This is a genomic window from Thermus amyloliquefaciens, assembly GCF_000744885.1.
Taxonomy (GTDB): Bacteria; Deinococcota; Deinococci; order Deinococcales; family Thermaceae; genus Thermus; species Thermus amyloliquefaciens.
The window spans coordinates 880,260-934,560 of sequence record NZ_JQMV01000003.1 but is presented as its reverse complement, the minus strand read 5'-3'; the positions used below and the strand labels follow the sequence as shown (position 1 = coordinate 934,560).

Genomic DNA, 54,301 nt, shown 5'->3' with positions numbered 1-54,301 from the left:
ACCTGCTATAGGCAAGTATGGGGCGAAGGCCCTTAGGCCTCCTCCCCCTCCCAAAGCCTCTTCCAGGGATCCCGTACCCTAAGCACCTCCCACCCCTCCCCAGTCCAGAGAAGCTCCAAAGGCCTTGGGGTATCCAGGTAAGGGAGGCTCATGCTGCTCCCGTAGGCGCCCGCCTCGAGGATCGCCAAGGCCTCCCCCTCCCGGGGTGCGGGCAGGCGCACCTCCCGGGCCAGGATGTCCCCAGCCTCGCAGGCCGGGCCCGCCAGGTCAAACACCCCTTCCTCGCGGCCCTCTCCTGGGTAAAGGGGCAGGACGGGGTGACGGGCCCCGTAAAGGGCAGGGCGGATAAGGCTGGACATCCCGGCATCCAGAAGCACATACCGCCTGCGGGTTTCCTTCAGGCCCACCACCCTGGATACCAGAACCCCCGCCTCGGCCACCAGGTACCTGCCCGGCTCCAGCCAGATCTGGGCTCCGTAAAGCCGGGCCAGGCGCTCCATGGGCTCCCGAAGGGCCGCAAGGGGGAGGTCCAGGCCAAACCCCCCTCCCAGGTCCAAGACCTTCACCGGCCCCACCCGGGGACGGAGGGCCTCGAGGACCCCATAGCCCTCCAGGAAATCCTCCACCCGGCTCAAGGCCGAACCCAGGTGCAGGTGAAGGCCCAAAAAGGCCAACCCCTTTTCCCGGATGGCCCTCACCAAGCCCGGCACCGCCTCCGGCAACACCCCAAACTGGCTTTCCCCCCTGCCTGTGGCCATGTGCGCGTGGGTCTTTACCGGAAGGTCCGGGTTCACCCGCAGCAACACCCCGGCCCCGGGAAGGTATTGGGCCACCCGCTCCACGTCCCCCGCGGAGTCCAGCACCACAAAGGGCACCCGCCCCCTGAGGGCGGAAAGGGCCTCCGGGGCCTTCACCGGGCCATTCCACACCACCTGGTCCGGGCCAAAGCCCGCCCGGTAGGCCCTGAGCACCTCCCCCAGGGAAACCGCCTCCGCCCCAAGGCCCAAGGCCCTAAGGCGCCGAAGAAGCCCAAGGCGGGGATTGACCTTCAAGGCGTAGAAAAGGCGGGCAAAGGGAAAAGCCTCCCGCAGGCGCACCAGCCGGGCCTGGACCCGCCCCCAGTCGTAGGCGTAAAAGGGCGTGGGATACCGGTCCAGGGCTTCCCGCAGGGCTTTTTGAAAGGCGGGCTCCAGCATCCTACCCCTTTAGGCTTCCCAGGGTAAGGCCCTGGATGAAGTAGCGCTGGGCCAGGAGGAAGACCAAAATGGGCGGGATGGTGCCCAGGGTAAGCCCAGCCATGAGCACCGTCCACTCCGTGGAAAACTGCCCCTGGAACACCGCCAAGCCCACGGTGAGGGGGCGCATCTCCAAGGAATGGGTGACGATGAGGGGCCAGAGAAAGCTGTTCCACCCCGCCAAAAAGGTGAAGGTACCCAAGGTGGCCAAGGCGGGGGCCGCCAGGGGCAGGGCCACCCTCCAGTAGACCTGCCAGGGGCTCGCCCCGTCCACGATGGCCGCCTCCGCCACCAGGGCCTTGGCCCGCATGGCCCAAAGTCTACAACGGCCTGGGATTGGTAGGCAAGTGGTACGATAGGGCCATGGGGGCCCCAGAGGAGGCAAGGGCCCTGAAGGCCCCACCCCTCTCGGCGACCCCGGGCCTTAGGGTAGGGAGGTGAGTCCGTGGCGGCCATGGGTCCAAAGTACCTGGAGGTGGCCAGGAGGCTAAGGGAGGCCCTCCTCCAAGGCATCTACAAGGAGGCCTTACCCCCGGAGCGCACCCTGGCGGAGGCGCTTGGGGTCTCCCGGGACAGCCTGCGCAAGGCCTTGGACCTCTTGGAGGAGGAGGGCCTGGTGGTCCGCAGGCAAGGAAGCGGCACCTTTGTGGCCAAGCGGGCCACCTTCCGCACCCGCCTCCTGGGCTTCAGCGAGGAGATGCGGGCCCTGGGGCTCCGGCCGGAAACCCGCGTGTTGCAGGTGGAAAAAGGCCCCCCCACCCCCGAGGAGGCCATGGCCTTGGCCCTCTCCCCTGGGGAAGGGGTGCTGCGCCTCCTGCGCCTGCGGCTGGCGGACGGGGAACCCATGGCCCTGGAGCGGGCGGCCCTGCCCCTTTGGGCCCTGTCCGAGGTCCCAGAGGGCTCCTTGTACCAGGCCCTCGAGGCCAAAGGCCTCCGCCCGGTGCGGGCCCTCCAGCGCCTTAGGGCGGTGGCCGCCCGGGAGGAGGCGAGGCCTTTGGGGGTGGAGCCGGGAAGCCCCCTCCTCCACCTGGAGCGGGTGAGCTACCTGGAAGACGGCAGGCCGGTGGAGTTCGTGAAGAGCTGGTACCGGGCCGACCGGTACGAGCTTTTGGTGGAGCTCTCATGAGGGTCCTGGGCCTCATGTCCGGCACCAGCGCCGACGGGGTGGACCTGGTGCTGGCGGAGTTTCAGGGCAGGCCACCCCGGGTGGCCCACCGGGTGTTGGAGCACCGCCTAGGCGAGGTGAACGTCCTGGGCCGGGCCACGGGGGGCCGGGACCTCCGCGCCGGGCAGGCGGTGGAACCCTAGGAGGCGAAGATGCTGGAAGGCACCATCCTTACCCCTACCGGTTTCGTCCAGGGCAGGCTCCACTTCTCCGAGTGGATTGAGGCCATAGAGGAAGCCCCCGTGGAGGGCCCCTACATCCTCCCCGGCTTCCTGGACCTCCACGTCCACGGGGGAGGGGGAAGGGAGGTGATGGAAGGCCAGGAGGGCGTGGAAGCCACCCTCCGCTTCCACCTCCAGCACGGCACCACCGGCCTTTTGGCCACCACCGTCACCGCGCCGCTTCCTGAGCTGGAAGAGGCCCTCAGGGGCATCCAAAAGGCCATGGCAGGCCCCCTTGGGGAAGCCCTCCTCGGCGTCCATCTTGAAGGCCCCTTCATTTCCCAAGACCGCCTCGGGGCCCAGCCCCCCTTCCCCCTCCTCCCGGATCTGGAAATCGCCGACTGGCTCCTCTCCCTAGCCCCGGTCAAGGTCCTCACCCTGGCCCCCGAGCTCCCCGGGGCCCTGGACCTTCTCCGCTTCCTGGCAGAAGGCGGGGTGCGCGTCCAGTTAGGCCATACCGCCGCCACCTATGCCGAAGGGGAAGCCGCCCTGGAAGCGGGCGCCTTTGGCTTCACCCACCTCTACAACGCCATGACCGGCCTCCACCACCGCGAACCCGGGGTGGTGGGCCTGGCCCTGGAGCGGGGCATGTGGGCCGAGATCATCCCCGATGGCCTCCACGTGCACCCCGCCGCCCTGAAGCTGGCCCTGAAGAGCATCCCCGGCCTTTACTTCGTCACCGACGCGGTGGCGGCGGCGGGGATGCCGGATGGGAAGTACCCCTTGGGTGTCCACCAGGTGGAGAAGCGGGGCCACGGGGTCTGGCTTGGGGGCTCCTTGGCGGGAAGTACCCTCACCATGGACCAGGCCCTCCGGAACCTGGTGGCCTGGGGGGTGCCCTTGGAGGAGGCGGCGCGCAGGCTTTCCTCCTATCCGGCCCGCTACCTGGACCTACGGGACCGGGGGGAGATCGCCCCTGGGAAGCGGGCGGACCTGGTGGTGCTGGATCACGACCTCAGGGTGCGGGAGGTGTACCTGGGGGGAAAGCAGAGGGTTTAGCGCCCTCGAGGGTCCAGCACGTCACGGAGCCCATCCCCTAGGAGGTTGAAGGCCAGCACGGTGAGGAGGATGCCCACCGCTGGAGCCGTGGCCGCCCAAGGGGCCTCGGCCATGTAGTTGCGGGTTTCCGCTACCATGGCCCCCCACTCCGGGGTAGGGGGCTGGGCCCCAAAGCCGATGAAGGAAAGCCCCGCGGCGGTGAGGATGGCCGCCCCCACCTCGTAGCTGGCCTGCACCAGGACCGGGGTGAGGGCGTTGGGCAGGAGGTGGCGGAAAGCTACCGGTACGGGGACCTAGCCCCCGGCCTCCTACCCCTTCCCCTTTGGCTTCCTCACTTCGCCGGGGGCCGGGGTCCTGACCCTGGCCATGGGCTTCACCGGCATCCCCCGGGCCCTGGCCGCCTGGGCCGTGGAGGCGGGGATTACCCCCGTGCTCCTCATCCTCTTTCTGAGCCTGGTGTACGTCGTGCTGGGGTGGTTCCTGGACGGCATCTCCATCGTGGTCCTCACCATCAGCGTCATCCTGCCGGTGGTGAAGGCCATCGGGGTGGACCCCCTTTGGTTCGGGGTCTACCTGGTGATCATGGTGGAGCTGGCCCAGATCACCCCACCCGTGGGCTTCAACCTCTTCGTCATCCAGTCCCTCACCGGGGAGGACCTTTTCCAGATCGCCCGCTACGCCCTTCCCTTTATGGGGGTGCTCCTCCTCATGGTGGCCCTCCTCGTAGCCTTTCCCGATATGGCCCTCTGGCTTCCCCGGACCATGACCGGAGGATGAAATGCAGGTCATCCCTTTGTGGACGGGTTTTCCTGGGAGAACCCACCGCGGCTACCTGGGTGCCTCTAGCGCCTACGCCATCCTGGCATCCAAGGTGGTTCTTTACGACACCCTGGGTTTCGGCGAAAGGGAAGGGCTTTATGACCGCCTCAATGACCTGGGTATACCCCCGGAGAGGGTGGAGGTCGTGGTGGTAAGCCATCTCCATTTCGACCACGCCGCCAACGTGGACCTTTTCCCCTGGGCAGAGGTCATCCTGCACCCGCGGGAGTGGGCCCATGCCGAGAGGGTGGCCCGGAATCCCCTCGAGGACCCCGCCTGCCTCTACCCTCTCCTCCCCCTCCTTGAGCGCCTTCACCTCAAGGAGGTGGCCACGGAAGAGGAGATCATGCCAGGGCTCCGCCTGCTCCATCTGCCCGGGCATACCCCGGGGCTATTGGGCCTCGAGGTGGAGGGCATGGGCGTCCTGGTCAGCGATGCGGTCAAGAGCCGCTTTGACCTAGAAGGCCCCCCAGCACCCCCCTGTTGGAACCCGAAGCTGGCCCTGGAGAGCCGGGCCCGCATCCGGGAATACCCTCGCATTTTCCCCGGCCATGACACCCCTTTGGTACGGAGGGGGGAGTCCCTTGTACCGGAGGCCATGGCCGAGTTAGGCCTCGTCTTTGGGGGTAAGGAGGTTAAGCTTACGGTGTGATAGGGAGGTTAGCATGTTCATTGACCTCAATGCCGACGCCGGGGAGTCCTATGGGACCTTCACCTACGGCCACGACCGGGAGATCTTCCCCCTGGTGACCTCGGTGAACCTGGCCTGCGGCTTTCACGGGGGAAGCCCAAGCCGGATGCGGGAGGCGGTGACCCTAGCCAAGGCCCACGGGGTGGCGGTGGGGGCCCACCCGGGCTTTCCCGATCTGGTGGGCTTTGGCCGCCGGGAGATGGCCCTAAGCCCCGAGGAGGTGTATGCGGACGTGCTCTACCAGATCGGGGCCCTCCACGCCTTCCTAAGGGCGGAGGGCCTTAAGCTCCACCACGTGAAGCCCCATGGGGCCCTCTACCTCAAGGCCTGCCGGGATCGGGAAACGGCCCGGGCCATCGCCGAGGCGGTAAAGGCCTTTGACCCGGAGGTGCCCCTGGTGGTCCTCCCGGGCACGCCCTACGAGGAGGAGGCCCGGAGGGCGGGCCTAAGGGTGGTCCTCGAGGCCTTCCCCGAAAGGGCCTACCTGCAAAATGGCCAGCTCGCCCCCCGCTCCCTGCCGGGAAGCTGGATCACCGATCCCGAAGAGGCCGCCCGCAGGGCCCTGAGGATGGTCCTGGAAGGCAAGGTGGAGGCCCTGGACGGCGGCGAGGTGGCGGTGCGGGCGGAGACCCTTTGCATCCACGGGGACAACCCCCGGGGCCCTGAGGTGGCCCAGGCAGTGCGCCGGGCTTTGGAGGAGGCTGGGGTGGAGATCCGGGCCTTCTAAGCGCCGATGCATGGGGGTTGCCGCCATAGGCAGGGAAGAAAGGTGATGCCCGAAGTCTTTCTAGGGTCCCCGCCGTGGCCCAGGCCACGGCGGGGTATTTAGCGCCACACCCCCCGCTCCCGGAAATAGCGGACCGCCCCCTCGTGGTAGGGCACCTTGCCACCGCGGGAGCGCACCGCGTTCTCCAAGGTGGTGTCCCGGGCCGGGGCCACGGCGGCGTAGAGGCTCTGCAGGTTTTCAAAGACCGCCTTGACCATGGCGTAGGCCACCTCCTCAGGAAGGCTTGCGGGGCAGACAAAGACGTTCCAGAAGGTGAGTGTGGGAGCGTCGAACCGGGTATTGTAGACGCCCTTGGGGATGACCCCGGTGTCCACCACCCCAGGGAAGCGCCGCATGAGCACCTGCACCGGGGTGCTCTCCTTCAGCAAGGGCACCAGGAAAAGCCGCTTCCCCTTGCGGGCCAGGCTACCCGAGAGCTCCAGGATGCTTCCCGTGGGCAACCCCCCGGACCAGAAGAAGGCATCCAGGTTCCCCTCGGAAAGCATCTGGGCGCTCTCGGCCACCCGCACCCGCTCCCACTTGGCGAAGTGGACCTTGGGGTCAAACCCGGGGATGGCGGCCCCCATAAGGATCCGGGCCTCGTACTCGATGATGCCTCCCGCCACCTCCGTGGACACCCTCTTGCCCCGCAGGTCCTGAAGGACGCGGATACCGCTGTCCTCCGTGGTTACCACGTGAAGGTAGTTGGGGTACATGGTGAAGAGGATCCTCACGGGGGCAGGCTTCCCCTGAAAGCGCTCCTCCCCCTGGTAGGCCATAAGGGCCGCATCCGGAAGCACGGTACCGCAGTAATAAACGCCCCTCGCCGGGTCCGTGCGGTCCCGCAGGAGCATGAGGTTCTCCATGGAACCGCCCGATTGCATGGCCTGGGCTTGGACCACCCCCGCTTTGCTGAGGATCTCCGCCACCGCGGTGCCGTAGTAGAAGTAGACCCCGCCCACGCCGCCTGTGCCGATGAGCACCTGGGGCTTCTGCGCCAGGGCCAATCCCAACACCAAGGCCAAAGCCAACCAACGCATACCGCACCTCCGGGGTACGCCTACAGGCTACCCGCGGGCGAGCCGGAACGCAACCCTCCCCTTTGCGACGCCCGTGCGCCTAGCCCGAAACCGCCCTCGAGGCCCGCATCCCCGCCTGGGCCGCGGCCAGGCGGGCGGTGAGCACCCTAAAGGGGCTTGCCGAGGTGTAGTCCAAAAGGTCGGCCACGAACTGCACGCTCCTGGCCTCCCCCCCGTGCTCCCCGCAAAGGCCAAGCTTGAGCCTAGGGTTGGCCCGCCTCCCCTCCTCCACCGCCAGCCTTAAGAGCCTCCCCACCCCCTTCTCGTCCAGGCGCTCCGTGGGGTCAAAGGGGAAAAGACCCTCCTCCACGTAGCGGGGGAGGAACTTCCCGGCGTCATCCCGGGAGAGGCCGAAGGCCATCTGGGTGAGATCGTTGGTGCCGAAGCTGAAGAAGTCCACCATGGGGGCGATCTCCGCCGCCAGGAGGGCGGCCCGGGGGGTCTCGATCATGGTGCCGAAGGGAATGGGCCCGTACTCCCGGAAAAGCTCCTCCGCCAGGGCCCTGGCCCTTTCCACCTCCTTGGGGTCGGCCACCAGGGGCACCATCACCTCCGGGCGGGGGTCAAAGCCCTCCTCCCTAAGCTCCTTGGCCGCCTCCAGAAGCGCCCTTAGCTGCATGCGGAAGACGTTGGGGCGCAGAAGGAGGAGGCGAACCCCGCGGAAGCCCAGCATGGGGTTCTGCTCCTCCAGGGCCTTGGCCCTCTCCAGGAGGGCCTTGGCCTCCTCGTCCCCGGCGTGGACCTTGGCCTCGAGGTCCGCAAGAGGGGGCAGGAACTCGTGCAGGGGCGGGTCCAGGAGGCGCACGGTGACGGGCAGGCCGTCCATGGCCTTCAGGATCTCCTTGAAGTCCGCCTTCTGGAAGGCAAAGAGCTTCTCCAGGGCCTCCGCTTCCTCCTCGGGGGTATGGGCCAGGATCAGGCGGCGCACCCAAGGGATGCGCTCCTCGCGGAAGAACATGTGTTCCGTGCGGCAAAGCCCGATCCCCTCCGCCCCGAAGGCCCGGGCCCTTTGGGCGTCCTCCGGGGTGTCGGCGTTGGCCCGCACCCCCAGGCGCCGGTGGGGCTCGGCCCAGGCGAGGAGCTCCTGCAGGAGGGCTTCCCCCGCGGACTCCACCAGGGCCACCGCCCCCAGGTAGACCTCCCCGGTGCTACCGTCCAGGGTGAGGATCTCCCCCTCCCGGATCTCCACCCCGTCCACCTGGGCCCTCCCCTCCTCCGGGTAAACCCGGAGGGCCTCGGCCCCCACCACCGCGGGCACCCCCAGGCCGCGGGCCACCACCGCGGCATGGGAGGTGAGGCCGCCCCGGGCGGTGAGGATGCCCCGGGAGAGGTACATGCCGGTGATGTCCTCGGGGGTGGTCTCGGGGCGCACCAGGAGGGCGGGAAGCCCCTGGGCGGCGTAGCGCTCCGCCGCCTCGTTGCTGAAGACCGCATGCCCCACCGCGGCCCCGGGGCTTGCGGGAAGCCCCTTGAGGAGGGGCTTGGGGGCCTTGTCCCGGTCCACGGCAGGCCGGAGGAGGCCGGGGAGGGCGTTGGCCTCCACCCTGAGGACGGCCTCTTCCCGGGGGATGAGCCCCTCCTTGGCCATCTCCACCGCGATCCGCACCGCGGCCTGGGCGGTGCGCTTCCCGGAGCGGGTCTGGAGGAGGAAAAGCCTCCCCCGCTCCACGGTGAACTCAAAGTCCTGCATGTCCCGGAAGTGGCGCTCCAAGAGGGCCGCCACCTCCTCCAGCTCCCGGTAAAGCTCGGGGGCGTACTCCTTGAGGCGCTCCAGGGGCTCCGGGGTGCGGATCCCCGCCACCACGTCCTCCCCTTGGGCGTTCCTCAGGTACTCCCCGTAGAGGCCCTTCTCCCCGGTGGCGGGGTTACGGGTAAAGCCCACCCCGGTCCCCGAGTCCTCCCCCAGGTTGCCGAAGACCATGGCCTGGACCACCACCGCCGTTCCCAGGTCCTCGGGGATGCCGTAGATGCGGCGGTAGGTCTTGGCCCTGGGGTTTTGCCAGCTGCGGAACACCGCCAGGATGGCCCCCTGCAGTTGCTCCCAAGGGTCCAAGGGGAAGGGGGTTCCCCGGGCCTCCAGGTGGCGGAGGTACTGGAAGGAAAGGGCCTCGAGGTCCTCGGGGGAAAGCCCCGTGTCGCTCCGCACACCCCGTTTTTCCTTCAAGGCGGAGAGCATGCCCTCAAAGACCTCCGCCTTCTCCCCCAAGACCACCTCCCCGTACATGGCCAGGAGCCTCCTAAAGGCGTCCCAGGCGAAGCGGGGGTTTCCCGTGGCCCGGGCGAGGGCCTCCACCCCTTCAGGGTTCAACCCCAGGTTCAGGATGGTGTCCATCATGCCGGGCATGGACACCGGGGCCCCGCTGCGCACGGAAAGGAGGAGGGGAGGGGTATTCCCCTCCCCTTGGCCGAAGCGCTTCCCTACTAGGCCCTCGAGGGCCGCCAGCTTGGCCCGGACCTCCTCCCACAGACCCGGCACCTCCCCCTCCCTGAGAAAGCGGCGGCAAGCCTCGGTGGTGATGATCAGGGCCGGGGGAACGGGAAGCCCCGACTGGGCCATCTCCACGAGCCCATACCCTTTGCCACCCAAGAGGTCCCGGGAAAGACCCCGGGCCTCGGAAAGGAGATACACCCGCGTATCCGTACCCACACCCCCAGTTTCCCCCGGGTGTGGAAACGTGGAAAGGTGTAAGGCCCGCAGGTCTACACCGCCTTGGGCCCTACCCACCCTCGCCCGGCTACGGGTAGGCTTTCCCCGTGGACTCGAGGCTGGTGGCCCTCCTCCTCGGGGTGCTCCTGGGCACGGTCAGCGAAAGCAGCCTGGCCCCGGCCCTCCCCCTCCTGACCCGGACCTACGGGGTGGGACCGGACACCGCCCAAGGGGTGGTATCGGCAGGGTTGCTGGGGGCAGCCCTCGCCTACCTGCCCGTGGCCTGGGCTGCAAGGTTCCTGGGGGCCCTCCGGCTCTTCCGGCTCGGCCTGGCCTTGCATGCCGCCTTGGCCTTGGCCTTGGCCCTGGCTTCCAGCCTTCCGCACCTGGTCCTCCTCCGCCTGGCCCAGGGGGTGGCCACCGCCATGGTGGTGGGCCTGGTGCCGGGCCTGGCCACCAGCGCCTTTCCCCAGGCTCGAGGCCACGCCATGGGCATGGTGGCCAGCACCGTGGCCACCGGCACCCTCCTGGGCCCTGCCCTGGGAGGCCTGGCGGCCACCTGGGGCCTCCCTTATGTCTTTCTCCTACCCCTTCCCATCGGCCTTTTGGCCCTCCTCTTTTCGGGAAAGCTCCCGGAACTGCCCCGGCAAGAAGGCTCCTTGGGGGACCTTGTGCGGGCTTCTGGCTTCATCAAAGCCCTTCTGGCCACCTCCCTGTACTTCCTGCACACCCTGGGCACCACCGTGGCCCTAGCCTTCCACCTGGGGGCAGAGGGGTTCTCCCCCAGCGCCATCGGTACCCTCCTCCTCATCAACCCCTTGCAGCTTCTCCTCCTGGGGGCCTGGGCTGGCCAGACCGCAGACCGCCTGGGGTACCAACGCATGGCCCTTATCGGGGCCCGCCTCCTGGTAGGGGCGGGCATAGGCCTCGCCCTCTTGCCCCTATGGCATCCCCTTTGGGGCTCGGCCTTGGGGCTCCTCCTCCTGGGCATAGGGCGGGCCCTTTTCCAGGCGGCCAACAACGCCCTGGTCCTCTCCCTGGCCCCGGGGGCCTCGAGGGCCTGGCCTCTGGGGCCCTGTCCGTGGCCCGCGCCTTAGGACAGGCCCTGGGAAGCGCCTTGGCCGGGGGTTCCCTGGCCTTCTTTTATGCCCTCCTCCCCAACCCCAGCCTGGCCTTCTCCGCCACCCTCCTCATCCTCACAGGCCTCATGGGCCTTTCCGCCTGGCTGGTGCGGGGCAGGTAGGAACCCTTCCCCCTCAGCCCCCCTTCCCAGTAAAGGGAAACGCCCAACTTAGCCCAGCAGGTGCCGCATCCGGAGTTGGATCAGGCGGGTGGCCCCAAGGGGGTTCAGGCGGTACAGGAGGTCCATGACCTTTGCGTCCTGGCCCAGGAGGACGCGGAAAGCGTCTCGCTCCACCGCATCCAATAGGGTCTTGGCCGCACGATCCGGTTCCAGCAGGGGCACCTTAGCCCCCTCCCTGGCTTGGGGGGCCTCCACCCCGGAATGCTGGGCAATGCCGGTGCGCATGGCGCCGGGCAAGGCCAGGGTCACCCTCACCGGGGTACCTTGCAGCTCCGCCCAAAGCCCCTCGGTGAGGAGCTTCACCGCCGCCTTGGAGGCGCCATAGGCGGTCTGCCCGGGAACGGGGAGAAAGCCCCCCATGCTGGAAACGTTCACCAGGTGGGCCGGGTGAGGAAGGCCAGGGTCATGTACAGGGTCCCGTAAAAGTTAGCCTTGGGCTTCCCAGCGCTGGCGCAGGCGGGCGAAGATCTCCGCCACCTTGGCCTTGGGCAGGATCACCTGCTCCGTGCGTCCCCGGCCGATCAGGTCCCCCAGCTCGTTGTAGGCCACCATGCTGGCGTGCACCCGGTTCCCCTCGGTGCCCTCGTGCCGGGCCAGGATGCGCACCCGCATCCCCGGCAAGGCCGAGGCCAGGTGGCGCACCTCCACGTAACTGCCAATGCCCTCCTCCCCCTCCTCCAGGAAGGGGAGGATGATCTTGCGCCCGGCCAGCTCCATGTGCTTGGCCATCCAGTAGGTGGCGTAGACGGGGTGCACGGGGCCGAGCTCCTCAAAGTCCACGGTCATCTCCGGGGTCACCACGGTCTCAAACACCGCCTCAAAGCCGAGAGGGATGGGGCGCATGGTCAGGCTTTCCTCAGGTCCAAAACCCGGCGGAGCTTACCCCCCTCGCTCCTGGGGGCCTCCCCAGGGGCCAGGAGGGTCACCCTCATGCTCACCCCGATGGTGTCCTTGATCTTGTGGGCCACCTTCTCCCTGAGGGCATGCAGGCGGTGGTCCGCCTCAATGACCTCGTCGGAAAGGGCCTTCTTGCCGATCTCCTGGAAGAAGGCCTCGGAAACCTCCACCTTGAGCTCGGCCTCGTCCAAGGTGCCCTCCCGCCGCACCACGATCTGGTAGTAGGGCTCCACCTCGGGGATGCCCAGGAGGACCGCCTCCACCTGGGTGGGGTAGACGTTCACCCCGCGGATGATGAGCATGTCGTCGGTGCGCCCCAGGACGGGCCCCATGCGCACGTGGGTGCGGCCGCAGGAGCAGGGCTCGCGGGTGAGGAAGGTGAGGTCCCCCGTCCAGTAGCGCAGGAGGGGCATGGCCTCCTTGGTGAGGGTGGTGAGGACCAAAACGCCCACCTTCCCTTCGGGCAGGGGCTCGCCCGTTTGTGGGTCCACCACCTCGGGGAGGAAGTGATCCTCCCAGATGTGGCTTCCCTGGCGCTCCTCCACGCACTCGTTGGCCACCCCGGGGCCGATGATCTCCGAAAGGCCATAGATGTTGGTGCTCCGCACCCCAAGCCCCTCGTCCACCTGCTTCCTTATGGCCTCGGTCCAGGGCTCAGCGCCCAAGACGGCGTACTCCAGGGAAAGGGCCTCCGGGGCCACGCCCCGCTTCCGGAACTCCTCCGCCAGGGTCTGGGCGTAGGAAGGGGTGCAGGAGATCACCTCCGGACGGAAGTCCTGGATGAGCATGAGTTGCCGTTCGGTCATGCCCCCGGAGACGGGGACCACCGTCATCCCCAAGGCCTCCGCCCCGGCGTGGAGGCCCAGGCCGCCGGTGAAAAGGCCATAGCCGTAGGCGTTGTGGAGCATGAGCCCGGGCCTGGCCCCCGCCGCCGCCAGGGAGCGGGCCACCACCTCGGCGAAGATCCCGAGGTCCTTTTTGCTGTACCCCACCACCGTGGGCTTGCCCGTGGTGCCGCTACTGGCGTGGATGCGGGCCACCTCCTCCCGGGGCACGGCGAAGAGGCCGAAGGGGTAGTTCTCCCGCAGGTGGTCCTTGCGGGTGAAGGGGAGTTTGGGAAGGTCCTCCAGGGTCCGCACCCCCTTCGGGTCCACCCCCGCCTCGTCCAGAAGCCGCCGGTAGAAGGGCACCCTTTCGTAGACGTAGGCCACCACGGCCCGAAGCCTTTCCTCCTGCAAGGCCCTAAGCTTTTCCCTAGGAAGGGTTTCCAGTTCCGGCTGGTACATCATTCCTGATCACCTCCAAGGCGAAACACCGTTCCCGTAAACAAGGCGATGAGCTTGCCCTGCGAAACCACCTCCACCTGGTAGGTGGCCGTGCGCCGGGAGAGGTTCACCTCCTTGGCCTTGGCCTCCACCCGCACCCCGGCAGGAAGGGGGCGGAAGTAGTCCATGCGGCAGGAGAGGGCCACCGCCGGACCCCGGGAGTTGGAGGCCAGGGCAAAGGCGCTATCCGCCAAGGCGTAAAGGAAGCCCCCGTGGGCGGTGCCGTGGAGGTTCAGGTGGCTCTCCCCCACCGTGCCCGCCACCACCGCCTCCCCCGGGGCCAGGTGCCGCACCTCCAGGCCCAAAGCCGCCATGAAGGGGTCGGGCCTCATCCCTCCTCCACCTCCCGGGAGAGGCCCAGGTAGGCCTCCACCACCTTGGGGTCCTGGCGCAGGGCTTCCGCCGGGCCCTCCAAGACCACCTCCCCCGCCTCCAGAACCAGCCCCCGGTCGGCCAGGGATAGGGCCATCTTGGCGTTTTGCTCCACCAGGAGCAGGGTGGTGCCTTCCCGCTTCAGCTCGCCCAGGATGCGGTAAATCTCCCGCACCATCAGGGGGGCCAGGCCCAAGGAGGGCTCGTCCAGGAGGAGGACCCGGGGCCTGGCCATGAGGGCGCGGCCGATGGCCAGCATCTGCTGCTCCCCCCCGGAGAGGGTACCCGCGGGTTGCCTTCTCCTTTCCAAAAGCCTGGGGAAAAGGGCATAGACCCTCTCCAGATCCGGCCCCAGGTTCTCCCGGCGGCGGAAACGGGTGAAGCCTCCCAGGAGGAGGTTGTCCTCCACGGAAAGCCCGGGGAAAAGGGCCCGGCCCTCCGGCACCAACACCAGACCCCGCTCCAAGAGGGCCTCGGGGCTCCTGGCCCTGAGCTCCTCCCCGTCCATATACACCCGCCCCTCCGCCTGGGCCAGGCCCAGAAGCCCCCGGAGCACGCTGGTCTTCCCCGCCCCATTGGGGCCGATGAGGGTGAGGGCCTCCCCTTCCCTCAGGGAAAAGGCCACCCCCCGGGCCGCCTCGAGGGGCCCGTAGCGCACGGTAAGGCCCTGAACGGCAAGGAGACTCATGCCACCTCCTCCTCGCCCAAGTAGGCCGCCCGCACCAGGGGGTTCCGCTGGACCTCCTTAGGGCTTCCTTCCGCGATCTTCTCCCCGTAGTTCATCACCACCACCCGGTCCGCCAGGCCCATGATGAGGTCCATGTCGTGGTCCACGATCAGGACCGTATAGCCCTCCCTGACCAGGGAACGAAGAAGGGAGGCCAGCTCCCTTTTCTCCTGGGCCCTTAGCCCCGCCGCCGGTTCGTCCAAAAGGAGCACCTCCGCCCCCGAAGCCAAGACCCGGGCGATCTCCAAAAGGCGCTGTTGGCCCACGGCAAGGCGCTCCGCCTTCTCCAGGGCCAAGGACTCCAGCCCCACCCGCTTCAGGGCCCAGTAGGCGGTGGCCAGGGCCCGCTCCTCCTCCTTGCGGGAAAAACCCAAAAGGGCCTGGAGGAAGCCCGCCCGGGTGCGGCTAAAGGTGCCCAAGGCGGCGTTTTCCAGCACCGTGAGCTCCGGGAAAAGGTGGGGGTGTTGGAAGGTGCGGCCCAGGCCCAGGGCGTGGATCCGGTGGGGAGGAAGCCCCGTCACTTCCTTGCCGAAGAGGCGAACCTGGCCGCGGTCGGGAAGGAGGGCCCCGGCCACCAGGTTGAAGATGGTGCTCTTCCCCGCCCCGTTGGGCCCGATCAGGGCCAGGATCTCCCCCCGCTTCAGGGTGAAGGAGACCCCCGCCACCGCCAAAAGCCCCCCGAAGGACTTCTGCAGGCCCCGCACCTCGAGGACCACCTCGCCCCGGGGGCCGTCAGGGCCCCTTAGGGAAAGGGGCTCCGCCTTGGGTAGCCCCAACCCCCGGCTTGGCAGGTACCGTTCCACCACGGGCCAGAGGCCCTTGGGGGCCAGGATAAGGATCAGGGCCAGGATGAGGCCATAGCCGATGGTCTCGTAGTTGCCCTGCCGCCCCAAAAGGAGGGGCAGGAGGTCCTTGAGCCAGTCCTCGAGGCCGGTGAAGAAGGCCGCCCCCAGGATCACCCCCGGGATGCTCCCCACCCCTCCCGCCACGGCCATCACCAGATACTTGATGGAGGCCTCCAGGGAGAAGGGGGTGGGGTTGACGAAGCGCAGGAAGTGGGCGTAAAGAACGCCGGCGAGCCCGGCGATGGCCCCGGAGAGCAAAAAGGCCTTGAGCCTGAGGGCTGCCGGATCCACCCCGAAGCTGGCCGCCGCCAGGGCATCCCCCCTCAGGGCCAAAAGGGCCCGGCCCATGCGGCTATGGCGCAGGTTGTAAAGGCCTAGGATCAGGAGGACCAAAAGGAAAAGGGTGAGGAAGGCGTAGCGAAAGCCCGTGTCCAGGGGAAAACCGAAGAGGCCCATCGGGGGGAGGTCGGTGAGCCCGGTGTGCCCCCCCGTAAGCCCCACCAGGTTCCCCGCCAGGATGTACAGAGCCACCTGCCAGGCGATGGTGGAAAGGGGCAGGAAGTGCCCCTTGAGCCTGACCGTGAGGGCTCCCAGGACCAGGGCCAGGACTAGGGCGAGGAAAACCCCCACCAAAAGCCCCACCCAGGGGGAAAGCCCCAGGCGCACCGTGAGCAGGGCGGTGGCGTAGGCCCCCATGCCCATAAAGGCCGCCTGGGCGAAGCTGGTCATGCCCGCCAGGCCCGTGAGCACATAAAGGGAAAGGGCCACCATGGCGGCGAGGGCGAAAAAGTTCAGCAGGGTGAGGTAGTAGGGAAAGGGGGAAAGGGCCAGAGGCACCAGGAGCAACAAAAACCAAAGGTAGCGCATCACTCCTCCACCGTCCGCGCCCGGAGGCTCTGGTAGAAGAGAGCGGGCACCAAAAGCAAGAAGACCAAGGCCTCCTTGTAAGCGCTGGCGTAGAAGCTGGTGAAGCTCTCAAAGAAGCCCACCAGAAGCGCCCCCAGGAAGGCCGCCGGGTAACTGGCAAGCCCCCCCAGGATGGCCGCCACGAAGCCCTTAAGCCCCAGCATGAACCCCATGAAGTAGGCGGCGTTGATGAGGGGGGCCAAGAGAAGACCAGAAAAGGCCGCCAAGAGGCTGGCGATCCCAAACGCCACCATCCCCGCCTCCTCCGGACGGATCCCCGAGAGCCTGGCCCCAAGCCGGTTCTCCGCCGCGGCCAACAGGGCCTTGCCGAAGAGGGAAAAGCGGAAAAAGAGGTAGAGGGCCGCCAGGCTCAGGGCGGCGAAGAAGAGGACCAAGACCCCCTGCCAGGAAAGGCCCACCGCCACCTCCCCCGCAAGGAGAGGGGCGGGACGGAACTGCTCGGGGCCGAAGAAGACCAGGCCCAGACCCTGGTAGGCCACGTGGAGGCCCACGGCCATGATGAGGAGGGCAAGCACCGTGGCCCCCCGCATGGGCTGGAAGAAGACCCGGTAGGTGGCCACCCCCAGGTAGACCACGAGGAGCACCGCCGCCAGGTAGGCCAGGGGAGGCACCCCTTTGGCGAGAAGGAAGAGGAGGAAAAGCCCCACCCCCCCCAGGAGGGGCAGCAGGGCCCCCGGCCCCGGGCCATCAGGGCCCAGACCCCTCCGAGGGCCAGGGCCAGCCACAGGGTGCCGGGGAGCCTCCCCTCCAAGAGCCACACCAGGGAGAGGGGAGCGAACATGAGCAGCTCCCCGATGGGCACCAGGATCACCCGGGTGACCGCGAAGACCAAGACCAGGGAGAGGGCCAGAAGGCCGTAGACCACCCCGTTCTGCAACCCGTCCAACAGTAAGAAGCTGAGGATGGTGGCGTCCATGGCTTAGCGGAAGATGCGCTCCAGCTTCCAGCGGCCTCCCTCGATCCGCACCATCACCGCCGCATCCTCAAAGCGCAGGCCCAGGTGGTCCTCCTTGGTGAAGGTGAAGACCCCGTGGGTGGCCACCAGGTTCCGGGTGGCCTCCATCTCGTCCCTGAGGGCGGCGCGGAAGGCGGCCAGGTCCTTGGCGGGATCGGCCCGCTTGAGGGCCCGCTCCAGGGCCGGCTTCAGGATGAGCCAGGCATCCCAGGCGTGGGCCCCGAAGGTGGAGTAGCTGCCGATGCCGTACTTGGCCTCGTAACGCTGGATGTAGTCCAGGGCCACCCGCTTGCTGGGGAAGGTGCCGGGGAGCTGCTCCGCCACCAAAATAGGCCCCGCGGGCAGCAGGGTGCCCTCCACGTCCTTCCCCCCCACCCGCAGGAAGTCCGGGTTGGCCACCCCGTGGGTCTGGTAGATGAGGCCCGGGTAGCCCCGCTCCTTCAGGGTGCGCTGGGGCAGGACCGCCGGGGTGCCGCTCGCCCCCACCAGGACGGCATCGGGCCTGCGGGCGATGATGCGCAGGGCCTGGCCGGTCACCGAGGTGTCCGTGCGGGCGTAGCGCTCGCTCACCACCACCTGCAGGCCCTTGGCCTTGGCCTCGGCCTCAAAGAAGCGGGCCCAGCCCTCCCCGTAGGCGTCGTTGAAGCCGATGTACCCCACCGTCTTCACCCCGCGGGCCACCATGTCCGCCACGATGGCCCGGGCCATGAGCTCCTCCGTCTGGGGGGTCTTGAAGACCCAGAAGCGCTGGGCGTCCACGGGGTGGATGATGTCCTTGCTGGCCGCCAGGGAGATCATGGGCACCTTGGCCTCGGCCACCACGGGGATCATGCCCAAGGAGGCCGGGGTGGTGGTGGTGCCGATCACCGCCACCACCCCCTCCTCCACCAGGCGGCGGGTGTTCCGCACCGCCTGGGTGGTATCCGAGGCGTCATCCAGGATCACGAACTGCACCTTCCGCCCGGCCACGCCGCCCGCGCGGTCCAGCATCTCCTGGAGCATGAGGAAGGTGTTCCGCTCGGGAATCCCCAAGGAGGCGGCAGGACCGGTGGCGGAGACCACCACGCCCACCTTCAGGGCCTCCTGGGCCAAAGCCGAAAGGGCCAACACCAACAGGGCCACCAACCAGCGTTTCATGTGCTCCCTCCTTCGCTTTCCCACCGGGAAGGACCCGGATTGGGTCTAACTAACGACCGTTTGCCTTCCAGTTTAACCAGGGACAAGTGTCCCGTCAAGCTATGGCCCGCGCATGGGGGTTGCCGCAACAGCCAGGGGTAGAGGGCAGACTTGACCGTTATACCGCATAGAGCCCCAGGAACCTGAGGGCGGAGAGGGGATGGAAGGAGAAGGTCTCCAGGGCCGCCTTCTTCTTCCGCACCCCCCTGCGGTACAGCAGGGACACCAGAAAGGCCCGGAGGACCGCCAAGACTTGCGCCCCCACGCCCCGCACCTGGCAGGCGTCCTCAAGGTAGCTTCGCTGACCATGGAGGAGGACGTCCCGTACCCAAAAGGACCGGTTCTCCACCTCCCACCGGGAAAGGAGAAGCTCCCCAAGCCGCCTCGCGTCCGCCTCCTCGGCTCCCAAGCTGGTGAGGGCGTAGCTCGCCGCGCGCCGTACCTCCCCCGTCCCCTTGTGCACCACCTCCCGCTCCACCCGCACCACCTGTCGGCACCCGGGAAAGGCCAAGAGCGCATCCGGCAGATAAGGGGAAGCCCAGACCCGGTAGGTCCACACCTCCCCGTCCCGCACCACCTCCCAAGCTGACTCCGTCTCCCCGGGAAGCCGCCTTTCCTCCATCCCCTTGAATACCTCCAGAGCCCACTCCAGCAGTTCCCCCTGGTTGGCCTTCAGGACGAAGAGGTATGCCCCCCTTTTTCCACCACCTTCCCCGCCACCTCCGGGTACAGGTACCCCGCGTCCCCCACCACTACCTTCCCTTTGAGCCCCTCCGCCCCCAGGCGGTCCAGGAGCTCCAGAAGCGCTTGGTCCTCCCTCCCCTCCACCCGGGCCTGGGCCAGGGTGGTCTTGAGGTGCAGGGCCAGGACCTCCACGAGCCTGACCTGGGGGCTCTTCCCCTTGCCGCTTCCCCGGAGGTGCTTCCCGTCCACCACCAGGACCCCTCCCAGGTCCACCTCGGGGAAGACCTGGAGGAGGGCCTCCTGGAGCTTCTTTGGGTCCAGACGGTGAAGGAGGAGGGTGAGGATGGTGTGGCCCGGGGGGTTGCGCAGGCCCAGGTGGGGCAAGAGGTGAGGGTTGGCCCGGGCGAAACGTTCCACGCCGCGCAGGGAGTCCACGCGGGCGAGAAAGGCCACCAAGATGAGGGCCAACAAGCCCCACAAGGGATACCGCCGGTTGCGGGCCCTGGGGTCGGGGACTTGGGACAAGGCCTCGCGTAGGGTCATGCCCCCTCTTTACCCCAAGGCCGCATATCGGTCAAGTCTGAGCCGCGAGGCCACATACCCCGGCCACAAGGCCGCCAGCAGGCCAACCCCCATGGCGTAACCCAGGGTGAGGAGGACCTCCTTCACCCCCAGCCTGCCATAGAGCACCTCCGGCAGGCCGAACTCCCGGTACTGCTCCAGGATCCACTGGGGCAAGGGAAGACGGAAACCATCGGCCAGCTCCAGTTGCAGGATGAGCCCCGCCCCCAACCCCACCAAGGCCGCCACCCCCACCAGGAGGAGGCTCTCCCAGAAGACCAGGGCGATAAGCCGCCTCCCCGTGAGGCCCAAGGCGACCAAAAGCCCGAACTCCCGGACCCTTTCCACCAAGGAGAGGTAGAGGGCGTTGAGCAGGATGAGCCCACCCAAGAGGAAGAAAAAGCCCACGTAGATGCCCATCACCGTGTCGTAGAGGGGGAAGATGGCGGCGTAGGTGGGGTTGGCCTCCAGCCAGGTCTCGGCCTCGAGGCCCTGAAGGTGGGGCCCTAAGGCCGCCTTGAGCTCCTCCAGGGGCTTTAGTTGGTAAAGCCCGAGGCCCGGAAGCCGCACCTCCAGCCGGGTTACCCGGCCCGGGGCCAGGAGGGCCTGGGCATCGGCCAGGGGGACGAGGAGGGTACGGGCCTCGAGGTGGGTTTCCGGCAGGTCCAAAAGCCCCACCACCCGGAAGGCATACACCCCAAGGCCCAGGCTCCCAGGAGCGTAGGCCACCACCTCGTCCCCTAACCCCACCTTGAGGGCCTTGGCCAAGGCCTCCCCCAAAAGGGCCTCCCCCGCCGCCTCCGGCAGGCGGCCTGCCCTAAGGAAGCTCTCCTGCCGGGCCAGGCCCAAGGCCTCCAGCCCCGTTAAGACCACCGCCCGGCTCCGCTCGTGCGCGATGAGAAGGGCCCCGCCCTCCAAGACGCCCTCCACCTTGGCCCCAGGGGGCAAAGGGAGCTCCGGCGGGACGAAGGCCAGGCTCTCCAGGTCCTCCTTCCCCTTGTACCCCTCCACCCGCACCACCAGGTGCCCGGTGCGCTCCAGGAGAAGCTGGAAGAAGGCGTCAAAGGCCCCCGCGTAAACCGAGAGGAAGAGCAGGGAGAGGAAGACCACCAGGGCCACCACCCCCCCCGTGACCAGGCTCCGCCCCGGGGTCCTGAGCAGGTTTCTCCAGGCCAGCCTCAGCACCCTAACACCCCCTTTCCAGATAAAGGGGGTTGAAGCACCGCTCGGGTACGGGCCCCACCTGCACCTCCAGAACCCGCAAAAGGCTACGGTACCCAGGGTTCTGCAGGTCCCTAAGCTCCATCTCCCGGGGGAGGTAGGCCCCGTCCAGACGCTGGTAGGCGGAAAGCTTAAGCTCCCGCACCGCCTGGTTCCGCTGGTCGTGGTAGAGGATGCGCTCCACCAAACCCTCCCTCAGGTACACCTCCACCTTGCCGTAAGGGGTGGGCGCTCCGGGCCTCGGGGTGAGCACCAAAACCCCCTGGACCTCCGCCACCTGGAAAAGCGCCTCTAAGTCCCGGCCCATCAGGTCCTGGTAGGTGAGGTCCGAACCCAAGAACCGCTCCCCCCGGCCCGTGGGGGGCAGGCGCAGGGTCCGCCCCAGGCGGGGGTCATAAAGGTAAAGGTCCTCCCCCAGGGAAAGGAACGCCTGGCCCGCCTCGCTCCTGGGCTCCAGGACCCGGAGGTGGGCCCGGTGGCCGTCGGTGTAAACCCTAAGCCGGTAGGTGCGCACCGAGCTGGGCCGTTCCACCCGAAGCTCGTACACCCCCTGGTGGGCCGGCCCCCGCAGGCGGTCCAGGGCCAGCTTCAGCTTCTCCGAAGGGCTTTGCGCCAGGGCCAGGGCGGCAAAGACCAGGAGGGCAAAGGCCATCCTTCCCATATCACTCCCCCTTCACGTACCGGGAGGGGTCCAGGCGCAGGACCAGCCTTCCCGGAAAGAGCAGGGCCAAGAGGGCGGAAAGCCCCACCAGGAGGCTGGCGTAAAGGGCGTAGACGGGCCTTATGGAGGTGTAGAGGTGCTCGGAAAGGCCCGCCTCGGGCAAAAGCTCCACGGAAAGGCGCATGAGGGGGCCAAAGACGTCGTGGGTGGAGGTGTACCCAAGGAGGGCGTAGCCCAAGAGGAGCCCGGCCAAAAGGCCCAAGCCGCTGGCCAGGGCCGCCTCGAGGGCCACCTGCCCCGCCAACCGGGCCGGGCTAAGGCCCAAACTTTCCGCCACGGCAAACTCCCTGAGCCTTTCCCGCACGCTCACGTAGGTGGTGCTCACCACCGCCACCGCGGCCAAAAGCATGAAAAGGCCCAACAAGGGGACGTAAAAGAGGCGGCTTCCCTCGTAGTCGGCCCGGATGGGGCCCATGAGCTCCCAAACCCCCTTGGCGCGAAACCCCTCCGGCAAAACCTGGTTCAGGGCCTTCGCCACCCCCTCCTCCCGCCCCCGGGGCACCCTCAGGGCCAGGTGGGTGGCCCCCACACCCCCTCCCGCCAACCGCCTGGCGTCCTCCAGGTGCACGTAAACCCCGCCGAAATCCACGTTCCCCACGCCCGCCCGCACCAGGCCCACTACCTGGAGGCCCAAAGCCTCCTTCCCCGTCTCCACCACCAGCCTCTCCCCCACCCGCACGTCCAGCCGCTCCGCCAGGCGGTAACCCAGGACCACCTCCCCCGGCCCCTGAAGCCACCGCCCCTCCCCCACCTTGGAGGGCACCCGGGAAAGGGCCTTTTCCCCTTCGGGGTCCACCCCCAGGACCACGCCCCCCTGCATCCGGTAGGGGGAGCGGAAGAGGGCGTAGAGGGAGAGCCTGGGCGTGGCCGCCTGGACCAAGGGGTGGGCCAGGGGGGGCAAGGAGGGGAAGCCGTTTTCCGGGTCGGGGTCCTCCCACCAGGCCTCCCGGGCCACCACCACCGGGGCCTCCACGTACTGGGCGTAGGCCTCCACCAGGCTTTCGCCGTAGCCGTCCAGGAAGCCGAACATGAAGAGCACGGCCACGGTCACGTAGACCACCACCAGGGAAAGCAGGGCCGTGCGCCGCCTCTGCCGGAGCACGTTGCGCCAGGCCAGCCTAAGAAGGCTCATGCCTCCTCCGCAAACCTCTCCAGAAGCTTGGGAAGCTCCCGCTCAAAGAAGGCGTACAGATCCCGCATCTCCTTAAGCCTTCTGCCCTTGGCCTCTCCCACCAGGGCCAGGCCCTTTTCCGCCTGCTCCCGGTAAAGGGCAAGGGCCCGGGCCTTTTCCAGAAGAAGCCGCCGCCAAGCCCCCGGGCGCACGGTATACCGGTCGGCGCGCTCCCCGGGACGACGCAGGCGCTCCACCAGCTGCAACCGGGCAAGAAGGTTCAGGGCAGGGCTCAGGGCCCCCTTGCTGGCGGAAAGAACCTCGCTGATCTCCCTGGCGCTGGCCTCCGGGGGATCGGCCACCAGGAGGTAGGCCAGAACCCGGCCCGCCATCCGGGGCAAGCCCGCGGACTCAAAAAGGAGGGCGGTCTCCTCTACCCAGTGCTTCAGGGCGGGGTCCACGGGACCACGATAAGCCGATCGGAAAGTTCTGTCAAATCAGAACACTGGGCATGAAAAGGGGGCGGGGTTGGCTGGGGACCTTACGTGCTTTTATTCACGATGTTACCTGCTTGTGCCCACAATCTCCCCATTGCCAGCCAACACCCACCCCCGCCTCAAAGCTCCGCCAGGTCCACCCGCTCCAAGACCGGCAAGGCCCTAAGGGCCTCCAAGACCTCCGGGCTCGGCTTCTGGTCCACGGTGAGCACAAAAAGGGCCCGCCCCCCGGGCACGTCCCGGCCCAGCTGCATCCCGGCGATGTTCACCCCGGCCTCCCCCAGAAGGGTGCCCACCTGGCCCACCACCCCGGGGCGGTCGTAGTTCACGCAGACCAGCATGTACCCCTCGGGCAAGACCTCCAGGGCGTAATCGTCAATCCCCACCAGCCGGGGCCTGCCCCCCATCACCACCCCCCGGGCCCGGCGCGCCTCCTGGTCCGTGGAGAGGCGCACCTCCAAAAGCCTGGTGTACTCCCCCGCCTGCTCCTCCTTGCGGGTGACGAGGCGGATGCCCCGGTCCTTCAAAAGGGGTTTGGCGGAGACCAGGTTCACCATCCCCTCCCCCAGCACCCGGGAGAGAAGGCCCTTGGCCACGGCGCTGGCCACGGGCTCCGGGTCCTTCTCAAACTGGCCCAGGAAGCTCACCTCCAAAACCTCCGGCCGGCCCCGGGTGATCTGGGCGAGGAGCTTCCCCAAGGCCTCCCCCAGGGGGAGGAAACCCCTTAGGGCCTCGAGGGCCTCGGGGTCAAAGCCGGTGTTCAGGGCGTAGGAGAGGTCCCCCTCCAGGGTCCTCACCACCCGCTCCAAGACCGCCTCCCCCACCCGCTCCTGGGCCTCCACCGTGTTCGCCCCCAGATGGGCGGTGAGGACCACCTTGGGGTGCTGCAAGAGGGGGTGGTCCCTGGGCGGGGGCTCCTCGGCGAACACGTCCAAACCGGCGGCGAAGAGGTGGCCCTCCTCCAGAACCTCAAGGAGGGCCCGCTCGTCCACGATCCCCCCCGGGCGGCGTTCACCACCACCGCCCCCCGGGGCAGAAGGTAGAGCTCCCGCCGGCCGATCATCCCCCGGGTTTCCTCGGTGAGGGGGGCGTGGATGGTGAGGAAGTGGCTTTGCCGAAGCATGTCGGAAAGGTCCCCCAGAAGCTCCACCCCCAGGCTCTCCGCCCGGGTGCGGGGGATGTAGGGGTCGTAGGCCAGGACCCGCATCTCAAACCCCTTGGCGAAGCGGGCCACCTGCCCCCCGATCCGCCCCAGGCCCACGATGCCCAGGGTCTTGCCCTTAAGCTCCAAGCCCAGGAACTTCCGGTCCCACTCCCCCGCGCGGATCTTGCGGTCGGAAAGGGCGATGCCCCGGGCGGCCGCCAGGAGGAGGCCAAAGGCCAGCTCCGCCGCCGAGCGGGTGTTGGCCTCGGGGACGTTCACCACCAGGATGCCCAGGCGGCTCGCCGCCTCGAGGTCCACGTTGTCCACCCCCACCCCGCCCCGGCCCACCACCTTGAGCCGCTTGCCCCGCCGGAGGAGCTCCGCGTCCACCTGCGTCCGGCTCCGGGTGATGAGGGCATCGTAGGCGGGGATGACCTCCAAAAGCTCCTCCCGCCCGATCCCCGGCCGGTAGTCCAAAAGCACCCCGGGATACTTCACGTCCCCAAGCCGCATGTCGTCCGACACCAAGACGCGCCACATATACCCCAGACCCTAGCAAAACTCGCCCTCCAGGACAACTGGACGGCTACACTACACCGCACCCCTGTGGTATCCTGGGCCGGACCGAAAGGAGGCCCTATGAAGGTAGCCTTAGTCACGGACTCCACCGCCGACCTACCCAGGCCCCTACGGGAGCGCCTGAGGATCCGGACGGTACCCCTTTACGTGAACCTGGGAGGGAAGGTGTACCGGGACTGGGAGGAGATCACCCCCGAGGAGATCTTCCAAAAGGTGCGCCAGGGGAAGGCCTTCCCCACCACCAGCCAGCCCTCCCCGGAGGACTTCCTGAAGGCCTACCAGGCCGCTTTGGAGGAGGCGGACCACGTCCTCTCCATCCACATCTCCAGCAAACTCTCGGGCACGGTGCAATCGGCGGAGCTGGCGGCGCAAAGCTTCCCCGGGCGCATCACGGTCTTTGACAGCCAGGCGGCCTCCTTGGGCATTGGCATGATGGCCCTAAGGGCTCACGAACTCCTCGCCCAGGGGCAAGGGCTTGAGGAGGTGCTCAAGGAGCTTGGGCGCATCCGCCAGGACCACTTCGTGCGCTTCAGCGTGGCCACCCTGGAGTTCCTAAGGCGGGGCGGGCGCATCGGCGGGGCCCAGGCCCTTTTGGGAACCCTTCTTGGCATCAAGCCCATCCTCACCCTCAAGGAGGGCCGGGTGGAGGCGGCGGGCCGGGCGCGGGGGGAAAGGAAGGCCCGGGAGGAGATCCTCAAGGACTTCCAGGCCTCGGCCCGGGGCCGGGGGCGGATCCGGGCCTTCTTCCTCTATAGCGCCGAGGAGGAGGCCGTGAGGGAACTGAAGGCCATGGTGTTGGCCTCCGGTCTTCCGGTGGAGGAGGCCTTGGTGAGCGAACTGGGGGCGGTGATCGCCAGCCACACCGGCCCCGGTACCTACGGCTTCTATGCCTACAGCCTCTAAGGTGGCCTTCCTGGCCGATTCCACCCTGGGGCTCTCCCCGGAAGCGGGCCTCAGGCACGGGATCCACGTGGTGCCCCAACAGGTGGTCTGGGGGGAAAAGGCCTACCGCGACCTGGTGGAGATAACCCCGGAGGAGGTCCTGTCCCTCCTGAAGCGGGGGGAACGCCTCACCACCAGCCAGGTGGCCCCCGAGGACCTGCGGGCGGCCTACGAGAGGCTTCTTGGCTCCCACGAGCGGGTGCTCTCCGTGCACGTATCCGGCCAGCTCTCGGGCACCGTGGCCACCGCCAAGGCCGTGGCCCGGGAGTTCGGGAATAGGGTCCAGGTGCTGGACTCCTGGTCCCTGAACGGGGGGCTTTGGCTGGTCCTGGAGGAGGCCAGGCGGCTCCTTCGCCAAGGGGTCGCTTGGGAGCGCCTGGAGGAGGCGGTGGCCCCTTACCGGGAAAGGGTGCGGGGCTACGTGCTCCCCCAAACCCTCACCTACCTGCACCGCTCCGGGCGCATCTCCGGTCTGCAGAACCTGGTGGGAAGCGTCCTGCGCATCCTCCCCGTCTTGGAGGTGAAGGGGGGCAGGGTGCTTCCCGGACCCCGGGTGCGGGGCTTCGCCGAGGGGCTGCGAAAGGTGGCCTGGCTCTTCCGCCGGGATTTCCCGGAAGGGGCCCTGGTCCACCTGGCCCATGCGGGGAACCCGGAAGGGGCCGCGGCCCTGGGGGAGCAGGTGCGGGCGGAAGGGGTAGAGGTCCGCGCCACCCTACCGGCCGGGGCGGCGGTGAGCGTCCACGCCGGGCCGGGCACCGTGGCCCTCTTCGCCGGGCCCAGGAGGTGAGGGATGCGGGCGGTGGTGCAACGGGTTTCCGAGGCCTTTGTGGAGGTGGAGGGCGAGGAGGTCGGAAGGATCGGTCTGGGGCTTCTGGTCCTCCTGGGGGTGGGGCAGGCGGACACGCCGGAGGACGCCCTTTACCTGGCCCGCAAGATCGTCAACCTGCGCATCTTCCAGGACGATGCCGGCAAGATGAACCTCTCCCTGAAGGAGGTGGGGGGGGAGGTGCTCTTGGTGAGCCAGTTCACCCTCTATGCCGACACCCGCAAGGGCAACCGCCCCTCCTTCGTCAAGGCCGCCCCTCCCGACGTGGGCCGCAGGCTCTACGAGGCGGCCCTCGAGGCCTTTTTGGCGCAGAGGGTACACGTGGAAACCGGGGTCTACGGGGCCCATATGCGGGTGCACCTGGTGAACGACGGCCCCGTGACCCTGGTCCTGGACTCGGAGGAGCGGCTTAAGCCCCGCTGAGGCAACCAAAAGGACGCGGCCTGGCCTCGGCCCTCATGGTCCTCATGGTCCAAAGGGCTACCATGGGCTACTCCCCGGAAGAGGAGCGCCTATGCGGAACACCCAACCCCAACGAGTCGAACCCAAGGACTGGATCCCCCTCATCAAGCCCTACGCCAAACCCAGCGTGCCCCGGAGCCTGCGCCAGATAGCCGACACGCTTCTGCCCCTCCTTCTTCTCTTCTACCTGGCCCACAAGGCCCTTTCCGTTTCCCTGGCCCTGACCCTCCTTCTGGACCTGGCGGCCGCCCTTTTCCTGGTACGCCTTTTCATCCTGCAGCACGACGCCGGCCACGGTTCCTTCTTTCCCAAAAAGTGGGCCAACGACCTCCTGGGCTTTTTCACCGGGGTTCTGACCCTGGTCCCCTACCACCACTGGCAGCTTTCCCACGCCCGCCACCACGCCACCAGCGGCAACCTGGACAAGCGGGGGGTGGGGGACATCTACACCATGACCCTGGAGGAGTACCTAAAGGCCAGCCCCTGGGAGAGGCTCAAGTACCGCCTCTACCGCAATCCCTTCGTGATGTTCCTCCTGGGGCCCATCTACGTCTTCATGCTGTCTTACCGCCTTCCCCTGGGCTACGGCTCGGACAAGCCTTCCGTGCGCAACTCCGTGGCCCTAACGAACCTCTTCCTGGCCCTTTTGCTGGCCGGGATCGTGGCCTTCTTTGGGGTCAAGACCCTCCTTCTGGTCTACCTGCCCATCCAGTATCTAGCGGGCATGATCGGCATCTTCCTCTTCTACGTGCAGCACCAGTTTGAGGATGTGTACTGGGAGCACGACCCCCGTTGGGAGTACCTGAGGGCGGCCATGGAGGGGAGCACCTACCTGAAGCTCCCCAAGGTGCTCCAATGGCTCACGGGGAACATCGGCTTCCACCACATCCACCACCTGGCCCCCAAGATCCCCAACTACCTCCTGCCCAAGGTGCAGGAGGAGGTGGATCTGGTGAAGGTGGCCCCCACGGTCACCCTGAAGGATGCCCTCAAGATCGCCTTCGCCGACATGCACCTCTACGACGAGGAAAGCCGGAAGCTGGTGGGCTTTAAGGAGGCCCACCAGCGCCTACGGCAAAGCCAAGGCCAGAAGGCCTACTGAAAACCCGGGCACCTCCTTAGGCCCAGGGGAGCTCCGCAGAGCTCCCCTTTAAGTTACCCAAGGCCCAGGTGCTCCCGTATCCGAAGGTTCAAAGCCTCTAGAAGGTCCTGGGGAAGCTCCCCCAAGCGCGCCTTGACCCTTCTCCGGTGGATGTGACGGATAAGTTGGACCTGGGCTTTGCTGTCCCGGTCCCTCGTCTCAGCTCCACGTGGTCTCGGCTAAGGTTTCCTCCAGGCCGGAGTCCAGCAGAGGATCCTGGAGAAAATCCGCATCACGGGCTAAGGCGCGGTACCCTTGGGCCAGCTCCAGTTCCCTTAGGCGCCTAAGGGCCAAGGCGAACACCTCGCTTCTCGTAAGTCCCAGGCGGCTGCGTGTTTCCTCCACGTACTGCGCCAGGGTAGGGTCCAGGCTTATGGTATAGCGCACATGGGCTTTCACACCTTAAATCCTACCCCATGTACGCCTAGTGCCGGAAGTGGCGTACCCCGGTGAAGACCATGGCCAGGCCCAGCTCGTCCGCCGCCCGGATGGAGTCCTCGTCCCGCACGCTTCCCCCGGGCTGGATGATGGCGCTCACGCCAAACTCCCCCGCCAGGCGCACCACGTCGTCAAAGGGGAAGAAGGCGTCCGAGGCCAAAACCGCCCCCTTGGCCTTCTCCTTGGCGGTCTTGAGGGCGTGCTTGGCGGCGGCGTAGCGGTTGGTCTGCCCCACCCCGATGCCCAGGGTCTGCCCACCCTTGGCCACCACGATGGCGTTGGAGCGCACGTGCTTCACCACCTTCCAGGCGAAGAGGAGGTCCGCCCACTCCCCCTCGCTGGGGGCCTTTTGCGTGACCACCTTGGGCACCACGGGGTCCTCAGTGTCGGCGTCTTGGAGGAGGACCCCGCCCCGGAGGCGGCGGAGGTCCAGGTAGGGGCCTTGGGCAAGGAAAGGCACCCGGAGAAGCCGCAGGTTCTTCTTGCGGGCAAAGACCGCCAAGGCCTCCTCGTTAAACTCCGGGGCCAGGACCACCTCCAGGAAGACCTCCCGCATGGCCTCCGCCGTGGAGCCGTCCACTGGGCGGTTAAAGGCCACGATACCCCCGAAGATGGAAACCGGGTCCGCCTCGTAGGCCTTTTGGTAGGCCTCCAAGGGGTTTTGCCCGAGGGCCACGCCGCAGGGGTTTTGGTGCTTGATGGCCACGCAGGCGGGCTCCTCAAACTCGGAGACCAGGTTCCAGGCGGCCTCGGCGTCCAGGTAGTTGTTGAAGCTCATGGCCTTGCCCTGGAGGACCTCCGCCTCCAGCACGGGGCCCCCTTCCCCTTCCACCCGGTAAAGGGCCGCCTCCTGGTGGGGGTTTTCCCCGTAGCGCAAGGGGCTTTCCCGCCTGAGGACCAAGAACTTCTCGGGCGGGAACTTCTCCCCGGCCAGCCACTCGGCGATGGCGGCATCGTAGGCCGCGGTGTGGGCGAAGGCCTTGCGGGCAAGCTCCCGGCGGAACTCCGGGCTTGGGCCCTCCTTCAGGGCCTCGAGGACCCGGGGATAGTCCTCGGGATCGCACACGGGAAGCACCGCCAGGTGGTTTTTGGCCGCCGCCCGCAGCATGGCGGGCCCCCCGATGTCAATCTGCTCCAGGGCCTCCGCGAAGGAGGCCCCCCGGGCCACGGTCTCCCGGAAGGGGTAGAGGTTCACCGCCAAGACCGCTATCCGCTCAAAGCCCAAGGCCCTGAGCTCCTCCTCCTGGTCGGGCCGGGCGAGAAGCCCCGCGTGCACCTTGGGGTGGAGGGTCTTCACCCGGCCCTCGAGGACCTCAGGGAACCCCGTGAAATCCGAGATGTAGGTCACGGGAAGCCCCGCCTCCGCCAAGGTCCTGTAGGTCCCCCCGGTGGCCAAAAGCTGGAAGCCAAGGCGCAGAAGCCCCTCAGCAAAGGGCACAAGCCCCCTTTTGTCGGAAACGGAAAGCAGCGCCCACATAAGGGGCATTCTACGGGCTAGACTAAGGGGGATGGGCATCTACGAGGCCATCAAGGAAACCATCAAGGAGGCCATGAAGGCCCGGGACCAGAAGACCCTGGACTTCGCCCGGGTGGTGAAGGCGGAGCTGGACCGCAAGGGGGACGGCAAGCCCCTGCCCGACCTCGAGGCGGTCAAGGTGCTAAAGGCCCTGCGGGAGATCGCCCTGGAGCAGGGCAACACGTTTGAGGTGGAGTTCCTGGACCGCTTCCTGCCAAAGGAGATGAGCGAGGAGGAGATTGAGGCCTGGATCCGGGAAAACATAGACTTCTCCCAGTTCAAAACCCCCTTGGCGGCCATCGGCGTGGTCACCAAGGCCCTGGGCCCCAGGGCCCCCGGGGAAAAGGTCCGCCGGGTGATTGAGCGGCTTGCGCCATGAGCCCCTGGCAAAGGATCCAGCTGGAGGAGATCCTCACCGAGCCCGTGAGGCTGGTTCGGGAGCGGGTGCGCACCCACACCGGCAAGGAACTCACCTACATCTACCGCCCGGGTCCGGTGGCCGCCAGCTTCGTCCTGCCCGTGACCCCAAGGGCCACCGCCCTCCTCATCCGGCAGTACCGCCACCCCACGGGAAAGTTCCTCCTGGAGATCCCCGCCGGCAAGGTGGACCCCGGGGAAACCCCCTTGGAGGCCGCCCGGCGGGAGCTCTTGGAGGAGGTGGGGGCCGAGGCCAAGCGGTTTCTCCCCCTCCCCGTCTTCCACCCCCAGCCCTCCTTCACCGCGGTGGTCTTCCATCCCTTCCTGGCCCTTCAGGCGGAGGTGGTGGCCAGGCCGGCCCTGGAGGATGGGGAGCTTCTGGAAACCGTGGAACTACCCCTTCGGGACATCTACCGCCTCCTAGAGGCCGGGGAGATCCAGGACGCCTCCACCGCCCTCACCCTCTTCTACGCCCGCCCCCACCTGGAAGCCGAAGGGCTCCTGTAAAAAGCCAAGCCCAAACCGCATAAAATGCGTCTGGGAAGGGGGCCGGGGCCCTGGTAGACTGGCCCCGTATGAAACCCAGCATCCACACCCCGCTTCCCGGTCCCAAAGCCAAAGCCCTTTTGGAAAAGGGGCAGGCCGTCCTCTCCCCCTCCTACATCCGCCCTTACCCCTTCGTCCCCGCCCGGGGGCAGGGGGTGTTCCTGGAGGACGTGGACGGGAACGTCTTCCTGGACTTCATGGCCGGCATCGCGGTGAACACCACCGGCTACGCCCACCCCAAGGTGCTGGAAGCGGTGAAGGCCCAGGCGGAGCGCTTCGCCCACGTGTGCTTCTCCGACTTCACCCACGAGCCCACCCTTTCCCTGGCGGAAAGGTTGGCGGCGAGGCTGGGCGGGGGCTTCCGGGTCTTTTTCGGCAACTCGGGCACCGAGGGGATAGAGGCCGCCATCAAGCTGGTGCGCCACCACACGGGCAGGCCTTACCTCCTGGCCTTCACCGGGGCCTTCCACGGCAGAAGCCTAGGAGCCCTTTCCCTCACCGCCAGCAAGAGCGCTTACCGCAAGGGCTTCTCCCCCCTCCTTCCCGGGGTGGTGCACGTGCCCTTCCCCAACCCCTTCCGCCCGCCCCTGGGAGCCAGGCCGCAAGAGGCGGGGAAAGCCGTGCTGGAGTACCTGGAGCACCTCTTCCGCACCGTGGTGCCCCCGGAGGAGGTGGCCGCCTTCTTCCTGGAGCCCATCCAAGGGGAAGGGGGGTACCTGGTGCCCCCGCCCGGCTTCATCCCCCAGCTCAAGGCCCTTCTGGAGCGGTACGGCATCCTCCTGGTGGCGGATGAGGTGCAGACGGGGGCCGGTCGCACGGGGTGCTTCTTCGCCCTGGAGCACGAGGGGGTGCGGGCGGACGTCTACGTCCTGGCCAAGGGGCTGGCCTCCGGCTACCCCTTGAGCGCCCTCCTCTTCCGGGAGGAGCTCGGCAGCTGGCGCCCCGGGGCCCACGGCACCACCTTTGGCGGGCAGGCGGTTTCCGCGGCCGCGGCCCACGCCACCTTGGACCTATTGGAAGGGGGGCTTATGGAAAACGCCGCCCAGGTGGGGGCCTTCCTCCTTGAGGAGCTTCAGGGGATGCAGGCCCGCTACCCCTTCCTTGGGGACGTGCGGGGAAGGGGCCTGATGATCGGCCTGGACTTCGGCACCCCCGAGGAGGAACGGCCCGACCTCCGGGACAAGGCGGTGGAGCTCGCCTTCCAAAAGGGCCTCCTCCTCCTCCCCGCGGGGCCCTCCGCCCTGCGCATCGCCCCGCCCCTCATCCTGAGCCGGGAGGAGGCGGCGATGGGCTTGGAGATCCTCGAGGCCGTGTTCCGTGAGCTCTAGAAGAGGGGAGGGCCGGGTAGCCCCCAGCCCTCCCCCCTTTTCCCTTTACTTCGGCTCCCCCGGCCAGTCCCCCACCACCCCCGGGGCGGCCCACTCCATGCTGAGGAGCTCCTGCAAGCTGGCCTTCTTCCCCGCCGGGATGCGCACCACCCCCTTGCGGTCCCGGATGGGTCCGGTGAAGGGGTCAAAGGTGGGGTTGGGGCTCTGCATGTCCTTCAGAAGGGCCATGATGCGGTCGTAGACGCTCACCTTCTTCCCGTCCACCGTCATCTGGGCCTTCTGCAAAAGGGGCACGTGCTTGGGGTTGATGGGCACCCCGTAGTCCGCCCCCATCTCCACCGCCTTATGCTGCAAGAGCCAGAAGTAGTCCACGTTCTGCAGGTTCTTGGCGGTGTACACCCCCTCCTTCACCTTCTTCAAGAAATCGGTGTAGATCACGTCCCAATGGACGATCTGCCCCGAGACCACGTGGTCGGGGGCGAACTTCAGCATGGGGGTGTAGTGGCCGAAGGAGTACGCCCCCTTCTTGGCCGCGGTCTGGATCACCGTGGGGGTGTCCTCGGTGAAGGCGAAGACGTCCGCCCCCTGGGCCAACAGGGCCTCCGTGGCCTCCCGGGCCTTGGCCGGGTCGTACCAGGCGTTGATCCAGCGCACCAGCACCTGGGCCTTAGGGTTCACCGCCCGCACCCCCAGGGTGAAGGCGTTGATGTGCCGCTTCACCTCGGGGATGGGGAAGGCGGCCACGTAGCCCACCTTGCCCGTCTTGGAAAGGGCTCCGGCGGCCAGGCCGTTCAGATAGTAGACCTGGTAGAAGTCCGCCATGTAGGTGGCCACGTTGGGGGCCCGCTTGATGCCGGTGGCGTGGGCGAAGAGGACGTTCGGGTACTTCTTGGCCGCCTCGAGGACCGCCTCCATGTACCCGAAGCTGGTGGCGAAGATCACCTGGCAACCCTCCTTCACGAAGCGGTCAATGACCGGCAGGGCCTGGGCCTCGGGCACGCTCTCCACGTACCGGGTCTCCAGCCAGGGCAAGGCGGCCTCCGCCTTCTTCCGCCCCTGGTCGTGGGCGTAGGTCCAGCCCGCATCCCCAATGGGCCCCACGTAGATGAAACAGGCCTTGAGCTTTGCCTCCTGCCCTAGGGCTAACCCCAGGGCCAGCGCCAGCAGTACCAGTAGCCTCCTCATTCCCTCACCTCCCCCGCTCAAAGGGCACGCCCAGGGCCTTGGGGGCCCGGGCGCGGCCCGAGAGGGCCAGGACCAGGATAACCAGAAGGTAGGGCATGGCGGCAAAGGCCTCGGACGGTATAGGTACACTGCCCTGCAAGCGGAACTGCAGGAAGAAAAGGAGACCAAAGAGATAGGCACCGAAAACCGCCCTAAGGGGCTGCCAAGCGGCCAAGATGACCAAGGCGATGGCCACCCAACCCAGGCCCGAGGTCATGCCGTCCGTCCAGGAGGGGCGGTACGCCAAGGAGAGGTAGGCCCCGGCAAGCCCGATGAGCCCCCCTCCCAGGCCCAAGGCCCCATAGCGCACCCCGTCCACGTTCACCCCGAAAAGGTCCGCCGCCCTTGGGTTTTCCCCCACGCTGCGCAGGTAAAGGCCAAAGCGGGTGCGGAGGAGGAGATGGTGCAAAAGCAAAGCCAGCGCCAGGGCCACCAGGGCCAGGCCTTCCTCGGGCAGAGGGTGGGCCAAGGGCACCCCCTCGTACCGCTTCCCCAAAAGCCCCGAGGCCCCAAGGCCCAAGGCCGCCACCGCCAGCCCCGCCACAAACTGGTTGGTCCGCAGGAAAACCGCAAAGACCCCCAGGGAAAGCCCCAGGAACCCCCCCACCCCCATCCCGGCCACCACCCCCAGGAGGGGACCCGCCTCCTGGGCCACGGCAAAGGCCGCCAGGGCGGAAAGGGCCATCATCCCCTCCACCCCCAGGTTCACGACCCCACTTCGCTCCGAAAGCAACGCCCCCAGGGCGGCCAGGAGGATGGGGGTTCCAAAGAGGACCGCGCGCACCAAAGCCTCTTCCATCAGCGCCTCCAGACCAGGCGGTGGCGGCTTGCGGCCTCCGCCCCCACGAGGGCGAGGAGCAAAAGCCCCGCCACCACGTCCACCACGCGAAAGGGCATGGAGAGGGAAAGCTTCAGGGCATCCCCCCCAGCCAGGATGAGGCCCAGCAGGGGGGCGGTGAGGAGGACCAAGAGGGGCTTGCCCCGGGCCAGCCAGGCGGCCAGGATGGCGGTGAAGCCGTAGCCCAAGGAGATTTGCGCGGGCTCCAGAAGCCTAAGGTGGATCCCCGCCACCTCCCCCACCCCGGTGAAGCCGGCCAGGGTGCCGGAAAGGAGCGCCGCCAGGAGGAGGAGCCTCCCCGCCCTCAGGCCCAGGTAACGGGCGGCCTGGGGGTTCTCCCCCAGCACCCGCCACTCCAAGCCCAAGGGGGTGCGGAAAAGGAGGAGGTGCAAAGCCGCCGCCGCCAGGACCCCCAGGAGCAGGGTGGGCCAGTGCACCAGGGTATCCCCGAGCCGGGGAAGCTGGGCCTCTTGGGGAAAGCGGTCGGTGTAGAGGAAGCCGAACACGAGCTGGCCCTTCCAGGGCCCCGCCACCAGGTAGACCACCAGGTAGTAGGCCAGGTAGTTCTGCATGAGGGTGGTGAGGATCTCACTGGCCCCGAAGCGTACCCTAAGCCAGGCGGCCAACCCTGCCCAAAGGGCACCCAAACCGCCCCCAAGGAGGAACATCAGGGCCAGGGTCCAAGGCCCTGGGGGAAGGAAAAGCGCCCCGTAGGTGGCTCCCACCGCCCCCATGAGGAGCTGCCCTTCCGCCCCGATGTTGAAAAAGCCCACACGGAAGGCCAAAACAAGCCCCGAGCCGATGAGGAGAAGGGGGATGGTGCGCCGGGCCACCTCCGCCAGGCCCAAGGCGTCCCCCAAGGGGGAGAACATGAGGGCGTAGGCCCTAAAGGGGGAGACCCCATAGGCCCAGAAGAGGACCCCCAAGGCCACGAGGGCCAGGAGCAGGAAGAAGACGTAGGCCAAGGCCACCTTGCCCGGGCTCGGGCTTGGGTCCAGCTCCCACCTCATGCCCGCCCCTCCGTCATCATCCGCCCCAGGCGCTCCCGGTCCACCGCCTCCCGGGGCACGGGCCCCACCAGGCGCCCGTGGTACAGGGCGGCCACCCGGTGGGAAAGGGCCAGGATCTCGTCCAGGTCCTCGCTCACCAGGAGGACCGCCGCCCCCTGGCGCACCAGGTCCAGGATGCGCCCGTGGACCTCCTCCGCCGCCCCCACGTCCACCCCATGGGTGGGGTGCATGGCCAAAAGGAGCTTGGGGCCTCCCCTGAGCTCCCGGGCCAGGATCACCTTCTGCACGTTGCCCCCGGAAAGGAAGCGCACCGGGGTGCGGGGCGAGGGGGTTTTGATGCCGTACTGGGCGATGATCCCTTCGGCGTCCCGCTCCATGCGGCGGTAGTCCAAGAGGCCGCCTTGGGCATAAGACCGGTAGGTGCGCAGGGCCAGGTTCTCCGCCACGCTCATCCCCCCCACCACCCCCATGGCCCGCTCCTCGGGGATGTGGGCGATGCCCAGGGAGAAAAGGCGGGCGGGGTCCTGGGGAAGGGGCTTGCCCAGGAAGCGGACCTCGCCCCGGTGGGGCCTAAGGCCCGCCAGGGCCTCGAGGAGCTCCGTCTGGCCGCTTCCCGCCACCCCCGCCACCCCCAGCACCTCCCCGGAGCGCAGGGTAAAGGAAACCCCCTGCAAGGGGAAGCCGTGCCGGGGCACCAGGAGGTCCAGCACCTCCAAGACCACCTCCTCCCCCGCAGGGGGTGCCTTGGGCGGCGGGGCCACGCTCCGCCCCACCATGAGCCGCACCAAAAGCTCCTTGTCCGCCTCCTCCCGGGGCACCTCCCCCACCTTTTTCCCCTCCCGCAGGACCACGATGCGGTCGGCGATGGCCAGGACCTCCTCCAGCTTGTGGCTGATGAAGATCACCGCCATGCCCATCCCCTTGAGGCGGCGCACCTCTTGGAAAAGGCCCTCGGCCTCCTGGGGGGTGAGGACGCTGGTGGGCTCGTCCAGGATGAGGACCTTGGGCCGGTTGAGAAGGGCCCGCAAAAGCTCCACCCTCTGCTTTTCCCCCGCGGAAAGCCGCCCTACAGGGGCCTCCAGGTCCACGCCGAGGGGGTGGTCCCGAAGAAGCTCCCGCAACCGCCGCACCAAGGCCCGCCGGGAGAAGAAGGCGGGCAGGTCCAGCCCCAGGGCCAGGTTCTCCGCCACGCTGTGGGCCTCAATGAGCTCCGGGTGCTGGGGGACCAGGGCGATGCCCAGGCGCTGGGCGGCCCTGGGCGAGGGGATGCGCACCTCCTTGCCCTCCAGGAGAATCCGCCCCTCGTCGGGGGCATAAAGGCCATAGAGGATGCTCACCAAGGTGGTCTTCCCCGCCCCGTTCTCCCCTAGAAGGGCGAGCACCTCCCCCCGGGCCACCTCGAGGCTCACCCGGTGGTTGGCCACCACGGGACCAAAGCGCTTGGTGATGTTCTCCAGTTTCAGCATGGGCCGGGCCACAAGGGCCGGCCTTGAGGATACCACGCCCATGCCCGCGCAAGCTTCCCAACCAGCAAGCCATGCCCCTGCCAGCGCTCAAGGATGGGACATGAAGCCAGGCCCCCAGTCCTCAGGAAAGTCTCCGCCTGGCAAAAATGGTTTCTTTAACCCAAGTTGCCACCTAAGCGATTTTGTTGGCGATGAGCCGCAGGTTGTGGGCCAGGATGAAGGTGAAGACCTTGAGGACGAACCCCTCCGCGGTCACCGCATGGATACGCCGTGGGAAAAGCTGATGGAGCATGCTCCCCACCGTCTCCACCACCCTCCTACCCAGGATGGCCAGGTACTGCAGGTGAGGCACATACCGCTTGCTCCGAACCTTGCGGATGGGCATGGGCACCAGACCCTGGGCCTCCCGCAAGAGGTCCTCGTAAAGGGCGCTCTCGTACCCCCGGTCCATGCACACCTCCTTGCCCTCAGGGATGTCCAAGGGCAACAGCAGGAGGGAGGTGAGGTCGTGGAAGCTCCCTGGGGTGAGGTTCGCTTCGCAAATGAACCGTCCATCGTCCACCAAGAGGTGAAGCTTGTAGCCGTGTGAAGAAGACCCGCTTGCTGGGGATGTAGCCCCGGTAGACCCTTGCCGGGGCCAGGCGGGACCTTGGGGCTCGGATGTTCTCGCAGACGGGGATGGGGAAGGTGTCCAGAGCATAGCTTTGGGCGGTATGGAGCCTCTGCCAAACCTGGGACAGGAGGTGGAGGAGGGGGAGGAGGTAGACCTTTGCCCGATGGAGGCGCCGGTGGAAGCGGCTGGGGGAGGGGATGTGGCTGAAGAGGTGGAGTTCCTTAGCCAAGGCCAGGGCTTGGTTGTGCTTGCCGCCGAGCCCCAAGGCGGCCAGAACAGCCAGGGTCAAAATGGCGCTGGTGGGTACCTTGGTCTGAGGGTCATCCTTGTGTCCCATGGCCTTGAGGGCATCGTCTATAATGCAGAAGGCCGCTATAGCTTGCTGCAGCATGGCGGCCACTATTTTTTCCGAGTTCCAGAGTCCCTGGCAAGGGATAGGTGGCAACTTGGGTTAGAATAGAGCTACCAGAGCTACCTATGATGGAACCTACAGAGCGTCCCTTTGGTGAGCTCCCAGCCGCATTAGTAAACGAGGTGCGCCAACGCACCGGGGATCTGGGCCAGGAATTGCTCAACAACTTTGAGCAAATAAGCGCTCGTCGCCAAGAATGGCGAGAAATCCCGGAGCATAAGGGTTTGCTTCGCCGGGATGCTGAGCTTCCATATATGCCCATCCCGACGACTTGCGGTGCAGATGGCCCCTATGCTGTGGAGCGATTGTCGGCCAACGACCTGGTCGCCGCGGCGGCCGTCGCGGTGGAAGGCCTAATGCCTCCCTCCGAAACACGCTATTGGCTGGAACCTCATCACCTCGTTTGGGTTGAAACAGAAGCTCATGAGGCCGAAACCGGCACGATCCTGCGTGCCCTGATGATCGGCATGGAACTGAAACTGGCCTCGCAAGCACCACATGAGGTTGTCTTCCTGGATGGATCCCTCACCACCCCTCTCATCTCCTTTCAAGCGTTGGACAAGAGTCAGGACATCCCTTCGTTTGCTACTTGACCTGCACCCCCAGGACATGAAAAAAGGGGGATGCCATGCGACTCGATCGCGAGCATCCCCTTTACCATATTGACGCAGAAACCCTCCTGGTGGCTACCTACGTCTGGGTCGATGACCAGCTCAAAGCCCTCCAAGCCCAAGGAATGCGCTTGCCAAAACCCCAAAAGCACCAAAAGGCCACCCTCCCCGAACTCCTGGCCATCGCCCTCTCCCTGACCTTCTTGGGCCTGGACCTCAGCAAAGGCTACCTCCTCTCCCAATCCCTCCTCCGCCCCTACTTCCCCTCCCTACCCCACCTCTCCCGCTTCCTCCGCGTCTTGCAAAACGCCCAGCCCCTCCTGGCCCACCTGGCCCTCCGCCTGGCTCAGGGGCCCAGCCTCCTGCACGTGGTAGACCTGAAGCCCCTCCCCATGGCCCACGGCCACCGCATCCGGGGCTATGCCCTGCCCGGATCGGGGATTGGCGTGGGGCCCCTGGGAGGCTTTGCGGGCTACGCCCTGGTGGGGGTCATCAACGACCGGGGGCTGTTTCACCGCTGGGCCCTGTTGCCCGGGAATGCCCGGGAAACCTGGGCCAGGGGGCTTCTGGAGGGGCTGGAGCACGTTCTGGGGGACCGAGGCTTTCGCTGGGTGGAGGGCGTTCTCACCCCACCTTATCGCCTGCGGGGGAGACAGGTGGTGGAGACGGGATGGCGGGAGTGGATGGGGAGGGTGAGAAACTGGATCGAGACGCGTTTCAGTGTGATGGTGCGTTCCCTGGGGCTTGGGCGGGTTGAGGCTCGTTCCTACTGGGGGCTGGTGGCGAGGGTGAACCTCGTCCTCTTAGCCCACAACCTCATCCGGAGTCGGGTTCTCCTGAAGATGGCAGGGGTGGAGCTTTGAAGTAGCAAACGAAGGAATACCGCCTGGTCGTCCTGCCGATTGAGCCAGCGGGAAACCGCTATAGGCTGATGAACGAGGAGGAAGCACGTCGCAGAGGCTATGTGCATCTGGCCGAGTGGCTGGCCAAGGTGCAGGGGGAGTGGACGAAGCGGCGAGGCGCGAAGGCGGCAAGGATGACGGCGCTTGAGCGGCTTGATTACAGAAAGGACCTGACTGAGCAGAATCCTCAAGCGAATTACCGGGTGCTCTACAACGGTTCTGGGACATTTTTGACTGCGGCCGTCGTGGAACCGGAGCCCATCGAGTTTAAAGTTGGGGATCAGAGTATCCGGGTGCGTGGATTTATTGCGGATACCAAGGTTTATTACTGATACCAAGGTTTATTACTGTGAACTAAGCAGCTACGACGAGGCGTCGTTTCTTGCGTCTATACTCAACGCGCCGACGGTCGACAGGATGCTCAAGCCGATGCAAAGTCGCGGCTCTTGGGGGCCGCGCGACATTCACAAAAAACCTCTCGAGCTCCCTATTCCCCAATTCGACGCCGCCGATCCGACACACCGACGGCTCGCGCAACTGGGCAAGCGATGCAGCGAAAAGGTAAAGGCATGGCTTGCCGGCGGCGGCGCAGGCACCGTCGCCAGCATCGGCCGATTACGCCGTATGGCGCGGGATTTGTTGAAAGAGGAGCTGGCGGAAATAGACGCGTTGGTGGAGAAGATTTTGCGATGAGACCGGCGGCCGTGTTGCCAATGCATCCCTCGCAGGAGGAAGGACTGGCCCGGACTCCGGAAGGCCTGCGAGGCCCCCTCCGCCCGGGCCTGGGCCGCCGAAACCCTGGGCAGGATGGGCGAGGCGGCCCGACCCGAGACGCTCGCCGCCGTGGCCGCCGCCTTCCGGGAGGACGGGTACGTGTGGGTCCGGTGAGCCGCCTTGATAAGAAATTTACACCCCTCCCTCAGCTCCCCCCAGGCCACCAGTGGAAGAGGGTGTAGCTCCGGATGAGGGCATGCTGGGTCCGGAGGTACGCACACCGCGCCTCCACCCGCTCCCAAAGCTCCTCCTCCGTCTCCACCTGCCCATTGGCCACCCCCGCATCCACCAAGCTCCACACCCGCTCCACCGGCTGCAGCTCCGGGGAATAGGGCGGCAAGAACACCAACCCCACCCCCTCAGGTACCCGCAGCTTCGGGGAAGTATGCCACCCCGCCCGGTCCAGAACCACCAAGACCACCTTGCCCTTCCCAGCCCCTCGGCCCCGGGCAAAGGCCCTCAAAACCGCCTCAAAGGACACCGTGTCCACGGAGGGCAACAGCCAGTGCTCGTTCTCCCCCGTGTTGGGCCGCACGAAGGTGTAGACGTAAAGCCACCGATAGCGCGGCCTCTCCCAGACCAGAGGGGTCTTCCCCCGCAGGGCCCACAGGCGACGGCGGAGGGGCTTCAGGCCCAAGCGATGCTCGTCCAAGGCCCATCGGAGTAACCCAGGATCTTGGCCACCTGGGGGATAGGGTCCAAAGGCCACAGGGCGTGCCAGTGGGCCCGTTCCACTGGGTCTTCTGTCTCCCGATAGAGGGCGTGGAGGTTGTCGGGGTGGGGAGGGTTCTTGAGTTCCAGCCTGGGGCGGCGTTGGTGCTTAGCCAGTTGCATAAGCACATTCTGCCGGATGAGGTCATGGGGAGTTCTATTAGGGCGCCAAGGCTTTTCCTGGTCCTGGCCATAAGCGTGTCTTGGAGGGATAAACCCCCGCGATAAACCGTAGGTAAACCGTATGAGGCACCCCCCGGCCACACTACCGGGGGGTGAAGCTTTGCGTCTTGGACTTGGCGGGCCCGGAGGGATTCGAACCCCCGACCTACCGCTTAGAAGGCGGCTGCTCTGTCCACTGAGCTACGGGCCCACGAGAAAGGCCGGGGCGGTTTTCACCCCGGCCGGTTGGAGCGGGAGACGGGACTCGAACCCGCGACCCTCGGCTTGGAAGGCCGATGCTCTACCAACTGAGCTACTCCCGCATGGTCGGGGCGGCCCGATTTGAACGGGCGACCCCCTGCTCCCAAAGCAGGTGCGCTACCGGCCTGCGCTACGCCCCGGGGCCAAAGGCCACCCAAAGGCCACGATAACACCAGACCCCAGGAGGGTCAAGGCGTGCTACAATAGCCCCATGCGCTTAGGTCCGGTGGAAATCCTCCTCATCCTTCTCGTCATCCTCCTCCTCTTCGGCGCCAAGAAGCTTCCTGAGCTCGCCCGGGGGATCGGGCAGTCGGCCAGGGAGTTCAAAAAGGGTTTACAGGAGGGCGAGGAAACGAAGGAAGAGCCTAAGGCCTGAGGATTCCCTCGGCCACGGGCATCCCCCCGGGGGCGTAGAGGCGGTAGCCCGTGGGGCGCACGTAGGTGGCCAGGGCAAGGCCGTAGGCCCGGGCCAGGGCCACGGCCGGGGCGGTGGCTCCCGTGCGGCTGGCCAGGAGCACGGCGCCCATGCCGATGGCCTTGGCCGCCATCTCCTGGCTCACCCGGCCAGTGGAAGCCACCAGGACCGGGGGGCTTATCCCCCGCAGAAGCATGTAGCCTGCGAGGCGGTCCACGGCGTTGTGGCGGCCGATGTCCTCGTTGAGGTAAAGAAGCTGCCCCGAAAGGTCAAAGAGGGCGGCCCCGTGGATGCCTCGAGTCCGGGCGTAGCGGGAAGCATTCGCCCGGAGTTCGGCCAGGAGGCGCTGGGGGAGCTCGGGTTCCAGGCTCACCCGGGGCACCGGGGCAAGGCGGGGCTCCCCGTAGCGAAACCCCGCGGCGCAGCCGCTATCCCGCACCCCTAGGCCCCGCTCCGGCTCGTGGGGAAGGTCCACGGCCACCACGCCATCCCCCACCCAAAAGCGCACCCCCTCGAGGCTTTGCACCACCCCGCTCAGAAAAAGGTGCCCCAGGGCCAGATGGGCCTCGTCCCCCGGCGTGTAGCTGAGGGTAGCCCAGGGCTTTCCGTTCACCACCAGGAGCAGGCGCTCCTCTTCGGGAAGCGGAAACTCCGCCTCCAGAAAGCGCCCCCCCTCAAACCTCCACATCCTCTTCCTCCGCCATGGCGTACCCGGTCCCCTTGGCCCTCAGTATAGGATCCCATCCGGCCTGAAACCCTAAGGGGGGAGGATGCCCAAGCCCCCGAGCCGCCAAAACCGCCAGCCCAATACCCCCGCCCGGGGGCAAGGGCCTACCCGCGCCATCGCCAGGAAGTGGCCCTGCGAAACGCGGCCAAACCCCCAGCGCCCCCGGCCCGTCCAGGGGTAAATCAAGGGCATCCCCATGGGGATGCCCTTGGTCTATCCCGTTTGGCCAGAGCCCGCTAAAGCCGTCTAAGCACCTCCTCCGCCTCCTTGTAGCCAGGCTTTAGCTTCAAGGCCTCCTGGCACTGGTAACGGGCCCCCTCCTTGTCCCCCAGCTTCTCGTTGGCCAAGCAGAGCTGGTAGCGGTACTCGGCCCGCTTGGGCTCGAGGCGGACCGCCACCGTGAGGCGGCTTTTCGCCCGCTGGGCATCCCCCAGGGCCAGGTACACCTGGCCCAGGTAGTAGTAGGCCACGGGGAAGCGCAAGGGGGCCAGGGCCACCGCGTTCTCCAGGGCCACACCCGCCTCCTTGTGGCGGCCCAGGAGGAAATAGGCCTGGCCCAGGGTGTACCAACCCTCGGCGTCCAAGGGCTTGAGGCGGTGGCCCTCCTCCAAAACCCTGGCCGCCTCCTCCGCCCGTCCCTTCAACAGGAGGGCCGAGGCGTAGCGGACCCTTAGCTGCCCATCCTGGGGCGAAAGCTGGAGGGCTTTGGCGTACTGCTCCAGAGCCTCGTCCAAGCGGCCCGCCGCCAGGTAGAGCTCGGCCAAGGCCGCCCTCACCTCCGCCGTATCCTGCAAGCTGAGGGCCTTCTTGAAAGCCTCCTCTGCCCTGTCCGCCTGGCCCAGGAGGGCGTAGACCAAGCCCCTTTGGGCGTAAAGGGGAGGGTAACGGGGGTTTACCCGTTCGGCATCCCGCAACACGGTAAGGGCCTGCTCCAGGTAGGCCTTCCCCTTATCCCGGTCCTCCGCGGCCCTGTAGAGGGCCACGTAGGCCTCGGAAAGGACCATGTACCCCCCGATGTACCGGGGGTTCCGGGCCACCAGCCCCTTGGCGTTCTCCAAGGCGGGGTTGAGGAGCCCCACCTTGAGCTGGGCCCGGGCCAGCCAGTAAAGGACATCCGGGTCCTGGGGCCGTTCCCGTAGGGCGCGCTCAAAGAGCTCCAAGGCCGCCTCGTACCGACCCAGGGCGTAAAGCTGCACCCCGAGCCGGAAGGTATCCTGCTTCTCCACCTGGTTGGCCGGGGGCGGCGGGGTCTGGGCCAAACCGGATACAGCCAGCAAGCTAAAGGCCAAAAGGAACCAGCGCATCTTCCCTCCTAAAGCACAAACCGCGTAAGGTCAGGTGAGGCGAACACCACCTCAAGCCGCTGCTCCACGTAGGCCCGGGTGATCTCCACCCGGCCCAGGTCCGTTTGGAAGCTCACCTCCTCCAGCACCCGCTCCAAAACCGTGGCCAGCCTCCTGGCCCCGATGTCCTCCAGCTCCTGGTTGGCCCGGTAGGCCGCCTCGGCCATGGCCCTTAGGGCATCGTCATGGAAGACGAGTTCCGTGCCGTCTGCCCTCAAAAGCTCCGTGTACTGGCGGATCAGGGAGTTTTCCGGCTCCTTCAGGATGCGGTAGAACTCCTCGGGGCCCAAGGGGGAAAGCTCCACCCGGATGGGGAAGCGGCCCTGAAGCTCGGGGATCAGATCCGAGGGCTTCGCCACGTGAAAAGCCCCGGCGGCGATGAAAAGCACGTGCTCCGTGGACACCGGCCCGATGCGGGTGGAGACCACCGTACCCTCCACGATGGGCAGGAGGTCCCGCTGCACGCCCTCCCCGGAGACGTCGGGCCCCACGGTGCCCTCCCGGCGGGCCACCTTGTCGATCTCGTCGATGAACACGATGCCGTCCTCCTGCGCCCTCCTCCGGGCCTCCTCCTTCAGCTCCTCCTTGTCGATGAGGCGCTCGGCGTGCTGGTTCTTGAGGACCTCCCGGGCCTCCTTCACCGTCATGCGCTTGCGCACGGGGCGCTTGGGGAGAAGGCCTTTGAGCATCTCCCCCATGCCGCCAAAGCCCTCGGCCCCCAAAACGCCCATGAAGGGCAGGCCCATCTCCTCCTCCACCTGCACCTCCACGGAGAGGCTGTCCAGCCGGCCCGAGCGCACCTCGGCCACCGAGGCGCGAAGGAGGGTGGCAAGCTCCTCCTCCGCCAGGGCCAGGGCCTTTTCCTCCACCTTCTTCTTCATCTCCTCCAGCACCAACTGGTAGCTGGCCTCCGCCAGGTCCCGTACGATGGCGTCCACATCCCGCCCCACATAGCCCACCTCGGTGAACTTGGTGGCCTCCACCTTTACAAAAGGGGCCCCCGCCAAACGGGCCAGGCGCCGGGCGATCTCCGTCTTGCCCACCCCCGTGGGCCCGATCATGAGGATGTTCTTGGGGGTCACCTCCCGGGCCACCTCAGGGAGAAGCTTCTTCCGGCGGTACCGGTTCCTCAAGGCCACGGCCACCGCCCGCTTGGCCGCCTCCTGCCCCACGATGTGCTTGGAAAGTTCCCGAACGATCTCCGCGGGCGTGAGGTTCATGCTTCCCCCAAGGTTAACACCGTGACCTGGCCAGAGGTGTAGAGGTCCACCTCGGCGGCGATCCGCAAGGCCTCCTCCGCGATCTCCCGGGCGGAAAGCCCGGAGTGGCGGTAAAGGGCCTTGGCGGCAGCCAGGGCATAGGGACCCCCAGACCCCACCGCCAAAAGGGGTTCCTCAGGGGTGATCACCTCCCCGCTTCCGGATAGCAGCACCATGGCCTCCCGGTCGGCGGCGATGATCATGGCCTGGAGGTGGCGGAGCACCCGGTCGGTGCGCCAAAGCTTAGCGGTCTCCACCGCGCCCTTTAGGAGGTTGCCCCTGGCCTCCTTGAGCTTTTCCTCAAAGCGCTCCAAGAGGCTTAAGGCATCGGCCACCCCCCCGGCGAAGCCCACCAGAATGCCTTCCCCCACCTCGAGGCGCCTTACCTTCACCGCCCCTCGCTTGAGCACGGTCTGGCCGAAGGTGACCTGGCCATCCCCGGCCAAGGCGGTAACCCCGTCCTTGCGCACGGCCAGAATGGTGGTGCCGTGGATCTCCACAAGGGGCACCTTACCGCGTGGCCATGAGAAAGCCGTTAGGGGGGGATGACTAAGAAGCCAAGCTTCTCAACCGGGCCCAGGCCAGAGAGCCGAAGAGCACCACCGCCAAAACCTCGGGCCGTTTTCCCAAAAAAGCCCCCGCCCGCTCCACCTCCGCGCGGCGCACGTGGGGGTCAAAGGAAAAAATCCGAGTCATAAGGAATCCTCCACAAAGCCCAGCACCCTTTCCGCCAGCCGCACCGCCTCTTCCGCCTCCCAGTCCCTCGCCCGGTTCACGCCCCCATGGTAACCCCTTGCCGCCCTCCGCCACAAACCCCTTCCCCTCCTTGGCCCTAAACTGAAGGGGTGAAGGCCAAAACCCTAGGCGAACTCCGCAACGTCTATCCCTTGGCAAAGCTCAAGCGCACCGTCAAGGACGAGGCCCGGGGAAACCTCAAGGAAAAGCTCCGCAAGGGCGAAAAGCTCTTCCCCGGCATCCACGGCTACGAGGACACCGTCATCCCCGCCCTGGTCCAGGCCATCCTGGCCAAGCAAAACTTCATCCTCCTGGGCACCCGCGGGCAGGCCAAAAGCCGCATCCTGCGGAGCTTGGTGAACCTCCTGGACGAGGAGATCCCCGCCCTGGCCACCGAGCTTAGGGACAACCCCCTCAAGCCCATCTCCCCGGAGGGCAAGCGGCTTCTGGAGGAAGCCGGGGACGACGCCCCCATCGTCTGGGTGAGCCGGGAGGAGCGGTACGTGGAGAAGCTGGCCACCCCCGACACCACCGTGGCCGACCTCCTAGGGGACATGGACCCCATCAAGGCCGCCCGCAAGGGCACGGGGATGGCGGACCTGGAGAGCATCCATTTCGGCCTCCTTCCCCGGGCCAACCGGGGCATCTTTGCCGTGAACGAGCTGGCGGACCTGGCCCCCAAGGTGCAGGTGGCCCTCTTCAACATCCTGGAGGAGGGGGACGTGCAGATCCGGGGCTACCCCCTTCGCCTGCCCCTGGACGTCTGGCTGGTCTTCACCGCCAACCCCCAGGACTACACCGCCCGGGGCCGCATCGTCACGCCCCTAAAGGACCGGATCGGGAGCGAGATCCGCACCCATTACCCCAGGACCCTCGAGGAGGGCCTCAGGATCAGCGCCCAAGAGGCCTTCGTGCCCGAGGAGGTGGTGCTCCCCGAGTGGATCCGCCTTTCCGTGGAAGCCGTGGCCTTCGCCGCCCGGGAGGACCGGCGGGTGGACCAGACCGCCGGGGTCTCCCAGCGCCTGGCCATCAGCCTCCTGGAGGTGGTGGCGGCCAGTGCCGAAAGGAGAGCCCTCCTGCAAGGGACGAAGCCCGTGGCCCGGCCTTTGGACCTCTACGAAGGCCTCCCCGCCATCACGGGGAAGCTGGAGCTGGAATACGAAGGGGAGCTCCAGGGGGCAGAAAGGGTGGCCCGGGACCTGGTGCAACGGGCCTTTGGCCTGGTCCTTCCCCGCTACCGCCTTAGGACCGACCCCATTGTGGGCCATTTTGAGGAAGGGAACCTCCTCACCTTGCCCGAGGGAAGCGTGGAGGAGGCTCTGAAGGCCATGGAGGCGGTGCCGGGCCTCCTGGAGGCGGCCCGGAGCCTGGCCCCCAGCCAGGAACCCGAGGTGCTCCTTTCGGCGGGGGAGTTCATCTTGGAGGGGCTGGTGGGGCGGCGGAAGCTGGCCCGGGGGGAGATGAGCTACCAGGCAGCGGAAAGGACCCGGAGCTATGGCAACTAGCCTGGAACGGGACAGGGAGGCGGTGCTCACGGCCCTAGCGCCCCACCTCCAGGGCAAAGGGGTCAAGCTCATCCTCTACGGCTCCCATGCCCGGGGAGAAGCCGGTCGGGGCTCGGATCTGGACCTGGCCCTCCTGGGCCCTGCACCCCTAAGGGAGCTCCTTCCCCTCCTCAGGGAAGCCCTGGAGGAGGCGCCCGTGCTCAGCCGGGTGGATCTGGTGGACCTGGGGGAAGCCGACCCTGCCTTCCGGGAAAGGGTTCTACGGGAGGGAATCGTATGGGCCGAGTTCTAGAACGCCTGGCCCTAACCATGGCCGACGACCGCAACCTCACGGTGCACACCTACAACGAAGCCCTGGCCCAGGCCATCTTCGCCCGGCTTGGCGGCTACGCCCAGCTCATGGGCAAGGTTCTCGGGAGGATGTCAGATGAAGGCCATCCGCTATAGCCGCTACCAGGGGAGCCCGGAAAACCTTTCCCCTGAGGAAATCCTCTCCCTCCTGGAGGATTTCCTTCTGGACTCGGGGTTTTCCGACCCCTTCCAGCGCTACGATCCGGACCCGAACCGCACCCCCACCCTGGAAGACCTCTACGACGCCCTGCTACAAGCCCTGCTCAAGAACGAGCTGGTGCCCGAGGAGTGGATGCGGGAAGCCCGCTTCGCCGAGCGCAAGGAGGAAACCCGCCTCCACCAGGCCCTTCAGCGGATGCTGCAAAGGCTCCAGGAGGCGGGCTACCTGCGCCTGCCCGGGGAGGACCCCACAAACGCCCCCCAAGGGGGATACAGGGGCGAGGCGGGCGAAGCCCGCTTCGAGCTCACGGAAAAGGCCTCGGACTTTTTGGGCCTGAAGAGCCTCAGGGAGCTTCTTGGGGCCCTGGGCCGCAACGCCCCTGGCCTCCACCCCACCCCCACCACGCCCCCGGGGTGGAGAAGACCGGGGAGACCAAGGTCTGGAAGTGGGGCGACCCCCTGGAGCTCAACGCCCCCGAGACCCTCAAACGGGCTTTGCCCAAGGGCCTGGAGAACCTAAGCCCCGAGGACCTGGTCATCGACCTCTCCGAGTACACCGCCAGCATGAGCACCGTGGTCCTCCTGGACTGCTCCCACTCCATGATCCTCTACGGGGAGGACCGCTTCACCCCGGCCAAGCGGGTGGCCCTGGCCCTGGCCCACCTCATCCGCACCCAGTACCCCGGGGACCGGGTGCGCTTCGTCCTCTTCCACGACACCGCCGAGGAGATCCCCCTGGCCAGGCTTCCCCTGGCCCAGGTGGGCCCCTACCACACCAACACCAAGGCGGGCTTGGAACTGGCCAGGACCCTCCTCAGGAAGATGGGCGGGGAGATGCGGCAGATCATCCTCATCACCGACGGCAAGCCCTCGGCCCTCACCCTTCCCAGCGGGGAGATCTACAAGAACGCCTGGGGCCTGGACCCCCTGATCCTGGCGGAAACCCTCAAGGAGGCCACCCTGGCCCGTAAGGAAGGGATCCCCATCCACACCTTCATGCTGGCCCGGGAGCCGGAACTTTTGGCCTTCGTCAAGAAACTTTCCCAGATCACCCGGGGCAAGGCCTACCTCACCCACCCCGGCAACATCGGCCGGTACCTCCTCTTGGACTTCCTCAACAAGAAGGTCCGGAGGGGCTAAAGGGAAAAGGCCATGGAGGGTCCCCAGCCCAGGAGAAAAAATGGGAAGGCCCTTTGGGCGTTCCGGCTAAGCCTTCTTTTGGAAAGGTTGCGCCCCCACACCTATCCCAAGCCCCCTCCCGCCCTCATCCAGGAGTTTCCCCAAGTCCGCACCCCCCTCCGCCTGGACCTCCCCTATTACCCCGCCAGGTCTCGAGGAGGGTACACCTTTATCCCTTGGGACCCCTACATGGAGGAAGGGGAGGAGCTCCTTAGAAACCTCTAGCCCCGGCACCCCATGTCAAGATGGAAGCCATGGGAAAGACCCTCCCCTGGATGCTCCTCTTGGGGCTTTGGCTCCTATCCCCAGCCCTGGCCCAGGACTGGCGGCTTACCCGGAGCCAAACCCTGACCCAGGCGGGGGCCCGGGAGTGGCGGTATACCCTTAGCCCCTCCGGCAAGGAAGCCCAGGAGCTTTGGCGGAAGCTTTCGGAGCAGTACCGGGAGCATCTGCGGGCCGGGTACCGGGTGGACCTGGGGGCCTGGCGGCTCTACTTCCTGGGGGGAAGGCTAAGGGTGGAGCCCCACTGCCCGGCGGTGAACCCCGCCTGCTTCACCTTCGGGGCCCTTCCCGTGAGCAAGGGGCGGCAAGACCGGTTCCTCCTGGAGCTATCCCAACTCCTGCACCAGGCCCTGACCCAGGCCCAAACCACCGGGGGTGTGGTCCTCCTCTCGCGGCTATTCCGCCTCGAGGTCCCCCGCGGGGCCAACCCCCCCTATCCCGCAAGCCCCTCGGGCTGGCGGCCCTGAGGGCTCCTTGGCCCCTACGCTAAACTGGGAGCATGACCTTTGGCTTGCGACCCACCGGGGAACACGAAGGAGCCCCTCCCATGGGCAAGCGTCTGGGAAGGGTTTGGCCCTCTCCCCTTTCGCGGGTTTGGGCGTGCGGGTGCTGAGGCTCGGCCTGGTGGCCTACCCCGGCCTCGGGGGTAGCGGCATCGTGGCCACGGAGCTGGCCCACCGCCTGGCCCAGATGGGCCACCGGGTCTACCTTTTCGCCACGGAAAGGCCCTTCCGCCTCCCCAAGGACAGCCCCGTGGTCTACATCCCCGTGGACCTCCCCTTTTACCCCGTCTTCCCCGGCCCCCTCTACACCCTTTCCCTGGCCGGGGTGCTGGAACGGGAGGCCAAGGGGCTAGGGCTGGACCTGGTCCACACCCACTACGCCATTCCCCACGCCCCCGCCGCCTACCTGGCCCTGGGGGAGGAACTCCCCCTGGTCCACACCCTTCACGGCACGGACGTGTCGGTCCTGGGGATGGACCCCGCCTTCCACGGCCCCACCCGGAAGGCCCTGCAAAGGGCTAAGGCCACCACCGCGGTCAGCCGGGCCCTGGCCCAGGAGGCCCAGAAGGCCTTTGGGGTTAACCCCGTGGTGATCCACAACGCCGTGGACCCGGACCGCTTCTACCCCAGGCCGGAGCGCAAGAGGCTTTATGCGGACGAGGGGGAGTGGCTTTTGGTGCACGCCTCCAACTTCCGCCCCATCAAGAGGGTGCCGGACATCGTGCGGGCCTTCGCCAAGGTGCGGAGGAAGGTAAAGGCCAGGCTTCTCCTCCTGGGCAAGGGCCCGGAGGAGGGGGAGGCGAGGCGGGTGGCCGCGGAGCTGGGGGTGGAGCGCTGGGTCAGCTTCCACCCCCCCACGCCCCACCCCGAGGAGGTCCTGGGAGCCGCGGACCTTTTTCTCTTGGCCTCGGAGGAGGAATCCTTCGGGCAGGCGGCCCTCGAGGCCCTGGCCAGCGGGGTCCCCGTGGTGGCCACCGCCGTGGGCGGGGTTCCTGAGCTGGTGCGGCCCGAGGTGGGGCGCCTGGTAGAGTTGGGGGACCTGGAAGGCTTCGCCCAGGCGGTGCTGGACCTCCTGGCCCATCCCGCACTCCCCAGGATGCGCAAGGTGGCCCGGGAATACGCCATGGCCTATTTCCACCCTGAAAGGATCACCCAGGCCTACCTGGAGGTGTACCAGAAGGCCCTGGGGAACCCCCTTTAAGGAGGGAAAAACCGCCCGGGGGTCTTCCCCGGGCGGGGTTCCCGCCATGGGGGCCAACCCCTAGGCGTGGGCCACCACCTCCTTCTTGGCCCGCCCCCTCACCCCCTTGGCCTTAGGCCGCTGGGCCCGTTCCTCCAGGGCCTTAAGCCCCCCCACCAAGGCCAGGTCCAGCACCTGGTCCAGATGCTCCACGAAGTGGAAGGTCATGTTCTGCCGCAGGGGCTTGGGGATATCCCCGAGATCGGCCTCGTTTTGCTTGGGAAGGATCACCTCCCTTATCCCGGCCCGCCTGGCCCCAAGCACCTTCTCCTTCACCCCGCCAATGGGAAGCACCCTGCCCGTGAGGGTGATCTCCCCGGTCATGGCGATGTCGTGGCGGACGGGCACCTCCGTGAGGGCGCTCACCAAGGCGCTCACCAAGGCCACCCCGGCGCTGGGGCCCTCCTTGGGGATGGCCCCCGCCGGCACATGGATGTGGATGTCGGATTCCTCAAAGCGCTTCAAGGGGATGCCGAAGCGCTCGGCGTTGCGCTTGGCATAGGAGAGCGCCGCCCGGGCGGACTCCTTCATCACATCCCCAAGCTGCCCGGTGAGGATCAGGTTGCCCTTGCCCGGCATCACCGAGACCTCCACGAACATGATGTCCCCGCCCACGGGGGTGTAGTACATCCCCGTGGCCACCCCCACCTGGGGCTCCCGGGCCTCGGTCTCCGGCAGGAAGCGGGGGGGGCCCAAGTAACGCTCCAGGTCCCTTTCCGTGATGCGCACCCGCTTTTTCCCCTCCTCCAGGATCTGCCGGGCGGCCTTGCGCAGGAGGGAGCCGATCTCCCTTTCCAGCTGCCGCACCCCGGCCTCGCGGGTGTAATGGGTGATGAGGCGCATAAGGGCCGCCTCGGTGACCACCACCTGGCCCTCCAGGAGGCCGGTCTCCCGCATCTGCCGGGGGAGGAGGTAGCGCTTGGCGATCTCCAGCTTCTCCTGCTCGATGTAGCTGGTGAACTCAATGGCCTCCATCCGGTCCCAAAGGGGCGCGGGGATGTTCTGGGGGAAGTTGGCGGTGCAGATGAACATCACCTCGGAAAGGTCAAAGGGCACCCCCAGGTAGTGGTCCACGAACTCCTTGTTCTGGGCGGGGTCCAGAACCTCTAGAAGGGCTGCCGCCGGGTCCCCTTGGTAGGAGATGCCCAGCTTGTCCACCTCGTCCAGGAGGAAGACGGGGTTCTTGGTGCCCGCCTGGCGCAGGCCCTGGATGATGCGACCCGGCATGGCCCCGATGTAGGTGCGGCGGTGGCCCCGGATGTCGGACTCGTCCCGCACGCCCCCCAAGGAGATGCGCACGTACTTGCGGCCCAGGGCCTCGGCGATGCTCTTGGCGATGGAGGTCTTGCCCACCCCGGGGGGCCCCACGAAGAGGAGGATGGGGCCCTTGTTCACCTCCTCCTCGGGGATCTCCCCGCGTTTGGCCCTCTCCGCCTTCAGCTTGCGCACCGCCAAAAACTCCAGCACCCGGTCCTTGACCTTCTCCAGGCCGTAGTGGTCCCTTTCCAGGATCTCCTTGGCCCGGGAGAGGTCCAGGTTGTCCTCGGTGCGGGTGTTCCAGGGGAGGTTCACGATCCAGTCCAGATAGGTGCGGATGACGCTGGCCTCGGCGGAGTCGGGGTGCATGCGGGCAAAGCGGTTGAGCTCCCGCTCCACCTCCTGGCGCACCACGGGGGGGAGGTTCAGCTCCTCCACCCGCTTGCGGAACTCCTCCACCTCCTCGGCGCCCTCCTCCCCATGGAGCTCGCGCTGGATGGCCTTCATCTGCTCCCGCAGGAAGTACTCCCGCTGGTTGCGGTCAATCTCCTCCTTGACCTGTTGCTGGATGCGCCTTTGCGTTTCGATGAGCTCCAGCTCCGCCTCGAGGAGCACCAATACCCGCTTGAGCCGCTCCGCCACGTTGGCGGTTTCCAAGACCCGCTGTTTATCCTCCAGGCGGAAGTCCATGTGGAAGGCGATGTAATCGGCCAGCTGGCTCGGGTCCTCCAGGTTGAGGACGAACTGGGCCACCTCGGGGGCCAGGTACTTGCCCTCCTTCAAAAGGGCCTGGAACTTGTCCTTCACCTCCCGCACCAGGGCCTTGACCAAGGTGGGGTCAGCGGGCTCATCGGAGAGGACCTCCCCCTTGGCCTCGAGGTGGTCCCCCAGGTCCAGCCATTCCCGCACCCGCACCCGGGCGAAGGCCTGCACCAACACCTGGACGGAGCCGTCCGGGTTCTTGCGCATCTTCAGGATGTTGCAGGCGGTGCCCACCTCGTAGAGGTCGGAAGGTCTGGGGTTTTCCACCTCCTTATCCTTCTGGCTCACGATGAGGAGCACCCGTTCCCGGGCCAAGGCCTGGTCGATGGCCCGGATGGAGATGGGCCGGCCGGCATCGATGGGCATCACCATGGTGGGGTAGATGACGGAGCCCCTCACCGGGCAGACGGGCAGGGTTTCTGGCAGCATGGTTTCCCTCCTTTCCTTGATCTCGTCCATAGCCTAAGCTTACCTATGTCAAGTTTACTGCATCTTGAGCTTTAGCACAAAGCCCCCCTCCCTGGCGTAAGCTTAAAGCCATGCGCCCCTTTCTCTGGGCCCTTCTCCTGGCGCTGGCCCTGGCCTTTGCCCAGAAAAGCGGGGGTGGGGTGGGTGGACGCCCCTACGTCCCAAGCCCACCCCCCATGAGCCCTGGCCCAGCCCCCGTCTTCCCCGCCCCGGCACCCGCGTACCCCTCCTACCCGGGCCCGGTGGTGGTCTACCCCGGAGGGGGTGGGGGAAGCCTGGGCATTGTACCCCTTTTGGCCTTCCTCGGCCTGGTCCTGGTGGCCGCCTACATGGTGCAGGGCCTCCGCCAAGCGGGAAGCCCCGGGCAAAGGGGCCCCACCGCCAGCGTGGCCAGGTTACGCCTGGCCCTCCTGGCCCGCCCCCAGGTGCAACGGGCCCTCCGCCACCTGGCCGAGGGGGCGGAGACCACCTCCGCCAAGGGCCTGGCGGACCTGGTGGACGAGGCGGCGCTTCTCCTCCTCCGGGAGGAGCCCGCCTGGCGCTTTGGCGACTACCAGGTGGCGGGGGGCTCCGAGGAGGAGGCCCTGGCCCGGTTTGACGCCTGGATGCTGGAGGAAAGGAGCAAGTACCAGGAAACCTTCCGCCACTTTGAGGGGAAAAAGGAGGTGACCGAGGGGTACCAGGCCCAGGTGGAGCCCGGGGGACGCTACCTGGTGGTAAGCCTCCTTCTGGCCGACCGCAGGCTCCTTCCCCCCCGCTCCCCCCTGACCCGGTCCCGGGCCCGGGAGGCCCTCATGGACCTGGCTGGCTCCAGCCCCTACACCCTCCTGGGGGCGTACCTCTCCTGGA

The 54,301-nt window shown here is 67.2% G+C and carries 51 protein-coding genes, 3 tRNA genes and 11 pseudogenes (1 of these 65 running past the window's edge); 27 read left to right on the top strand and 38 right to left on the bottom strand.

Annotation, left to right across the window (positions count from 1 at the left end; genetic code table 11):
- Positions 1–32: 32 nt before the first annotated feature.
- Positions 33–1,196: a diaminopimelate decarboxylase gene (gene lysA, locus BS74_RS05185; RefSeq protein WP_038056665.1), complete on the bottom strand. Its 1,164-nt coding sequence runs from the start codon at positions 1,194–1,196 to the stop codon at positions 33–35.
- Position 1,197: 1 nt separating this feature from the next.
- The gene (locus tag BS74_RS05180; protein WP_245606079.1) at positions 1,198–1,545 is read right to left on the bottom strand and encodes a carbohydrate ABC transporter permease; all 348 of its coding nucleotides are present in this window, start codon (positions 1,543–1,545) and stop codon (positions 1,198–1,200) included.
- A gap of 144 nt (positions 1,546–1,689) precedes the next feature.
- Between BS74_RS05180 and BS74_RS05175 the strand changes: the two genes are divergently transcribed.
- Genes BS74_RS05175 through nagA form a run of 3 tightly spaced genes read left to right on the top strand, consistent with a single transcriptional unit; the run spans position 1,690 to position 3,620 of the window.
- Positions 1,690–2,361 carry a GntR family transcriptional regulator gene (locus BS74_RS05175; RefSeq protein ID WP_038058876.1) on the top strand — a complete coding sequence of 224 codons (672 nt, stop codon included), beginning with the start codon at positions 1,690–1,692 and terminating at the stop codon, positions 2,359–2,361.
- Positions 2,358–2,543 carry an anhydro-N-acetylmuramic acid kinase gene (locus tag BS74_RS12380; protein WP_081914559.1) on the top strand — a complete coding sequence of 62 codons (186 nt, stop codon included), beginning with the start codon at positions 2,358–2,360 and terminating at the stop codon, positions 2,541–2,543. Before BS74_RS05175 ends, BS74_RS12380 begins: the two co-directional genes overlap by 4 nt.
- Positions 2,544–2,552: 9 nt before the next feature.
- Entirely contained in the window at positions 2,553–3,620 is a 1,068-nt protein-coding gene (gene nagA / locus BS74_RS05170; RefSeq protein WP_038056662.1) for an N-acetylglucosamine-6-phosphate deacetylase, read from the top strand.
- On the opposite strand, the pseudogene BS74_RS05165 reads toward nagA, so the two are convergent.
- A pseudogene (locus BS74_RS05165) lies at positions 3,617–3,901 on the bottom strand (ABC transporter permease); the annotation flags it as partial. The gene nagA and the pseudogene BS74_RS05165 overlap by 4 nt on opposite strands.
- A gap of 61 nt (positions 3,902–3,962) precedes the next feature.
- On the opposite strand from BS74_RS05165, the pseudogene BS74_RS05160 reads away from it, so the two are divergent.
- The 3 genes and pseudogenes from BS74_RS05160 to BS74_RS05150 all read left to right on the top strand — a co-directional run.
- Positions 3,963–4,397 (top strand): annotated as a pseudogene (locus BS74_RS05160) (TRAP transporter large permease subunit); the annotation flags it as partial.
- 1 nt (position 4,398) lies between these two features.
- Positions 4,399–5,091, top strand: coding sequence for an MBL fold metallo-hydrolase (locus BS74_RS05155; RefSeq protein ID WP_038056658.1), 693 nt, complete (start codon positions 4,399–4,401; stop codon positions 5,089–5,091).
- A 13-nt stretch (positions 5,092–5,104) separates the two neighbouring features.
- Entirely contained in the window at positions 5,105–5,857 is a 753-nt protein-coding gene (locus tag BS74_RS05150) for a LamB/YcsF family protein (RefSeq protein ID WP_038056656.1), read from the top strand.
- Between the two features lie 98 nt (positions 5,858–5,955).
- Here BS74_RS05150 and BS74_RS05145 read toward each other — a convergent pair whose 3' ends face one another.
- Both BS74_RS05145 and ppdK read right to left on the bottom strand, forming a co-directional pair.
- Positions 5,956–6,936, bottom strand: a complete 981-nt coding sequence (locus BS74_RS05145; RefSeq protein ID WP_038056655.1) for a TAXI family TRAP transporter solute-binding subunit — start codon at positions 6,934–6,936, stop codon at positions 5,956–5,958.
- A gap of 79 nt (positions 6,937–7,015) precedes the next feature.
- Positions 7,016–9,622, bottom strand: a complete 2,607-nt coding sequence (gene ppdK / locus BS74_RS05140) for a pyruvate, phosphate dikinase (RefSeq protein ID WP_038056654.1) — start codon at positions 9,620–9,622, stop codon at positions 7,016–7,018.
- Positions 9,623–9,729: 107 nt separating this feature from the next.
- On the opposite strand from ppdK, the pseudogene BS74_RS05135 reads away from it, so the two are divergent.
- A pseudogene (locus tag BS74_RS05135) lies at positions 9,730–10,865 on the top strand (MFS transporter).
- Positions 10,866–10,913: 48 nt separating this feature from the next.
- Here BS74_RS05135 and BS74_RS05130 read toward each other — a convergent pair.
- The 14 genes and pseudogenes from BS74_RS05130 to serA all read right to left on the bottom strand — a co-directional run.
- A pseudogene (locus BS74_RS05130) lies at positions 10,914–11,359 on the bottom strand (SDR family NAD(P)-dependent oxidoreductase); the annotation flags it as partial.
- Complete coding sequence (locus BS74_RS05125; RefSeq protein ID WP_038056653.1) at positions 11,352–11,768, bottom strand: thioesterase family protein; 417 nt, start codon at positions 11,766–11,768, stop codon at positions 11,352–11,354. The gene BS74_RS05125 and the pseudogene BS74_RS05130, both read right to left, overlap by 8 nt.
- Positions 11,769–11,770: 2 nt before the next feature.
- Entirely contained in the window at positions 11,771–13,108 is a 1,338-nt protein-coding gene (locus BS74_RS05120; protein WP_038056651.1) for a phenylacetate--CoA ligase family protein, read from the bottom strand.
- Positions 13,077–13,479, bottom strand: a pseudogene (gene paaI, locus BS74_RS05115) (hydroxyphenylacetyl-CoA thioesterase PaaI). The gene BS74_RS05120 and the pseudogene paaI overlap by 32 nt, the downstream one beginning before the upstream one ends.
- Positions 13,476–14,207 (bottom strand): ABC transporter ATP-binding protein, encoded by a 732-nt coding sequence (locus BS74_RS05110; RefSeq protein WP_038056649.1) that lies wholly within the window; start codon positions 14,205–14,207, stop codon positions 13,476–13,478. The pseudogene paaI and the gene BS74_RS05110 overlap by 4 nt, the downstream one beginning before the upstream one ends.
- A complete protein-coding gene (locus BS74_RS05105) occupies positions 14,204–15,958 on the bottom strand; it encodes a branched-chain amino acid ABC transporter ATP-binding protein/permease (protein ID WP_038056648.1) in 1,755 nt (584 codons plus the stop codon). Before BS74_RS05105 ends, BS74_RS05110 begins: the two co-directional genes overlap by 4 nt.
- Positions 15,958–16,934: pseudogene (locus BS74_RS05100) on the bottom strand (branched-chain amino acid ABC transporter permease). The gene BS74_RS05105 and the pseudogene BS74_RS05100 overlap by 1 nt, the downstream one beginning before the upstream one ends.
- Positions 16,935–16,937: 3 nt before the next feature.
- Complete coding sequence (locus BS74_RS05095) at positions 16,938–18,110, bottom strand: ABC transporter substrate-binding protein (protein ID WP_038056643.1); 1,173 nt, start codon at positions 18,108–18,110, stop codon at positions 16,938–16,940.
- A gap of 157 nt (positions 18,111–18,267) precedes the next feature.
- Positions 18,268–19,376, bottom strand: a pseudogene (locus tag BS74_RS13200) (ISAs1 family transposase).
- Between the two features lie 9 nt (positions 19,377–19,385).
- Positions 19,386–20,579, bottom strand: coding sequence for an ABC transporter permease (locus BS74_RS05080; protein ID WP_038056641.1), 1,194 nt, complete (start codon positions 20,577–20,579; stop codon positions 19,386–19,388).
- A gap of 1 nt (position 20,580) precedes the next feature.
- Positions 20,581–21,276 (bottom strand): outer membrane lipoprotein-sorting protein, encoded by a 696-nt coding sequence (locus tag BS74_RS05075; protein WP_038056639.1) that lies wholly within the window; start codon positions 21,274–21,276, stop codon positions 20,581–20,583.
- Position 21,277: 1 nt separating this feature from the next.
- On the bottom strand, positions 21,278–22,468 hold the full coding sequence (locus BS74_RS05070) for an ABC transporter permease (protein ID WP_038056637.1): 1,191 nt from the start codon (positions 22,466–22,468) through the stop codon (positions 21,278–21,280).
- On the bottom strand, positions 22,465–22,908 hold the full coding sequence (locus tag BS74_RS05065; protein ID WP_038056635.1) for a GbsR/MarR family transcriptional regulator: 444 nt from the start codon (positions 22,906–22,908) through the stop codon (positions 22,465–22,467). The genes BS74_RS05070 and BS74_RS05065 overlap by 4 nt, the downstream gene beginning before the upstream one ends.
- A 155-nt stretch (positions 22,909–23,063) precedes the next feature.
- Positions 23,064–24,628: pseudogene (gene serA, locus BS74_RS05060) on the bottom strand (phosphoglycerate dehydrogenase).
- A gap of 99 nt (positions 24,629–24,727) precedes the next feature.
- Here serA and BS74_RS05055 point away from each other — a divergent pair.
- The 4 genes from BS74_RS05055 (at position 24,728) to BS74_RS05040 (ending at position 27,999) form a co-directional block, all read left to right on the top strand.
- The gene (locus BS74_RS05055) at positions 24,728–25,570 is read left to right on the top strand and encodes a DegV family protein (protein ID WP_038056633.1); all 843 of its coding nucleotides are present in this window, start codon (positions 24,728–24,730) and stop codon (positions 25,568–25,570) included.
- Positions 25,554–26,396, top strand: a complete 843-nt coding sequence (locus tag BS74_RS05050) for a DegV family protein (protein ID WP_038056631.1) — start codon at positions 25,554–25,556, stop codon at positions 26,394–26,396. Before BS74_RS05055 ends, BS74_RS05050 begins: the two co-directional genes overlap by 17 nt.
- A gap of 3 nt (positions 26,397–26,399) precedes the next feature.
- On the top strand, positions 26,400–26,858 hold the full coding sequence (gene dtd, locus BS74_RS05045; protein ID WP_038056629.1) for a D-aminoacyl-tRNA deacylase: 459 nt from the start codon (positions 26,400–26,402) through the stop codon (positions 26,856–26,858).
- A 91-nt stretch (positions 26,859–26,949) separates the two neighbouring features.
- Positions 26,950–27,999, top strand: coding sequence for a fatty acid desaturase (locus tag BS74_RS05040; protein ID WP_038056627.1), 1,050 nt, complete (start codon positions 26,950–26,952; stop codon positions 27,997–27,999).
- 53 nt (positions 28,000–28,052) lie between these two features.
- Here BS74_RS05040 and BS74_RS11645 read toward each other — a convergent pair.
- The 3 genes and pseudogenes from BS74_RS11645 to purH all read right to left on the bottom strand — a co-directional run.
- Positions 28,053–28,184: pseudogene (locus BS74_RS11645) on the bottom strand (type II toxin-antitoxin system PemK/MazF family toxin); the annotation flags it as partial.
- Positions 28,185–28,197: 13 nt separating this feature from the next.
- Positions 28,198–28,437, bottom strand: a complete 240-nt coding sequence (locus BS74_RS05035) for a hypothetical protein (protein ID WP_038056625.1) — start codon at positions 28,435–28,437, stop codon at positions 28,198–28,200.
- A gap of 25 nt (positions 28,438–28,462) precedes the next feature.
- Complete coding sequence (gene purH / locus BS74_RS05030; protein WP_038056623.1) at positions 28,463–29,953, bottom strand: bifunctional phosphoribosylaminoimidazolecarboxamide formyltransferase/IMP cyclohydrolase; 1,491 nt, start codon at positions 29,951–29,953, stop codon at positions 28,463–28,465.
- 31 nt (positions 29,954–29,984) lie between these two features.
- Here purH and BS74_RS05025 point away from each other — a divergent pair, with 31 nt between their 5' ends.
- The 3 genes from BS74_RS05025 (at position 29,985) to BS74_RS05015 (ending at position 32,283) form a co-directional block, all read left to right on the top strand.
- Positions 29,985–30,371: a GatB/YqeY domain-containing protein gene (locus BS74_RS05025; protein WP_038056622.1), complete on the top strand. Its 387-nt coding sequence runs from the start codon at positions 29,985–29,987 to the stop codon at positions 30,369–30,371.
- Entirely contained in the window at positions 30,368–30,916 is a 549-nt protein-coding gene (locus BS74_RS05020) for an NUDIX hydrolase (RefSeq protein ID WP_038056620.1), read from the top strand. The genes BS74_RS05025 and BS74_RS05020 overlap by 4 nt, the downstream gene beginning before the upstream one ends.
- Before the next feature lie 68 nt (positions 30,917–30,984).
- Complete coding sequence (locus tag BS74_RS05015) at positions 30,985–32,283, top strand: acetyl ornithine aminotransferase family protein (protein WP_038056618.1); 1,299 nt, start codon at positions 30,985–30,987, stop codon at positions 32,281–32,283.
- A gap of 45 nt (positions 32,284–32,328) precedes the next feature.
- Here BS74_RS05015 and BS74_RS05010 read toward each other — a convergent pair whose 3' ends face one another.
- From BS74_RS05010 to BS74_RS13195, 5 genes and pseudogenes are all read right to left on the bottom strand, one after another.
- Positions 32,329–33,468, bottom strand: a complete 1,140-nt coding sequence (locus BS74_RS05010) for a BMP family ABC transporter substrate-binding protein (RefSeq protein ID WP_038056616.1) — start codon at positions 33,466–33,468, stop codon at positions 32,329–32,331.
- 4 nt (positions 33,469–33,472) lie between these two features.
- Complete coding sequence (locus tag BS74_RS05005; protein ID WP_038056615.1) at positions 33,473–34,306, bottom strand: ABC transporter permease; 834 nt, start codon at positions 34,304–34,306, stop codon at positions 33,473–33,475.
- Positions 34,306–35,355 (bottom strand): ABC transporter permease, encoded by a 1,050-nt coding sequence (locus BS74_RS05000; RefSeq protein WP_038056613.1) that lies wholly within the window; start codon positions 35,353–35,355, stop codon positions 34,306–34,308. The genes BS74_RS05005 and BS74_RS05000 overlap by 1 nt, the downstream gene beginning before the upstream one ends.
- Entirely contained in the window at positions 35,352–36,821 is a 1,470-nt protein-coding gene (locus BS74_RS04995) for an ABC transporter ATP-binding protein (protein WP_038058870.1), read from the bottom strand. The genes BS74_RS05000 and BS74_RS04995 overlap by 4 nt, the downstream gene beginning before the upstream one ends.
- 172 nt (positions 36,822–36,993) lie before the next feature.
- Positions 36,994–37,825: pseudogene (locus BS74_RS13195) on the bottom strand (transposase).
- Between the two features lie 143 nt (positions 37,826–37,968).
- Between BS74_RS13195 and BS74_RS04985 the strand changes: the two are divergent.
- The 4 genes from BS74_RS04985 to BS74_RS11880 all read left to right on the top strand — a co-directional run bounded on the left by BS74_RS04985 (position 37,969) and on the right by BS74_RS11880 (position 40,052).
- A complete protein-coding gene (locus tag BS74_RS04985) occupies positions 37,969–38,439 on the top strand; it encodes a hypothetical protein (RefSeq protein ID WP_185747698.1) in 471 nt (156 codons plus the stop codon).
- Between the two features lie 35 nt (positions 38,440–38,474).
- Positions 38,475–39,320, top strand: coding sequence for a transposase (locus BS74_RS04980; protein WP_038056611.1), 846 nt, complete (start codon positions 38,475–38,477; stop codon positions 39,318–39,320).
- A gap of 68 nt (positions 39,321–39,388) precedes the next feature.
- A complete protein-coding gene (locus tag BS74_RS04975) occupies positions 39,389–39,691 on the top strand; it encodes a hypothetical protein (RefSeq protein ID WP_185747697.1) in 303 nt (100 codons plus the stop codon).
- Positions 39,657–40,052, top strand: coding sequence for a hypothetical protein (locus BS74_RS11880; protein ID WP_185747696.1), 396 nt, complete (start codon positions 39,657–39,659; stop codon positions 40,050–40,052). Before BS74_RS04975 ends, BS74_RS11880 begins: the two co-directional genes overlap by 35 nt.
- A gap of 226 nt (positions 40,053–40,278) precedes the next feature.
- Here BS74_RS11880 and BS74_RS04970 read toward each other — a convergent pair whose 3' ends face one another.
- The 5 genes from BS74_RS04970 to BS74_RS04950 all read right to left on the bottom strand — a co-directional run bounded on the left by BS74_RS04970 (position 40,279) and on the right by BS74_RS04950 (position 41,407).
- Positions 40,279–40,785 (bottom strand): IS630 family transposase, encoded by a 507-nt coding sequence (locus BS74_RS04970; RefSeq protein ID WP_038058859.1) that lies wholly within the window; start codon positions 40,783–40,785, stop codon positions 40,279–40,281.
- A complete protein-coding gene (locus BS74_RS04965; RefSeq protein WP_245606077.1) occupies positions 40,761–40,967 on the bottom strand; it encodes a hypothetical protein in 207 nt (68 codons plus the stop codon). Before BS74_RS04965 ends, BS74_RS04970 begins: the two co-directional genes overlap by 25 nt.
- Before the next feature lie 174 nt (positions 40,968–41,141).
- Positions 41,142–41,217 (bottom strand) — tRNA-Arg (locus BS74_RS04960).
- Positions 41,218–41,253: 36 nt separating this feature from the next.
- Positions 41,254–41,329 (bottom strand) — tRNA-Gly (locus BS74_RS04955).
- A 1-nt stretch (position 41,330) separates the two neighbouring features.
- A tRNA-Pro gene (locus BS74_RS04950) sits at positions 41,331–41,407 on the bottom strand.
- A 71-nt stretch (positions 41,408–41,478) separates the two neighbouring features.
- Between BS74_RS04950 and tatA the strand changes: the two genes are divergently transcribed.
- On the top strand, positions 41,479–41,643 hold the full coding sequence (gene tatA, locus BS74_RS04945; RefSeq protein WP_038056607.1) for a twin-arginine translocase TatA/TatE family subunit: 165 nt from the start codon (positions 41,479–41,481) through the stop codon (positions 41,641–41,643).
- Here the strand turns inward: tatA and BS74_RS04940 are convergent.
- The 5 genes from BS74_RS04940 to BS74_RS11875 all read right to left on the bottom strand — a co-directional run bounded on the left by BS74_RS04940 (position 41,633) and on the right by BS74_RS11875 (position 45,707).
- Complete coding sequence (locus BS74_RS04940) at positions 41,633–42,370, bottom strand: formate dehydrogenase accessory sulfurtransferase FdhD (RefSeq protein ID WP_038056605.1); 738 nt, start codon at positions 42,368–42,370, stop codon at positions 41,633–41,635. The two genes, tatA and BS74_RS04940, sit on opposite strands and share 11 nt — an antisense overlap.
- 275 nt (positions 42,371–42,645) lie before the next feature.
- Positions 42,646–43,713 carry a tetratricopeptide repeat protein gene (locus BS74_RS04935; protein WP_038056603.1) on the bottom strand — a complete coding sequence of 356 codons (1,068 nt, stop codon included), beginning with the start codon at positions 43,711–43,713 and terminating at the stop codon, positions 42,646–42,648.
- 8 nt (positions 43,714–43,721) lie between these two features.
- Complete coding sequence (gene hslU, locus BS74_RS04930) at positions 43,722–44,972, bottom strand: ATP-dependent protease ATPase subunit HslU (RefSeq protein WP_038056601.1); 1,251 nt, start codon at positions 44,970–44,972, stop codon at positions 43,722–43,724.
- Complete coding sequence (hslV, locus tag BS74_RS04925; protein ID WP_038056597.1) at positions 44,969–45,511, bottom strand: ATP-dependent protease subunit HslV; 543 nt, start codon at positions 45,509–45,511, stop codon at positions 44,969–44,971. Before hslV ends, hslU begins: the two co-directional genes overlap by 4 nt.
- A gap of 49 nt (positions 45,512–45,560) precedes the next feature.
- The gene (locus BS74_RS11875; RefSeq protein ID WP_185747695.1) at positions 45,561–45,707 is read right to left on the bottom strand and encodes a hypothetical protein; all 147 of its coding nucleotides are present in this window, start codon (positions 45,705–45,707) and stop codon (positions 45,561–45,563) included.
- Positions 45,708–45,856: 149 nt separating this feature from the next.
- Between BS74_RS11875 and BS74_RS04920 the strand changes: the two genes are divergently transcribed.
- The 7 genes and pseudogenes from BS74_RS04920 to bshA all read left to right on the top strand — a co-directional run bounded on the left by BS74_RS04920 (position 45,857) and on the right by bshA (position 50,926).
- Positions 45,857–47,251: a sigma 54-interacting transcriptional regulator gene (locus BS74_RS04920; protein ID WP_038056594.1), complete on the top strand. Its 1,395-nt coding sequence runs from the start codon at positions 45,857–45,859 to the stop codon at positions 47,249–47,251.
- On the top strand, positions 47,241–47,543 hold the full coding sequence (locus tag BS74_RS04915; RefSeq protein ID WP_038056592.1) for a nucleotidyltransferase family protein: 303 nt from the start codon (positions 47,241–47,243) through the stop codon (positions 47,541–47,543). Before BS74_RS04920 ends, BS74_RS04915 begins: the two co-directional genes overlap by 11 nt.
- A complete protein-coding gene (locus BS74_RS04910; protein WP_245606076.1) occupies positions 47,528–47,698 on the top strand; it encodes a nucleotidyltransferase substrate binding protein in 171 nt (56 codons plus the stop codon). Before BS74_RS04915 ends, BS74_RS04910 begins: the two co-directional genes overlap by 16 nt.
- A pseudogene (locus BS74_RS04905) lies at positions 47,679–48,901 on the top strand (vWA domain-containing protein). The gene BS74_RS04910 and the pseudogene BS74_RS04905 overlap by 20 nt, the downstream one beginning before the upstream one ends.
- Positions 48,902–48,913: 12 nt before the next feature.
- Positions 48,914–49,165 carry a hypothetical protein gene (locus tag BS74_RS04900; protein ID WP_051946746.1) on the top strand — a complete coding sequence of 84 codons (252 nt, stop codon included), beginning with the start codon at positions 48,914–48,916 and terminating at the stop codon, positions 49,163–49,165.
- Positions 49,166–49,194: 29 nt separating this feature from the next.
- Positions 49,195–49,689: a hypothetical protein gene (locus tag BS74_RS04895; protein WP_038056590.1), complete on the top strand. Its 495-nt coding sequence runs from the start codon at positions 49,195–49,197 to the stop codon at positions 49,687–49,689.
- 133 nt (positions 49,690–49,822) lie between these two features.
- Positions 49,823–50,926, top strand: coding sequence for an N-acetyl-alpha-D-glucosaminyl L-malate synthase BshA (bshA, locus tag BS74_RS04890; protein WP_038058845.1), 1,104 nt, complete (start codon positions 49,823–49,825; stop codon positions 50,924–50,926).
- Between the two features lie 60 nt (positions 50,927–50,986).
- Here bshA and lon read toward each other — a convergent pair whose 3' ends face one another.
- Complete coding sequence (gene lon / locus BS74_RS04885; RefSeq protein WP_038058844.1) at positions 50,987–53,413, bottom strand: endopeptidase La; 2,427 nt, start codon at positions 53,411–53,413, stop codon at positions 50,987–50,989.
- Positions 53,414–53,523: 110 nt separating this feature from the next.
- Here lon and BS74_RS04880 point away from each other — a divergent pair, with 110 nt between their 5' ends.
- Positions 53,524–54,301, top strand: the 5' portion of a protein-coding gene (locus BS74_RS04880) for a DUF1517 domain-containing protein (RefSeq protein ID WP_038056588.1). 74 nt of this gene lie beyond the right edge of the window; only the first 778 of its 852 coding nucleotides appear in the window; its start codon is at positions 53,524–53,526; its stop codon lies beyond the right edge, outside the window.

Excerpts from the sequence above, each read along its gene's own strand:
- BS74_RS04980 (WP_038056611.1), top strand. The coding sequence starts at position 38,475 with ATGCGACTCGATCGCGAGCATCCCCTTTACCATATTGACGCAGAAACC.
- BS74_RS05155 (WP_038056658.1), top strand. The coding sequence starts at position 4,399 with ATGCAGGTCATCCCTTTGTGGACGGGTTTTCCTGGGAGAACCCACCGC.
- BS74_RS05015 (WP_038056618.1), top strand. The coding sequence starts at position 30,985 with ATGAAACCCAGCATCCACACCCCGCTTCCCGGTCCCAAAGCCAAAGCC.
- BS74_RS05110 (WP_038056649.1), bottom strand. The coding sequence starts at position 14,207 with ATGAGTCTCCTTGCCGTTCAGGGCCTTACCGTGCGCTACGGGCCCCTC.
- BS74_RS05010 (WP_038056616.1), bottom strand. The coding sequence starts at position 33,468 with ATGAGGAGGCTACTGGTACTGCTGGCGCTGGCCCTGGGGTTAGCCCTA.
- BS74_RS04965 (WP_245606077.1), bottom strand. The coding sequence starts at position 40,967 with ATGCAACTGGCTAAGCACCAACGCCGCCCCAGGCTGGAACTCAAGAAC.
- BS74_RS05000 (WP_038056613.1), bottom strand. The coding sequence starts at position 35,355 with ATGAGGTGGGAGCTGGACCCAAGCCCGAGCCCGGGCAAGGTGGCCTTG.
- BS74_RS05175 (WP_038058876.1), top strand. The coding sequence starts at position 1,690 with ATGGGTCCAAAGTACCTGGAGGTGGCCAGGAGGCTAAGGGAGGCCCTC.
- BS74_RS04915 (WP_038056592.1), top strand. The coding sequence starts at position 47,241 with ATGGCAACTAGCCTGGAACGGGACAGGGAGGCGGTGCTCACGGCCCTA.
- purH (WP_038056623.1), bottom strand. The coding sequence starts at position 29,953 with ATGTGGGCGCTGCTTTCCGTTTCCGACAAAAGGGGGCTTGTGCCCTTT.
- BS74_RS05075 (WP_038056639.1), bottom strand. The coding sequence starts at position 21,276 with ATGGGAAGGATGGCCTTTGCCCTCCTGGTCTTTGCCGCCCTGGCCCTG.
- BS74_RS04900 (WP_051946746.1), top strand. The coding sequence starts at position 48,914 with ATGGAGGGTCCCCAGCCCAGGAGAAAAAATGGGAAGGCCCTTTGGGCG.
- BS74_RS05180 (WP_245606079.1), bottom strand. The coding sequence starts at position 1,545 with ATGCGGGCCAAGGCCCTGGTGGCGGAGGCGGCCATCGTGGACGGGGCG.
- BS74_RS04910 (WP_245606076.1), top strand. The coding sequence starts at position 47,528 with ATGGGCCGAGTTCTAGAACGCCTGGCCCTAACCATGGCCGACGACCGC.
- BS74_RS05095 (WP_038056643.1), bottom strand. The coding sequence starts at position 18,110 with ATGAAACGCTGGTTGGTGGCCCTGTTGGTGTTGGCCCTTTCGGCTTTG.
- BS74_RS05055 (WP_038056633.1), top strand. The coding sequence starts at position 24,728 with ATGAAGGTAGCCTTAGTCACGGACTCCACCGCCGACCTACCCAGGCCC.
- BS74_RS05105 (WP_038056648.1), bottom strand. The coding sequence starts at position 15,958 with ATGCGCTACCTTTGGTTTTTGTTGCTCCTGGTGCCTCTGGCCCTTTCC.
- BS74_RS04935 (WP_038056603.1), bottom strand. The coding sequence starts at position 43,713 with ATGCGCTGGTTCCTTTTGGCCTTTAGCTTGCTGGCTGTATCCGGTTTG.
- nagA (WP_038056662.1), top strand. The coding sequence starts at position 2,553 with ATGCTGGAAGGCACCATCCTTACCCCTACCGGTTTCGTCCAGGGCAGG.
- BS74_RS05120 (WP_038056651.1), bottom strand. The coding sequence starts at position 13,108 with ATGTACCAGCCGGAACTGGAAACCCTTCCTAGGGAAAAGCTTAGGGCC.
- lysA (WP_038056665.1), bottom strand. The coding sequence starts at position 1,196 with ATGCTGGAGCCCGCCTTTCAAAAAGCCCTGCGGGAAGCCCTGGACCGG.
- BS74_RS05025 (WP_038056622.1), top strand. The coding sequence starts at position 29,985 with ATGGGCATCTACGAGGCCATCAAGGAAACCATCAAGGAGGCCATGAAG.
- BS74_RS05040 (WP_038056627.1), top strand. The coding sequence starts at position 26,950 with ATGCGGAACACCCAACCCCAACGAGTCGAACCCAAGGACTGGATCCCC.
- BS74_RS04895 (WP_038056590.1), top strand. The coding sequence starts at position 49,195 with ATGGGAAAGACCCTCCCCTGGATGCTCCTCTTGGGGCTTTGGCTCCTA.
- BS74_RS11875 (WP_185747695.1), bottom strand. The coding sequence starts at position 45,707 with ATGACTCGGATTTTTTCCTTTGACCCCCACGTGCGCCGCGCGGAGGTG.
- BS74_RS04940 (WP_038056605.1), bottom strand. The coding sequence starts at position 42,370 with ATGTGGAGGTTTGAGGGGGGGCGCTTTCTGGAGGCGGAGTTTCCGCTT.
- BS74_RS04995 (WP_038058870.1), bottom strand. The coding sequence starts at position 36,821 with ATGCTGAAACTGGAGAACATCACCAAGCGCTTTGGTCCCGTGGTGGCC.
- tatA (WP_038056607.1), top strand. The coding sequence starts at position 41,479 with ATGCGCTTAGGTCCGGTGGAAATCCTCCTCATCCTTCTCGTCATCCTC.
- BS74_RS05070 (WP_038056637.1), bottom strand. The coding sequence starts at position 22,468 with ATGAGCCTTCTTAGGCTGGCCTGGCGCAACGTGCTCCGGCAGAGGCGG.
- BS74_RS05050 (WP_038056631.1), top strand. The coding sequence starts at position 25,554 with ATGCCTACAGCCTCTAAGGTGGCCTTCCTGGCCGATTCCACCCTGGGG.
- BS74_RS05145 (WP_038056655.1), bottom strand. The coding sequence starts at position 6,936 with ATGCGTTGGTTGGCTTTGGCCTTGGTGTTGGGATTGGCCCTGGCGCAG.
- dtd (WP_038056629.1), top strand. The coding sequence starts at position 26,400 with ATGCGGGCGGTGGTGCAACGGGTTTCCGAGGCCTTTGTGGAGGTGGAG.
- BS74_RS05150 (WP_038056656.1), top strand. The coding sequence starts at position 5,105 with ATGTTCATTGACCTCAATGCCGACGCCGGGGAGTCCTATGGGACCTTC.
- BS74_RS05005 (WP_038056615.1), bottom strand. The coding sequence starts at position 34,306 with ATGGAAGAGGCTTTGGTGCGCGCGGTCCTCTTTGGAACCCCCATCCTC.
- BS74_RS05020 (WP_038056620.1), top strand. The coding sequence starts at position 30,368 with ATGAGCCCCTGGCAAAGGATCCAGCTGGAGGAGATCCTCACCGAGCCC.
- BS74_RS04975 (WP_185747697.1), top strand. The coding sequence starts at position 39,389 with ATGAACGAGGAGGAAGCACGTCGCAGAGGCTATGTGCATCTGGCCGAG.
- lon (WP_038058844.1), bottom strand. The coding sequence starts at position 53,413 with ATGCTGCCAGAAACCCTGCCCGTCTGCCCGGTGAGGGGCTCCGTCATC.
- BS74_RS05125 (WP_038056653.1), bottom strand. The coding sequence starts at position 11,768 with ATGCGCCCCATCCCTCTCGGCTTTGAGGCGGTGTTTGAGACCGTGGTG.
- hslU (WP_038056601.1), bottom strand. The coding sequence starts at position 44,972 with ATGAACCTCACGCCCGCGGAGATCGTTCGGGAACTTTCCAAGCACATC.
- BS74_RS12380 (WP_081914559.1), top strand. The coding sequence starts at position 2,358 with ATGAGGGTCCTGGGCCTCATGTCCGGCACCAGCGCCGACGGGGTGGAC.